The organism is Ruegeria sp. C2 (assembly GCF_056537765.1).
In genome coordinates this window covers 1-56,049 of record NZ_JBQFRZ010000002.1, presented here as the reverse complement: position 1 = coordinate 56,049, position 56,049 = coordinate 1, and the positions used below count along the sequence as shown (strand labels likewise).

General features: G+C 58.1%; 55 protein-coding genes, 1 tRNA gene and 1 riboswitch (1 of these 57 only partly in view). Of the genes, 29 read left to right on the top strand and 27 right to left on the bottom strand.

Translation table 11 applies throughout. The features are described from left to right. A protein-coding gene (locus tag ACR0IV_RS09975) for a transglycosylase domain-containing protein (protein WP_480660035.1) crosses the window boundary here: on the bottom strand, positions 1–1,786 show its 5' portion. Its footprint begins 398 nt before the window's first position; the window shows 1,786 of its 2,184 coding nt (coding positions 1–1,786); it begins with the start codon at positions 1,784–1,786; the stop codon falls past the left edge of the window. A 258-nt stretch (positions 1,787–2,044) separates the two neighbouring features. On the opposite strand from ACR0IV_RS09975, the gene ACR0IV_RS09970 reads away from it, so the two are divergent. Together ACR0IV_RS09970 and ACR0IV_RS09965 are read left to right on the top strand one after the other, a co-directional pair. Next, entirely contained in the window at positions 2,045–2,383 is a 339-nt protein-coding gene (locus tag ACR0IV_RS09970; RefSeq protein WP_170675441.1) for a P-II family nitrogen regulator, read from the top strand. Between the two features lie 33 nt (positions 2,384–2,416). Continuing rightward, on the top strand, positions 2,417–3,739 hold the full coding sequence (locus ACR0IV_RS09965; RefSeq protein ID WP_480660034.1) for an ammonium transporter: 1,323 nt from the start codon (positions 2,417–2,419) through the stop codon (positions 3,737–3,739). Positions 3,740–3,808: 69 nt separating this feature from the next. On the opposite strand, the gene ACR0IV_RS09960 is transcribed toward ACR0IV_RS09965, so the two are convergent. Together ACR0IV_RS09960 and sseA are read right to left on the bottom strand one after the other, a co-directional pair. Beyond that, positions 3,809–4,993: an amino acid aminotransferase gene (locus ACR0IV_RS09960; protein ID WP_480660033.1), complete on the bottom strand. Its 1,185-nt coding sequence runs from the start codon at positions 4,991–4,993 to the stop codon at positions 3,809–3,811. Beyond that, on the bottom strand, positions 4,993–5,847 hold the full coding sequence (gene sseA, locus ACR0IV_RS09955) for a 3-mercaptopyruvate sulfurtransferase (protein ID WP_480660032.1): 855 nt from the start codon (positions 5,845–5,847) through the stop codon (positions 4,993–4,995). Before sseA ends, ACR0IV_RS09960 begins: the two co-directional genes overlap by 1 nt. A gap of 141 nt (positions 5,848–5,988) precedes the next feature. Continuing rightward, positions 5,989–6,200, top strand: a riboswitch (cobalamin riboswitch). 55 nt (positions 6,201–6,255) lie between these two features. Here sseA and ACR0IV_RS09950 point away from each other — a divergent pair. Beyond that, positions 6,256–6,933, top strand: coding sequence for an energy-coupling factor ABC transporter permease (locus ACR0IV_RS09950; RefSeq protein ID WP_480660031.1), 678 nt, complete (start codon positions 6,256–6,258; stop codon positions 6,931–6,933). Positions 6,934–6,950: 17 nt separating this feature from the next. On the opposite strand, the gene ACR0IV_RS09945 is transcribed toward ACR0IV_RS09950, so the two are convergent. Then, a complete protein-coding gene (locus ACR0IV_RS09945; RefSeq protein ID WP_480660030.1) occupies positions 6,951–7,220 on the bottom strand; it encodes a CBU_0592 family membrane protein in 270 nt (89 codons plus the stop codon). Next, positions 7,217–7,780 carry a helix-turn-helix domain-containing protein gene (locus tag ACR0IV_RS09940; protein WP_480660029.1) on the bottom strand — a complete coding sequence of 188 codons (564 nt, stop codon included), beginning with the start codon at positions 7,778–7,780 and terminating at the stop codon, positions 7,217–7,219. Before ACR0IV_RS09940 ends, ACR0IV_RS09945 begins: the two co-directional genes overlap by 4 nt. 107 nt (positions 7,781–7,887) lie before the next feature. On the opposite strand from ACR0IV_RS09940, the gene ilvD reads away from it, so the two are divergent. Then, the gene (gene ilvD / locus ACR0IV_RS09935) at positions 7,888–9,720 is read left to right on the top strand and encodes a dihydroxy-acid dehydratase (RefSeq protein ID WP_480471176.1); all 1,833 of its coding nucleotides are present in this window, start codon (positions 7,888–7,890) and stop codon (positions 9,718–9,720) included. 175 nt (positions 9,721–9,895) lie between these two features. On the opposite strand, the gene ACR0IV_RS09930 is transcribed toward ilvD, so the two are convergent. Then, positions 9,896–10,714 (bottom strand): sulfotransferase family protein, encoded by an 819-nt coding sequence (locus tag ACR0IV_RS09930; protein ID WP_480471177.1) that lies wholly within the window; start codon positions 10,712–10,714, stop codon positions 9,896–9,898. A 140-nt stretch (positions 10,715–10,854) separates the two neighbouring features. Between ACR0IV_RS09930 and ACR0IV_RS09925 the strand changes: the two genes are divergently transcribed. Further along, complete coding sequence (locus ACR0IV_RS09925) at positions 10,855–12,432, top strand: DUF5928 domain-containing protein (RefSeq protein ID WP_480660028.1); 1,578 nt, start codon at positions 10,855–10,857, stop codon at positions 12,430–12,432. A gap of 36 nt (positions 12,433–12,468) precedes the next feature. On the opposite strand, the gene amaB is transcribed toward ACR0IV_RS09925, so the two are convergent. Together amaB and ACR0IV_RS09915 are read right to left on the bottom strand one after the other, a co-directional pair. Next, positions 12,469–13,980 (bottom strand): L-piperidine-6-carboxylate dehydrogenase, encoded by a 1,512-nt coding sequence (gene amaB / locus ACR0IV_RS09920; protein WP_480660027.1) that lies wholly within the window; start codon positions 13,978–13,980, stop codon positions 12,469–12,471. A 3-nt stretch (positions 13,981–13,983) separates the two neighbouring features. Continuing rightward, positions 13,984–15,090 (bottom strand): saccharopine dehydrogenase family protein, encoded by a 1,107-nt coding sequence (locus tag ACR0IV_RS09915; protein WP_480471180.1) that lies wholly within the window; start codon positions 15,088–15,090, stop codon positions 13,984–13,986. Between the two features lie 239 nt (positions 15,091–15,329). On the opposite strand from ACR0IV_RS09915, the gene ACR0IV_RS09910 reads away from it, so the two are divergent. Further along, complete coding sequence (locus ACR0IV_RS09910; RefSeq protein WP_480660026.1) at positions 15,330–16,304, top strand: glycosyltransferase family 2 protein; 975 nt, start codon at positions 15,330–15,332, stop codon at positions 16,302–16,304. A 114-nt stretch (positions 16,305–16,418) separates the two neighbouring features. Here the strand turns inward: ACR0IV_RS09910 and rplT are convergent, their stop codons facing one another. The 5 genes from rplT to pyk form a co-directional block, all read right to left on the bottom strand. Beyond that, a complete protein-coding gene (rplT, locus tag ACR0IV_RS09905; protein ID WP_008756009.1) occupies positions 16,419–16,784 on the bottom strand; it encodes a 50S ribosomal protein L20 in 366 nt (121 codons plus the stop codon). A gap of 14 nt (positions 16,785–16,798) precedes the next feature. Beyond that, positions 16,799–16,999: a 50S ribosomal protein L35 gene (gene rpmI / locus ACR0IV_RS09900; protein ID WP_010443552.1), complete on the bottom strand. Its 201-nt coding sequence runs from the start codon at positions 16,997–16,999 to the stop codon at positions 16,799–16,801. A 183-nt stretch (positions 17,000–17,182) separates the two neighbouring features. Continuing rightward, entirely contained in the window at positions 17,183–18,733 is a 1,551-nt protein-coding gene (locus ACR0IV_RS09895; protein WP_480660025.1) for an alanine/glycine:cation symporter family protein, read from the bottom strand. 14 nt (positions 18,734–18,747) lie between these two features. Continuing rightward, the gene (locus tag ACR0IV_RS09890; RefSeq protein WP_480471183.1) at positions 18,748–19,185 is read right to left on the bottom strand and encodes a universal stress protein; all 438 of its coding nucleotides are present in this window, start codon (positions 19,183–19,185) and stop codon (positions 18,748–18,750) included. A 244-nt stretch (positions 19,186–19,429) separates the two neighbouring features. After that, positions 19,430–20,875 (bottom strand): pyruvate kinase, encoded by a 1,446-nt coding sequence (gene pyk / locus ACR0IV_RS09885; RefSeq protein WP_480660024.1) that lies wholly within the window; start codon positions 20,873–20,875, stop codon positions 19,430–19,432. Between the two features lie 118 nt (positions 20,876–20,993). Here pyk and ACR0IV_RS09880 point away from each other — a divergent pair, with 118 nt between their 5' ends. The 3 genes from ACR0IV_RS09880 (at position 20,994) to ACR0IV_RS09870 (ending at position 22,485) form a co-directional block, all read left to right on the top strand. Then, entirely contained in the window at positions 20,994–21,731 is a 738-nt protein-coding gene (locus tag ACR0IV_RS09880) for an N-formylglutamate amidohydrolase (RefSeq protein WP_480660023.1), read from the top strand. A gap of 87 nt (positions 21,732–21,818) precedes the next feature. Continuing rightward, positions 21,819–22,058, top strand: coding sequence for a DUF6868 family protein (locus tag ACR0IV_RS09875; protein WP_480660022.1), 240 nt, complete (start codon positions 21,819–21,821; stop codon positions 22,056–22,058). A 106-nt stretch (positions 22,059–22,164) separates the two neighbouring features. After that, on the top strand, positions 22,165–22,485 hold the full coding sequence (locus ACR0IV_RS09870) for a DUF1244 domain-containing protein (RefSeq protein ID WP_480660021.1): 321 nt from the start codon (positions 22,165–22,167) through the stop codon (positions 22,483–22,485). Positions 22,486–22,584: 99 nt separating this feature from the next. Here the strand turns inward: ACR0IV_RS09870 and ACR0IV_RS09865 are convergent, their stop codons facing one another. From ACR0IV_RS09865 to dgcN, 3 genes are all read right to left on the bottom strand, one after another. Further along, a complete protein-coding gene (locus ACR0IV_RS09865) occupies positions 22,585–23,445 on the bottom strand; it encodes a D-amino-acid transaminase (protein WP_480471188.1) in 861 nt (286 codons plus the stop codon). 47 nt (positions 23,446–23,492) lie between these two features. Then, positions 23,493–24,458, bottom strand: a complete 966-nt coding sequence (gene dgcA, locus ACR0IV_RS09860) for an N-acetyl-D-Glu racemase DgcA (protein ID WP_480660020.1) — start codon at positions 24,456–24,458, stop codon at positions 23,493–23,495. A 73-nt stretch (positions 24,459–24,531) separates the two neighbouring features. Then, positions 24,532–25,533, bottom strand: coding sequence for an N-acetyltransferase DgcN (gene dgcN, locus ACR0IV_RS09855; RefSeq protein ID WP_480471190.1), 1,002 nt, complete (start codon positions 25,531–25,533; stop codon positions 24,532–24,534). A 295-nt stretch (positions 25,534–25,828) separates the two neighbouring features. On the opposite strand from dgcN, the gene ACR0IV_RS09850 reads away from it, so the two are divergent. Further along, on the top strand, positions 25,829–26,791 hold the full coding sequence (locus tag ACR0IV_RS09850; RefSeq protein ID WP_480660019.1) for an L-malyl-CoA/beta-methylmalyl-CoA lyase: 963 nt from the start codon (positions 25,829–25,831) through the stop codon (positions 26,789–26,791). Positions 26,792–26,840: 49 nt separating this feature from the next. On the opposite strand, the gene ACR0IV_RS09845 is transcribed toward ACR0IV_RS09850, so the two are convergent. Both ACR0IV_RS09845 and ACR0IV_RS09840 read right to left on the bottom strand, forming a co-directional pair. Beyond that, a complete protein-coding gene (locus ACR0IV_RS09845; protein ID WP_480471192.1) occupies positions 26,841–27,383 on the bottom strand; it encodes a PA14 domain-containing protein in 543 nt (180 codons plus the stop codon). 144 nt (positions 27,384–27,527) lie between these two features. Continuing rightward, on the bottom strand, positions 27,528–27,980 hold the full coding sequence (locus ACR0IV_RS09840) for an Lrp/AsnC family transcriptional regulator (RefSeq protein ID WP_480471193.1): 453 nt from the start codon (positions 27,978–27,980) through the stop codon (positions 27,528–27,530). A gap of 73 nt (positions 27,981–28,053) precedes the next feature. Here ACR0IV_RS09840 and ACR0IV_RS09835 point away from each other — a divergent pair, with 73 nt between their 5' ends. Continuing rightward, positions 28,054–28,647 carry a LysE family translocator gene (locus ACR0IV_RS09835; RefSeq protein WP_480660018.1) on the top strand — a complete coding sequence of 198 codons (594 nt, stop codon included), beginning with the start codon at positions 28,054–28,056 and terminating at the stop codon, positions 28,645–28,647. Between the two features lies 1 nt (position 28,648). Here the strand turns inward: ACR0IV_RS09835 and ACR0IV_RS09830 are convergent, their stop codons facing one another. Beyond that, entirely contained in the window at positions 28,649–29,482 is an 834-nt protein-coding gene (locus ACR0IV_RS09830) for an AraC family transcriptional regulator (RefSeq protein ID WP_480660017.1), read from the bottom strand. Between the two features lie 123 nt (positions 29,483–29,605). On the opposite strand from ACR0IV_RS09830, the gene ACR0IV_RS09825 reads away from it, so the two are divergent. Beyond that, positions 29,606–30,568: an acetyl-CoA carboxylase carboxyltransferase subunit alpha gene (locus ACR0IV_RS09825; RefSeq protein WP_480660016.1), complete on the top strand. Its 963-nt coding sequence runs from the start codon at positions 29,606–29,608 to the stop codon at positions 30,566–30,568. A gap of 4 nt (positions 30,569–30,572) precedes the next feature. Here the strand turns inward: ACR0IV_RS09825 and ACR0IV_RS09820 are convergent, their stop codons facing one another. The 3 genes from ACR0IV_RS09820 to ACR0IV_RS09810 all read right to left on the bottom strand — a co-directional run bounded on the left by ACR0IV_RS09820 (position 30,573) and on the right by ACR0IV_RS09810 (position 33,186). Continuing rightward, positions 30,573–31,703 (bottom strand): lytic murein transglycosylase, encoded by a 1,131-nt coding sequence (locus tag ACR0IV_RS09820; RefSeq protein ID WP_480660015.1) that lies wholly within the window; start codon positions 31,701–31,703, stop codon positions 30,573–30,575. Between the two features lie 112 nt (positions 31,704–31,815). Continuing rightward, on the bottom strand, positions 31,816–32,463 hold the full coding sequence (locus ACR0IV_RS09815; protein ID WP_480471198.1) for a GntR family transcriptional regulator: 648 nt from the start codon (positions 32,461–32,463) through the stop codon (positions 31,816–31,818). 30 nt (positions 32,464–32,493) lie between these two features. Continuing rightward, complete coding sequence (locus ACR0IV_RS09810; RefSeq protein ID WP_480471199.1) at positions 32,494–33,186, bottom strand: M48 family metallopeptidase; 693 nt, start codon at positions 33,184–33,186, stop codon at positions 32,494–32,496. Between the two features lie 100 nt (positions 33,187–33,286). Here ACR0IV_RS09810 and ACR0IV_RS09805 point away from each other — a divergent pair, with 100 nt between their 5' ends. The 3 genes from ACR0IV_RS09805 (at position 33,287) to ACR0IV_RS09795 (ending at position 34,782) form a co-directional block, all read left to right on the top strand. Beyond that, positions 33,287–33,610: a TIGR02300 family protein gene (locus tag ACR0IV_RS09805; protein WP_480471200.1), complete on the top strand. Its 324-nt coding sequence runs from the start codon at positions 33,287–33,289 to the stop codon at positions 33,608–33,610. A gap of 139 nt (positions 33,611–33,749) precedes the next feature. Further along, positions 33,750–33,825, top strand: a tRNA-Ala gene (locus tag ACR0IV_RS09800). 234 nt (positions 33,826–34,059) lie between these two features. Then, the gene (locus ACR0IV_RS09795) at positions 34,060–34,782 is read left to right on the top strand and encodes an alpha/beta hydrolase (RefSeq protein ID WP_480471201.1); all 723 of its coding nucleotides are present in this window, start codon (positions 34,060–34,062) and stop codon (positions 34,780–34,782) included. A 64-nt stretch (positions 34,783–34,846) separates the two neighbouring features. Here ACR0IV_RS09795 and ACR0IV_RS09790 read toward each other — a convergent pair whose 3' ends face one another. Next, entirely contained in the window at positions 34,847–35,803 is a 957-nt protein-coding gene (locus tag ACR0IV_RS09790) for a LysR family transcriptional regulator (RefSeq protein ID WP_480471202.1), read from the bottom strand. A gap of 128 nt (positions 35,804–35,931) precedes the next feature. Between ACR0IV_RS09790 and ACR0IV_RS09785 the strand changes: the two genes are divergently transcribed. The 6 genes from ACR0IV_RS09785 (at position 35,932) to ACR0IV_RS09760 (ending at position 43,113) form a co-directional block, all read left to right on the top strand. Beyond that, complete coding sequence (locus ACR0IV_RS09785; RefSeq protein WP_480471203.1) at positions 35,932–36,939, top strand: TAXI family TRAP transporter solute-binding subunit; 1,008 nt, start codon at positions 35,932–35,934, stop codon at positions 36,937–36,939. Between the two features lie 80 nt (positions 36,940–37,019). Next, on the top strand, positions 37,020–39,233 hold the full coding sequence (locus tag ACR0IV_RS09780) for a TRAP transporter permease (protein ID WP_480660014.1): 2,214 nt from the start codon (positions 37,020–37,022) through the stop codon (positions 39,231–39,233). Positions 39,234–39,237: 4 nt separating this feature from the next. After that, complete coding sequence (locus tag ACR0IV_RS09775; RefSeq protein ID WP_480660013.1) at positions 39,238–40,476, top strand: NAD(P)/FAD-dependent oxidoreductase; 1,239 nt, start codon at positions 39,238–39,240, stop codon at positions 40,474–40,476. 28 nt (positions 40,477–40,504) lie between these two features. Next, entirely contained in the window at positions 40,505–41,245 is a 741-nt protein-coding gene (locus tag ACR0IV_RS09770) for an aspartate/glutamate racemase family protein (protein ID WP_480471206.1), read from the top strand. A gap of 115 nt (positions 41,246–41,360) precedes the next feature. Further along, positions 41,361–42,089 carry a TSUP family transporter gene (locus ACR0IV_RS09765; protein WP_480660012.1) on the top strand — a complete coding sequence of 243 codons (729 nt, stop codon included), beginning with the start codon at positions 41,361–41,363 and terminating at the stop codon, positions 42,087–42,089. A gap of 16 nt (positions 42,090–42,105) precedes the next feature. Beyond that, complete coding sequence (locus ACR0IV_RS09760) at positions 42,106–43,113, top strand: D-cysteine desulfhydrase family protein (protein ID WP_480660011.1); 1,008 nt, start codon at positions 42,106–42,108, stop codon at positions 43,111–43,113. 190 nt (positions 43,114–43,303) lie between these two features. Here ACR0IV_RS09760 and ACR0IV_RS09755 read toward each other — a convergent pair whose 3' ends face one another. The 4 genes from ACR0IV_RS09755 to ACR0IV_RS09740 are packed head-to-tail and all read right to left on the bottom strand — an operon-like array spanning position 43,304 to position 48,419. Continuing rightward, entirely contained in the window at positions 43,304–44,248 is a 945-nt protein-coding gene (locus tag ACR0IV_RS09755; RefSeq protein WP_480471209.1) for a substrate-binding domain-containing protein, read from the bottom strand. Between the two features lie 47 nt (positions 44,249–44,295). Continuing rightward, on the bottom strand, positions 44,296–45,303 hold the full coding sequence (locus ACR0IV_RS09750) for an ABC transporter permease (protein ID WP_170713290.1): 1,008 nt from the start codon (positions 45,301–45,303) through the stop codon (positions 44,296–44,298). Beyond that, the gene (locus ACR0IV_RS09745) at positions 45,300–46,826 is read right to left on the bottom strand and encodes a sugar ABC transporter ATP-binding protein (RefSeq protein WP_480660010.1); all 1,527 of its coding nucleotides are present in this window, start codon (positions 46,824–46,826) and stop codon (positions 45,300–45,302) included. The genes ACR0IV_RS09750 and ACR0IV_RS09745 overlap by 4 nt, the downstream gene beginning before the upstream one ends. 39 nt (positions 46,827–46,865) lie before the next feature. Further along, positions 46,866–48,419, bottom strand: a complete 1,554-nt coding sequence (locus ACR0IV_RS09740) for a UxaA family hydrolase (protein ID WP_480660099.1) — start codon at positions 48,417–48,419, stop codon at positions 46,866–46,868. Positions 48,420–48,503: 84 nt separating this feature from the next. Here ACR0IV_RS09740 and ACR0IV_RS09735 point away from each other — a divergent pair, with 84 nt between their 5' ends. The 8 genes from ACR0IV_RS09735 to ACR0IV_RS09700 are packed head-to-tail and all read left to right on the top strand — an operon-like array spanning position 48,504 to position 55,790. Further along, complete coding sequence (locus ACR0IV_RS09735) at positions 48,504–49,241, top strand: GntR family transcriptional regulator (protein WP_480660009.1); 738 nt, start codon at positions 48,504–48,506, stop codon at positions 49,239–49,241. After that, positions 49,238–50,290 carry an aldo/keto reductase gene (locus tag ACR0IV_RS09730; RefSeq protein ID WP_480660008.1) on the top strand — a complete coding sequence of 351 codons (1,053 nt, stop codon included), beginning with the start codon at positions 49,238–49,240 and terminating at the stop codon, positions 50,288–50,290. The genes ACR0IV_RS09735 and ACR0IV_RS09730 overlap by 4 nt, the downstream gene beginning before the upstream one ends. Continuing rightward, positions 50,280–50,708, top strand: a complete 429-nt coding sequence (locus ACR0IV_RS09725; RefSeq protein ID WP_480471214.1) for an RbsD/FucU family protein — start codon at positions 50,280–50,282, stop codon at positions 50,706–50,708. Before ACR0IV_RS09730 ends, ACR0IV_RS09725 begins: the two co-directional genes overlap by 11 nt. Then, positions 50,705–51,535 (top strand): amidohydrolase family protein, encoded by an 831-nt coding sequence (locus tag ACR0IV_RS09720; RefSeq protein WP_480660007.1) that lies wholly within the window; start codon positions 50,705–50,707, stop codon positions 51,533–51,535. Before ACR0IV_RS09725 ends, ACR0IV_RS09720 begins: the two co-directional genes overlap by 4 nt. Before the next feature lies 1 nt (position 51,536). Then, positions 51,537–52,649 (top strand): fumarylacetoacetate hydrolase family protein, encoded by a 1,113-nt coding sequence (locus ACR0IV_RS09715; protein ID WP_480660006.1) that lies wholly within the window; start codon positions 51,537–51,539, stop codon positions 52,647–52,649. 13 nt (positions 52,650–52,662) lie between these two features. Continuing rightward, positions 52,663–54,165, top strand: coding sequence for an aldehyde dehydrogenase (NADP(+)) (locus ACR0IV_RS09710; protein WP_480660005.1), 1,503 nt, complete (start codon positions 52,663–52,665; stop codon positions 54,163–54,165). Positions 54,166–54,173: 8 nt separating this feature from the next. Beyond that, entirely contained in the window at positions 54,174–54,929 is a 756-nt protein-coding gene (locus tag ACR0IV_RS09705) for an SDR family oxidoreductase (protein ID WP_480660004.1), read from the top strand. 18 nt (positions 54,930–54,947) lie between these two features. Continuing rightward, positions 54,948–55,790, top strand: a complete 843-nt coding sequence (locus ACR0IV_RS09700) for a fumarylacetoacetate hydrolase family protein (protein ID WP_480660003.1) — start codon at positions 54,948–54,950, stop codon at positions 55,788–55,790. Positions 55,791–56,049: the final 259 nt, after the last annotated feature.

Below are 56,049 nucleotides of genomic sequence, written 5' to 3'. Positions count from 1 at the left end.
TGTCATTGATCACGCGCTCACCGATCCCGGTAGTCGTCACCATCACGGGTTCGGTTTCGCCCAACAACTTCAACTCGGTCAGGCCATACGGTTCGACCGACGAACCGCCATTCAGGATACCCGCATAAGCGCCCGTCATCTCGATCAACGTGCTTTCTGATGCGCCCAGCGCCAGCGCCGGACCCTGCGCCAGATCGCTCGTGATGCCAAAACCGCTGGCCACGGTTCGGACATTTTCCAGCCCCGATATCTCAGCCACTTTAACGGCGGGGATGTTCAGCGAGTTTTTCAGGGCATCCGCCAGCGTCACCCGGCCATAGAACTTGTTGGTGTAGTTCTTGGGGCACCACTGACCCGACCCGGGGATGTCGACGCAATAGGGCTCGTCCATCACCGTATCCAGAGGCGAATAGCCCAGTTCCAGCGCGGTGGCGTAAACGAAGGGTTTAAACGACGACCCGGTCTGTCGCAGCGCTTGTGTGGCCCGGTTGAACGCCCCTGATACTCGGGTCTTGCGCCCGCCCACCATGGCGCGGACCGCGCCATCCGCCGACATCACAACAATGGCGGCCTGTGCCTTTGACCCTTCGCGCACCTTTTCCTGAAAGATGAATTGCAACGCCTCTTCCGCCGATTGCTGAATGCGTTGATCCAGCGTGGTACGGATCACAACATCCTCGGTGGTGTTGCGGGTAAAGAATTCTGGTCCGCTCGCCATGACCCAATCCGCAAAATATCCACCGGCACGCGCTGCCGCCGCCTCGGACAGCTCTGCCGGACGGCTGCGGGCCTCGCTGGCCTGCGCCTGGCTCAGATAGCCCTGATCTTCCATCAGACCGACCACCAACCGCGCCCGATCCTGTGAACGCTGCAGGTTATTCGTTGGCGCATAGCGCGTGGGTGCCACCAACAGACCGGCCAGCATGGCAGCCTCTGCCGGGCTGACCTCGGCTGCGGAGATACCGAAATAGCGCTGACTGGCCGCTTCGAACCCGCGTGCGCCCGCCCCAAGGAATGCGCGATTCAGATAGATGGTCAGGATTTCGTCTTTGGAGTATTTCACCTCCATCGCGATGGCATAAACGGCCTCTTTCGCCTTGCGCCACAGCGACCCCTGCCGACAATCCGACTCATAGGCCGCCTCGGACTCCCAATCAGCTGGATTGTATGGAACGCCCAGACACAGCAGCTTCGCCGTCTGCTGCGTGATGGTCGAGCCGCCATGGCCCGACAACGGCCCGCGCCCTTCGCTGAGGTTGATCCGCACCGCGCTGGCAACGCCGCGCGGACTGACGCCGAAATGGCGATAGAACCGCTTGTCCTCGGTCGCGATCACCGCGTTCTTGAGATGAGGCGAGACGGTATCCGCCGTGATCACCCCGCCGAACTGATCCCCGCGCCAGGCAAACACCTTGCCGTCGCGGTCCAGCAACGTCACCGAACCCTTTGCGCGCCCGTCCAGCAGGGCATCGACGTCGGGCAAAGAAGAGTAGACGACGCCGACCGCCAGCGCCAGCAGCAGGCCCGCGACGGCACCCACCCGCCATGTGATTCCCCAGAACAGGCGCCAAATCCAACGGAACAGACGGCGGAAGATACCGCCCCCCTTGCCGCCCGAACTGCGTCGCGGTTTCCGGCGCGCTGTCTTGCGGGTGGCGGTTTTGCGCGCAGCCGCTTTCTTGCCCGCCGGTTTGGCAGACCGCTTGGTTGCCGCAGGCTTGCGACCCTTCGAGTGGTATCTTTTGTCCGCGACCAATGTCGGCTTGCGGCGCTTGGACTCAGTCATGCTCAAACTCTGCCCGTTTATGCTTTTGCGTCACCATACCTTGGCAAAGCAGCCATGTAGAGGTGTGAATTTCCGGTATTTCCCCTCGCTAAACTGCCTATTATTTCATCTCGTCACGTAGTTTGTGCAAAAATTGTGCAACTTTTCATTCTTTTTCCCGGCGTCACCCCTCCGGAATCGTTTCCTAACGCGCGATGTCACGCTCTTTTTCTGCAGGTGCAAAATACCGGTCTGTCCGGGACGATAGAGGGGAAAGACGTGAAACTGATCATTGCGACAATCAAGCCGTTCAAGCTCGAGGAGGTGCGCGAGGCACTGACCAACGCGGGCGTGCGCGGCATGATGGTGACCGAGATCAAGGGCTTTGGCTCACAATCCGGCCACACGGAGATTTATCGGGGCGCGGAATATGCCGTGAACTTCGTGCCCAAAATCAAACTCGAGATCGTAGTGCCCGCCACCATGGCCGACCAGATCGTCGAGACCATCACCACAACAGCCAAAACCGGCAAGATCGGTGACGGCAAGATATTCGTCCTCGATGTCGAGCAGGCCTTGCGCGTGCGGACCGGGGAAACCAACGAGGACGCGCTTTAAGCGCCCCGCTTCCAAAACATTCGAGGACTGACAATGAACCTGATGAAATTCATCATTCCTGCCGCCGCACTTGTTGTGCTGCCGCAGATGGGGCTGGCGCAAGAGGCTGCCGAAGGCGAGGCTGCGCTGCATACCCAATATATCTTCACTACGCTGCTATTCCTGATGGCGGGCTTTCTGGTCTTCTTCATGGCAGCAGGCTTTGCCATGCTGGAAGGCGGTCTGGTGCGGTCGAAAAACGTCGCAATGCAGATGATCAAGAACGTTGCGCTGTTTTCCTTTGCCGCGATCATGTACTGGCTGATCGGCTTTAACCTGATGTATCCCGGCGACGGCTGGACCATCGCTGGCTGGCTGGGGCCGTTCTTCTCGACCACGCAGCTTGACGCCGTCGGCGTTGCGCCCGCTGATGCAGCGCTCGACTACGCATCGATTGGCTCGGATTTCTTCTTCCAGCTGGTGTTTGTGGCTGCAACCGCCTCGATCGTCTCGGGTGCGGTGGCAGAGCGGATCAAGCTGTGGCCCTTCCTGATCTTCGTCATCGTTCTGACTGGTGTTCTGTACCCGATCTCGGGGTCCTGGCAGTGGGGTGGCGGCTGGCTGTCCGAAGCCGGTTTCTCGGACTTTGCCGGTTCAACCGTTGTACACTCGGTTGGTGGCTGGGCCGCTCTGGCAGGTGCCATCATCCTTGGCCCGCGTATCGGCAAGTATAAAGATGGCAAGGTACATCCGATGCCCGGTTCAAACCTGGCGCTAGCTACTTTGGGTACATTCATCCTGTGGCTGGGCTGGTTCGGCTTCAACGGAGGCTCACAGCTGGCAATGGGTACTGTTGGGGACGTGTCCGACGTGTCGCGCATCTTTGCCAACACCAACATGGCCGCGGCCTCTGGCGCCGTCGCCGCTTTGATCATGACACAGGTCATGTACAAAAAGCCCGACCTCACCATGGTTCTGAACGGCGCGCTGGCCGGTCTGGTCTCGATCACGGCGGAACCGCTGGCCCCGACCCTGTTCGGTTCGCTCTGGATCGGTGCTGTCGGCGGTATCATCGTGGTCTTCGCGGTTCCGATGCTGGACAAGTTCAAGATCGACGACGTCGTGGGTGCCATCCCGGTTCACCTGTTCGCCGGTATCTGGGGCACCATCGCCGTGATCTTCTACGGTGAGGCGAGCCTGATCACTCAGCTGACCGGCATTGTCGCCTACGGCGTGTTCACCTTTGTCGGCGCGCTGATCCTGTGGGTGATTCTGAAATCCACTCTTGGCATCCGCGTCAGCGAAGAGGACGAGATCAACGGCCTCGACATGGCGGAACTGGGTATGGAAGCCTATCCGGAGTTCTCCAAAGGCTAATAGCCAACCACGTACAAACAAAAAAACCCGGGCGTTCGCGCCCGGGTTTTCCTTATTCAATAACGCCGTTCAGACGCCGACATCGACAATCGCCTGCGCCAGAATCGGCACCGTATTGGCGTTCAGACCGGCGATGTTCAGGCGGCTGTCGCCGACCATGTAGATCCCATGATCGTTGCGCAGTTGCTCGACCAGTTCAGGTGCCGCACCAAGGCGCGAGAACATGCCGCGGTGCTGAGCGACAAAACCGAAACGATCCGACCCGCTGAGACGTTGCAATTCGTCAGCCAGTTGCTGACGCAGGCCCAACATGGACAGGCGGACTTCTTCCAGCTCGGCGGCCCAGTCGGCGCGCAGCGCGTCATCATTCAGGATCGTCGTTACCACCCGTGCGCCATGATCTGGCGGAAACGAGTAGTTCTGACGGTTCAGGAAAGCTAGTGTCGATTGGTTCAGAGCCGTTTGCGCCACATCGTCGCTGATCGCCATCAATAGGCCGGTCCGTTCGCGGTAGACGCCGAAGTTCTTCGAGCAGGACGCCGCGATCAGGCAGCGCTTGACCGACGAGGCAACCAGACGGGTCGCCTGAGCATCCTCCTCAAGGCCGTCGCCGAAGCCCTGATAGGCGATATCGATCATCGCCACGAGGCCACGCTCGTTGATCAGGTTCACAACCTCCTGCCACTGCACCATGTTCAGGTTGGCTCCGGTCGGGTTGTGACAGCAGCCGTGCAACAGAACCACGTCGCCCGCATTGGCGGTTTTCAGGTCCTCGATCATGCCGTCGAAATCGACGCCGCGGGTTTCACCGTCGAAATAACGATACTGGACCGTCTCGATCCCCAGATAGTTCAGGATCGACAGATGGTTCGGCCAGGTCGGGTTCGACACAAAAACACGGGCCGACGGATTGGCCATGCGGATCATCTCAAACGCCTGACGACAAGCACCGGTGCCGCCCGGTGTCGCCACGGCGGCGATGTTGGCGCGCGGGACCGATGTACCCAGAATCAGACCAATCATGGCATCGGCATAGGCTGGGTCACCGGCCAAACCGGTATAGGCCTTGGTCTCCTGCTCTTCCAGAATGCGCTTTTCAGCCGCTTTTACGGCGCGCATGACCGGGGTGATGCCCTCAGCGTTTTTATAAACGCCAACCCCCAGGTCAATTTTCTGATCGCGCGGGTCATCGCGATACATCTGCATCAGCGCCAGAATCTTATCGGCTGGCTGTGGCTTGAGGTTCTCGAACATCAGTTCTCTCCGGTTGCGACGGGCAGGGTTGGGAAGGCACCCCATTCAGCCCAGGAGCCGTCATAAAGCGAATGATCTTTTTTACCCATGCGTTCAAGCGCGAGGCTGAGGATCGCAGCCGTGACGCCCGAGCCGCAGGATGTGATTGCGGGCTTCGACAGATCTACACCTGCGGCCTCGAATATGGCGCGGCACTCTTCCGGCGACTTCATGGTGCCATTTGCGTTCAGCAGCGTGCCAAAGGGCACATTGCGAGAGCCTGGAATATGACCCGAGCGCAAACCTTCGCGTGGTTCTGGCGCGGTTCCGGCAAAGCGGTCGGTCGAGCGCGCATCGATGATCTCATGATCGTTCAGCTTGGCCGCAGCTGAAACCTGCGTCACGTCACGTACCAGATGGTTTTGTACGCGAACGGTCATGTGGCGATCGCGAACGACGGGCGGCAGGTCCTCAATCTCGCGACCTTCGGCCTGCCATTTCGGCAGTCCCCCATCCAGAACGGCAATATTGTCCTGACCCATCAAACGGAACAGCCACCAGACGCGTGCGGCAGACATCAGCCCGGCCCCGTCATAGACCACGACCTGATGGCCGTCGCCCACCCCCATCGCCCGCAGGCGGGACATGAATTTCTCGACCGGAGGTGCCATATGCGGCAGGTCCGAACGGTGATCGGCAATGTCATCAATGTCAAAGAACCGTGCACCGGGGATATGGCCTGCATCATACTCGGCCTTCGCATCGCGGTTCTGCGCGGGCAGATACCAGGACCCGTCCAGAATCCGCAGATCCGGGTCCTTGAGATGCGCGGCCAGCCAGTCTGTGGATACGAGAGTTTTCGGATCGTCCTGCATCAAAGCCTCCCCTGAGCGAGCTTGGATTTTCCCTATATGGGCACGGCCAAACGTTCAAGTCACGCCGCAGTTCAGAACCCGCGCGGGGACAGTTTTTTTCCAACCACATGCTTGGCGTGCTTGACAGACAGCATTCTGTGGCAGAAATCTGTGCGACATGGTTCCCAAAGGGGTTTCCCCAGAGGGATGAAAAGGGAATCCGGTGCGACAAATCCTGTCAATTCCGGAACTGCCCCCGCAACTGTAAGCGGAGTATCGCCCCATCAGGGCCACTGACCGAAATGATCGGTTGGGAAGGCCGGGATCGATCCTAATCCGCGAGTCAGGAGACCTGCCATGCACAAACCGGGCATCCGCCCAATTTCAACACGTTTCTACCGTCGGGTGTGACGGTAAGGAGAACAAACTATGCATATCGAACCGGGCGTCGTAAACGGCGCCAAACTTGTCCTGAGCTATGCCACCGCGGCCGGGGCAGGGCTTTATAGTCTGAAGCTGGCGTGGGAGAGCGTCAAAAACAGTGGTGTTGCAAGCCTTGCAGTGCGGTCTGCCCTGACAACCGGCCTTGTTTTCACATTCTTTGAAGTTCTGCCTCATTTCCCGGTGGGAGTGTCAGAGGTGCACTTTATTCTGGGCTCGACACTGTTTCTTTTGTTCGGTGCCGCCCCGGCTGCGATTGGCCTGATCCTGGGCCTCTTTGTTCAAGGGTTTTTCTTGGCACCCTTCGATCTACCCCAGTTCGGAATGAACATGACGACGTTGCTGGTGCCTCTGTTTGCCTTGCAGGCACTGGCAAACCGCATCATTGCGCCGAATACAGCCTATGTTGACCTCAAGTATTCTCAGGCACTTGCGCTGTCGACCGCCTATCAGGGTGGTGTCGTGCTCTGGGTGGCCTTCTGGGCGTTCTACGGTCAGGGTTTCGGTGCCGAAAACATCGCCGCCGTGGCCAGCTTTGGCGGCGCTTACATGATGGTTATCCTGATTGAGCCCCTGGCCGATCTTGCCGTTCTTGCGGTTGCGAAATCCATGAAGGGTCAGAACAAGCTCGGCCTGTTCACGCCGCGCCTTCTCAGCGCAGCCTAAGCATCCTGCGCCGCGCACTACTTTGCGCGGCGCAACCTGAAATACTGAATGATCCCGATCATGCTGATCAGAATCCAGAACCCCTCGATCAGCATCGACGCCAGATTGAAATTCTCGAGCAGCGAATAGACGATCAGAACCGATCCCAAGAGGTTCACCACCGGAAACGCGAGATCGTCAGAATTCATCATCCGCATCTGTGTCGCAAAATAGGCCGCGACCACGATCAAAGCCCCAAACGAGCCAATAGCGTCGACGATGGTGAGGCTGTCGAGAACTGCAATCATAAATGGGCCTTGCCGTTTTCAGAATACTCGTTGTGCTGGGCGTAGTGGTGCATGTTCAGGAATGCGGCACCCTCTGCACCCGCGCGGTATCCATGGGGGACATCAGCGGCAAAGCGCAAGCCCTGCCCGGCCTGCAATGACACCCATTCCCGATCGCGCAGGATCTCGAGCGTACCTGAAAGCACAAACACCTCCTCGGTCACACCAGCGGCATGGGCGGGGGATTCGTGGCTTTGGTTCGGATGCAAGCTGACGTGAAATGTCTCGGCCCCTAGGGCGGGGTCGAAGGGAAAGACGATCTTGACCTCTATGGTCCCGGGGAAGGTCACGGTCTGGAAAACCGACGGGTCACCCAGCGCCGTATCGATCAGCGCGCTGAGTGGTAGCTGGAAGCCTTTGGCGATTTTCCACAAGGTCGCGATGGTGGGGCTGGATTCGCCGCGCTCTATCTGGCCCAGCATGGCTTTGCTGACCCCGGTCATTTCAGCCACCTTCGACAGGCTCAGCCCGGACGCCGTCCGCACGTCCCGTAATTTCAGCGTTATGTCGTCCGGTGCCATATCATCAACTTCCGAATCCTCTTGTACGTTATAGCGCACATGTGATACGTGCGCTATAACGCACGAACCCCAAGACATGCAACCCGAGGCAAAAGGGAAACAGCATCATGCCATTGTACCGATCCAGAACCTCTACCCATGGCCGCAACATGGCCGGTGCCCGCGGTTTGTGGCGCGCCACCGGTATGGGCGACGATGATTTCGGCAAACCGATCATCGCCATCGTAAACTCGTTCACCCAGTTTGTGCCCGGTCACGTCCACCTGAAGGACCTTGGCCAGATGGTCGCGCGCGAGGTCGAGGCAGCGGGTGGCGTTGCGAAAGAGTTCAACACCATCGCGGTAGATGACGGCATCGCCATGGGTCATGACGGGATGCTGTATTCGCTGCCCTCACGTGAGGTGATCGCGGATTCGGTGGAATACATGGTCAACGCACATTGTGCGGACGCGATGGTCTGCATTTCGAACTGCGACAAGATCACCCCGGGTATGCTGATGGCCGCGATGCGTCTGAACATCCCGGCGATCTTTGTCTCGGGTGGCCCGATGGAGGCTGGTAAGATCGATATCGCCGATCTGGATGCCAAAAAGATCGACCTTGTGGATGCGATGGTCGCCGCTGCTGACGACCGCTTCACCGACGAACAGGTTCAGCACATCGAAGAGAATGCCTGCCCGACCTGTGGGTCATGCTCGGGCATGTTCACCGCCAACTCGATGAACTGTCTGGCCGAGGCGCTGGGTCTGGCGCTGCCGGGCAATGGCTCGACCCTTGCCACACACGCGGACCGCAAAGAGCTGTTCCTTGAGGCCGGTCGCCGGATCGTCGAGATCACCAAGCGGCACTATGATCTGGACGAAAAAGGCTTCCTGCCACGCGAGATCGCTACGTTCGAGGCCTTTGAGAACGCCATGAGCCTCGACATCGCTATGGGCGGTTCGACCAACACGGTACTGCACTTGCTGGCCATTGCGCATGAGGGCGAGGTGCATTTCACCATGTCCGATATGGACCACCTCAGCCGCGAAGTGCCTTGTTTGTGTAAGGTCGCACCCAATACCGAGAATGTGCATATGGAAGACGTGCACCGCGCCGGTGGTATCTTCTCGATCCTTGGCGAGCTGAGCCGTGCGGGATTGCTGCACGAGGATTGCGCAACCGTTCATTCGGCTACGATGGGCGAAGCGATTGCCAATTGGGACATCAAGATCGCCAACAATCCCAAAGCGCAGGAACTGTTCAAGGCTGCACCAGGCGGAGTGCGCACCACTCAGGCCTTCAGCCAGTCGAACCGGTACAAGGAGCTGGATACCGACCGCCAAGGCGGCGTGATCCGCTCGAAAGAATATGCCTTTAGCCAGGATGGCGGTCTTGCGGTACTGTTCGGAAACATTGCCCGCGACGGCTGCATTGTGAAAACTGCAGGTGTTGACGAGAACATCCTGAAATTCACCGGCTCAGCCTATGTCTGCGAAAGCCAGGACCAGGCGGTGAACGACATCCTGACCGGAAAGGTCAAAGAAGGCGACGTGGTCGTGATCCGCTACGAAGGCCCGCGCGGCGGGCCGGGCATGCAAGAGATGCTCTACCCGACCTCATACCTGAAATCCAAAGGTCTGGGCAAAGCCTGCGCTTTGCTGACCGATGGCCGCTTCTCGGGCGGCACCTCGGGTCTATCAATCGGCCATGTCTCGCCCGAGGCGGCAGAGGGTGGTGAAATCGGGCTGGTGCAAACCGGCGACACCATCGAAATCGACATCCCGAACCGCAGCATCCATCTTGCGGTGTCCGATGAAGATCTGGCCGCCCGGCGCGAAGAACAGGATGAAAAAGGCTGGCATCCCGCAGCACCGCGCAAACGCAAGGTGTCTACGGCGCTGAAGGCCTATGCCAAGCTAACCACCAGCGCGGCGAAAGGTGCTGTTCGCCAGGTCTAGGGTCTACGAAGATGGGCGCGCTCCCGCGCCCGCTACGTGCTATCGGCAAAGCCGATACCCCTTGCGGACTTGGGCCCGGCGCCGCGCAAAGCGCGGCGCCGGGCCCAACCAGAGGAGATGTCTCATCAGAGACATTAACGATGGGCGGGAGGTCTTGCTCTTTAGTCTAAGTGACTCAGTCACCCAGCTTGGCGTGAATCTCGTCCAGATCGATCTCACCTACCGGCATCTTATTGGCCGGGTTTTCGAAATCGTATTTAAACAGTTCGAAATCTTGTTTGTAGATTTCATAGACCAGGTGCATGGACAGATCGTCAAAATAATCCTCGACCGGATGCGCGCGTTTGGGTCCGTGACCTTCGGATTCATTAAAGCGCGGAATTTCGGACAGGGTCACAGGGTGTGCGGTCTTGAGGTTGTCCAGAACACCCTGCATCCCATCGTTGAACTTCTCGGTCCAGAAAATCCGGTCATAGCGCCCGCCATTTGCAATCAGGGTCGAGACATGGCCAGACATGGCGGACCAGTGAATATCCGGGTCCATCGGGCGACGCCAACGGATGGTATCCCGCGCGAAAAGAAGAAATCGACGGAAACTGGCGATCTGATCGAACTCACCCTTACCGTCTTCGCCGCCCACTTCGATCCCGTAATTGTAAATCAGCGTTGGCACCAGATTACCGCGATAGCGTTTACCGTTGCGCTGAATGCCGCAGATCTTGTCGAAGAACGAGCTCAGGATGCGGGTATATGGGTTTCGCACACAGGTAAACGTATAGGATTCATGTGATCGCACGTTGCGCGAGATCGGGTCCTGGCTGGCCCCAAAAGCCCATTTGTGCATCCCGTCCTTGGCGTCATGGATATCACCACCAAAAAACCGACCGTGATCCGAATAATACATGATCTGGCCAATGGTCGAGCAGGCGCATTTCGGCACCACGCGGTACACCATGCTCTGGCTTTCGGTCATCCATGTTCCGGGAAAACCCATCTGCTGCGCCTCCTTGGCCGGATATCGGAGTGATACTTCGGCGGTATTGGCCCAAAGAACCAAAAATATTCTGTTTATTCAATCGCTCATCCTCAGTATCACGGTCGCGAACGGTAGAAACGGGGAATAGCGAAACGCAAATGGCAAAGATTGCCTATATCTTGCTATGTCACAAAGACCCTGACGCGATCATTGATCAGGCCGGGCAGCTGACGGCGGCGGGGGATTGCATGGCGATCCATTTCGACGCCCGCGCCAGTGAGGCAGCCTATACGCGCATCCGCGACGCATTGAGGGACAACCCGAACGTTACCTTCGCCCGCAAACGGATAAAGTGCGGCTGGGGGGAGTGGTCGCTTGTCCAGGCCACGCTGAATGCGCTGCAAGCCGCAGTGGAGGCCTTCCCACGTGCCACCCATTTCTACATGCTTTCGGGCGATTGCATGGCGATCAAGACAGCGGAGTACGCGCATCGCTTTCTCGACGAGTGTGATATGGATTTCATCGAAAGCCATGACTTCTTTGAAAGCAACTGGATCAAGACCGGCATGAAAGAGGACCGGCTGATCTATCGTCATTATTTCAACGAACGCACGCAATCGCGCCTGTTCTACGCGTCATATGAAACCCAAAAGCGGTTTGGCCTGACGCGCGAAATCCCCGCTGACCTGCAGATCATGATCGGCAGCCAATGGTGGTGTCTGCGCCGCCGCACGGTTGAGATGATCCTTGATTTCCTGCGCCAGCGCCGCGATGTGATCCGGTTCTTCTCGACCACCTGGATCCCGGACGAAACCTTTTTTCAAACCCTTGTCCGCCACCTGATCCCAAGGCAAGAGATCGACAATCGGACGCTGACGTTCCTGATGTTTTCGGACTACGGGATGCCCGTGACTTTCTATAACGATCACTATGACATGCTGCTGGGCCAGGATTATCTGTTCGCGCGCAAGATCAGCGCTGAAGCGCATGAGTTGAAACAGCGGCTGGGTCAGCTCTATGCCAGTGAAGGGGTCGCATTCGATATCTCGGATGAAGGGCGCAACCTCTATCATTTCCTCACGGGGCGTGGGCGGGTTGGGCGGCGTTTTGGCCAACGCTTCTGGGAAGCGGGAAATACGCTAGGTCCAAACCGTCAGGTGCTTCTGATCGTTTGTAAGAAATGGCACGTAGCCAAGCGCCTGGTTGATCAGATCGCGTCTGAGACCAACACGCCCTGTATTGAATACATCTTTGATGAGCAAGAGACAGCACTGCCCGACCTTGGGGGTATCGAAACTACTTTGAAGAAACGCGCGCGTCATCGGCGTGCGGTGATGCGGATGTTGTTCGATCATTTTGGAGACAACAGGCTGGTGCTCTGCCTCGATCCGGCCAATCTGGATGCAATTCAGGATTTCTGCTCTGATCAGGCGGACACGCGCATACTGGAAATCGACTGCAACTATTCCGACGCATATCTGAAGGGTCACGCCCATCGTGTCGGGCTGGCCGGGCAGAATAGCTCGGACGACACCTTGGGGCGATTGCTACCAACGCTGCGCAATGCTCTGGCCTTCGAATCCGAACAGATCCGGGGCACGCAAAATGACGGGCTGTTTTATCTGCGAGAGTCTGCAAATCGAGCCGAAAACGAGGCGGTCATTGCCAAGTTTCTTGACCTTGAACCGGGTCAGGCAAATGCGGTGATGCAGTTGGATTATCTGTTTGCAGATTAGGTCCGGCGGCGCACCAAACACCGCCGGAGACCTGGCTCAGATATCGAACTTGACTCCTTGCGCCAGCGGCAGTTCAGCCGAGTAGTTCACCGTGTTGGTCTGACGCCGCATATAGGACTTCCACGCGTCCGAGCCGCTCTCGCGCCCGCCGCCAGTTTCCTTTTCACCGCCAAACGCCCCACCGATCTCGGCCCCCGACGGGCCGATATTGACGTTGGCAATGCCGCAATCCGAACCAGCAGCCGTCAGGAATTGTTCCGCCTCGCGCATATTCAGCGTGAACACGCAGGAGGACAGGCCCTGCGGCACGTCGTTCTGGAGATCGATCGCCTCGGCAAAGTCGTCATAGCCCATGACATAGAGGATCGGTGCAAAGGTTTCGGTCTTCACTGTTGCGGTCTGGCCCGGCATCTCCACGATGGCCGGTTGCATATAGACGCCACCCGGCACGCCTTCGGTCACGCGATTGCCGCCGAACACGCTTCCGCCTTCAGCCCTGGCAGCCTCAAGGGCGGCACTCATGGCATTGCCCGAGGCTTCGTCCACCAGCGGGCCAATCAACGTGCCCTCGGTCAACGGGTTGCCAATCGGCAGATCGGCATAGGCATTCTTCAGACGCGCAACCAGTTCCTCGCGGATTGAGTTGTGCACGATAAGGCGACGCAATGTAGTGCAGCGTTGACCTGCTGTCCCAACGGCCGAGAATACAATCGCACGCACAGCCATTTCCAGATCGGCCGAGGGGCCCACGATCATCGCATTGTTACCGCCCAGCTCAAGGATGCATTTACCAAAGCGTTGCGCCACAATCGGCGCAACCGCGCGACCCATACGGGTCGAACCGGTGGCTGAGATGACCGGAACGTCCTCGCTGGCAACCAGTGCCTCACCCAAATCAGCGCCGCCGATCAGGGTCTGCAGCAGACCCTCGGGTGCATCGCCAAAGCGAGCCAAAGCGCGCTCAAAGATCTTCTGGCAGGCCATAGCAGTCAATGGCGTTTTCTCGGACGGCTTCCAGATCACTGGGTCACCACAGACCAGAGCCAACGCGGCGTTCCACGACCATACGGCAACCGGGAAGTTGAAGGCAGAAATCACACCTACCGGTCCCGCCGGATGCCATGTTTCCATCATCCGGTGGCCCGGGCGCTCAGATGCAATCGTCAAACCGTAAAGCTGCCGTGACAGACCAACTGCGAAGTCGCAGATGTCAATCATCTCCTGCACTTCGCCCAGACCTTCCGAAGTGATCTTGCCAGCCTCCCAACTGACAAGCGCGCCGAGGTCGTCTTTGGCGGCGCGCAGCTCTTCCCCAAGCAAGCGGATCAGCTCGCCCCGGCGCGGTGCAGGTACCACGCGCCATGCCTTGAACGCTGCTTTCGAACGATCAAAGATGGCCCCCATCTCGGACACCGGTGTTTCATGTACTTCAGCCAGCAGGCTGCCGTCGATCGGAGAGGTTACGCGCAATGCGCCCCCTGTCAGCTCTGCCGCGGTCAAGTCCAGTTTCGCAAGAGTAGCTTCAGCATTCATCACAACATCTTTCATATCTCAGGCCGCCTTGTTCTGTTCGGTGACGTCACCGGCGCGATAGAGCCGGCCAAATTCGGTGCTTAGGAAATCGGCAAGCTTCACCTGCTCTTGCCGGACAAAGCCTTTCGAGGGCAGCACACCCACCCGCATCAGATCGACGACACCCAGCACACCCGCCGCTGTAGTGATCTGGATCGCGCTCCAGACCTGCCCATCGATTGTGCGGGCGAAGGATTTGTTGATCAGGGATTTCTCGCGCAGCGTACCATCAACCATCCCTTTGGCGGTGCAATAGACCAGTACGACATCCTGATCGGTACGCGGTAGGGCCGTTTCGAAAATCTCTTTCAGCAGATCGCGACGACGCCCAAGCCCCAGATCGTTCAGCAAGAGACGCAGAATATCGCGATGCCCCGGATACCGGATCGAGCGATAAGACACTGCGCGCGCCTTACCTTCTAACGTCTCCGGTAATGTGCCCAGGCCACCCGAGGTGTTGAAACATTCATACTCCACACCGTCATGGCCAATCAGTTCATAATCTTCGAGCGGCGCAGTTTTCGTCCGCTCTCCATTCACGATAGCATCGCAGGGGTTGCAGTATTCGTTGATCAACCCGTCCGTTGACCAGGTGAGATTGTATTTAAGAGCATTCGTCGGATAGAGCGGCAATGCACCGACCCGCATGTGCAGGCTGTCGATCTCATCAAACTCAGATGCCAGGGCCGCGCCCGCAATTCCGACAAATCCGGGGGCCAAACCACATTGCGGCATGAATGCAGTTTCGCTGTTACGCGCCAGATCACGCACCGCATTTGTGGCGGCCACGTCCTCGGTCAGGTCGAAGTAATGCGCACCAACTGCCTTGGCCGCACCTGCAATCGCGGGGGTCAGGAAAAACGGAGCCGCTGAAATAACGGCATCAAACCCTGCAAGTGCCCGTTCGAGCGCCACGCTATCCGTTGCATCGATCTGTCGGGTGGGAATGCCGCGCTTCTTGAATGCGGACAAAGCGGACAGATCATGATCTGCGACCGTTACCGAATAATGCGCCGACGATTTCAGCAGGGTGGCGATCATCTGACCGATCTTTCCTGCCCCGACGATACAAACATTCCAGTTCAAAACGCGCCTCCATCTTTTCGTTTGCTTCAAGTATGAGGCACGGTTTGTTCGGGCTGCAGGATGTATCTTGACGAAAAGGTCGTTGATTTCGTCAATTAATCGCCACTTCCGACAATATGTCGTATGTACGAATTGCGCGCGTTTTCTGAACGTGGAAACTACGGTGCAAGCCTTTCGTGCAGCACCGACATCAGGATAGAACAGGCCAACTGCCCTTTTACGGACGCCACATACCCACCATGAGCCGAACACTTCTGGTTACGACCGTAAAGAACGAAGGTCCAAACATACTCGAGTGGGTGGCCTATCATCGTTTGATCGGCTTTACGGATATCCATGTGTATCAGAACGATTCCACTGACGAGACGCAGAAGACCCTGCGTACGTTAAATCGGCTGGGCGTAATCCAGTACTTCAGAAATGCAGCACCGAACCGGCAATGGCAGAACCGTGCTTATAGACGTTCTGCTCTATCGCCTGAATACCAGGAGTGCCAATGGTGTATGGCCCTGGATGGTGACGAATTTCTCAATATCCAGGCAGGCGACGGCACGCTTTCAGCGCTTTTTGATGCGGTCGGGGATGCGTTCGACGAAATGGCAATCAACTGGCGACTTTTTGGTGACTGCGCCGAAACCGAATTGTCGCCAGACCTTGTAATAAGTCGCTTCTTCATGGCCGAGAACGAAGATCTGATCAATGAGCGGTGGCGTGGTGTCAAGACTCTGTTTCGCACCAGCGCTTTCGAGCGACCCGGCATTCATCGTGCCAAGACCCCTCTCATTGAAGCCCCGCGTCGGATCAACGGATCAGGCTTGCAGCAAGGGCAATTCCGCGAATTGGGCTGGCGCGCACTCGACCCTCAGAAACGCGCGGTAGCGCAAGTCAATCATTATGCGGTTCGTGATCTTTCAAGCTTTCTGCTGAAATCCGCCCGCGGCAGCGCCTCGCATCCCGATCGAAAGGTCCAGATGCAATACTGGAAAAGAATGTCGTTTAATGATCAGGAAGATCGCTCGATACAGCGCTGGGTTGGCCCGGTACAGGATGAGATGCAACGATTGAACCAACTGTCCAATGGCAGGCTGTTCCTCTTGCGAGAGAAATCTCTGAGACTGTGGCGCAGGCAGTTGAAAGAAGTCCTGAAGGCTCCGGGAATCCAGCAGTTACGGCAAGAGCTCCTCGCGCTTGGAACGCGGCAGGCCCAAACATAGAGTGAATTCGATGGCTGCCCCCGTTTCAGGCATAGGACAAAGAGGAGGCTGAAACAAAAAAAGGGCCGTTCCTTTTGGAACGACCCCTTTGTTCACTGTCTCTGTATCAGAGGATCAGGCGGCCAGAGCTGCCTGAGCTTTGGCCACGATCGCGCCGAACGCTTCCGGTTCGTGCACGGCCAGGTCGGCCAGAACTTTGCGGTCCACTTCGATACCGGCCAGGTTCAGGCCGTTGATGAAGCGGGAATATGTCAGAGCCTCGTCATGCGAACGGACAGCAGCGTTGATGCGCTGTATCCACAGCGCGCGGAAGTTGCGCTTGCGGTTCTTACGGTCGCGGGTTGCATACTGGTTGGCCTTGTCGACGGCCTGACGGGCAACCTTGAAGGTGCTCTTGCGGCGGCCATAGTAACCTTTGGCGGCCTTGATGACCTTCTTGTGACGGGCGTGAGTTACGGTTCCACCTTTAACGCGGGACATCTTCTAATCTCCTCTTAGCGGTCGTAGGGCATGTAGCCCTTGACGATCTTGGCGTCGGGGGCGGACAGGGTGGTGTTGCCACGGGCGTCGCGGATGAATTTCTTGGTCCGCTTGATCATGCCGTGACGTTTGCCGGCCTGGCCAGCAAGGACCTTACCGGTCGCAGTCACCTTAAAGCGCTTCTTGGCGCTCGACTTTGTCTTCATCTTAGGCATTTCCGTCTCCTATTCTCGGGTTCGGTTTCAAACGCGACTCGGCATGCCATCTCGGCCGGTCACGCAACAGATGCGCCGTTTACGCAAGTTCGATCATACTGGCAAGGGGATTCGGACCAGAATCTACGCTTTTTGCGCTCTGGTCCGGCACCGGGGCGACATGGGCCGCCCCGGTGGTTTTGTTTAGTGCTCGAATTTACGGATTTCTCCGCTCTGGAGCCGGGAGGTGTAGGAGGCCAGCTCCTGACGCACCACTTTCATCAGGAAGTAGAGCGCAAAGACATTCACAACCGCCATGGCAAAGATCGCTGCATCCGAGAAGTCGATGACCGGGCCAAGATTGGCAGCCGCGCCGATGACGACGAAGACACAGAAAATGATCTTGAAGATCAGCTCTTTGGTGTGGCCTTCTCCGAACAGATAGGTCCAGGCCTTGAGGCCGTAATAGGACCAGCTGATCATGGTCGAGAAGGCAAACAAGACCACGGCGATTGCCAGGATGAAGGGGAACCAGCTGAAGGCGCTGCCAAAGGCTGCCGATGTCAGGCTGACGCCGGTGTTGCCATCAACAGTTGCAATCGCATTACCCGCTTCGTTCAGCATGTAGTTGCCAGTCGCCGGATCAATGATCAGCTGTTGCGTGATGATGATTACCAGCGCGGTCATGGTACAGATCACGACCGTATCGATGAACGGCTCAAGCAGTGACACAAAGCCCTCGGTGATCGGTTCCTTGGTCCGAACCGCCGAGTGTGCAATCGCCGCGGAACCAACGCCCGCTTCGTTCGAGAACGCCGCACGACGGAAGCCCTGGATCAGCGCACCGACCATGCCGCCAGCTACACCGAGGCCGGTGAAGGCGCCTTCGAAGATCTGGCCAAAGGCCCAACCGATCTGGTCTGCATGCATTATAATGATGACCAACGCCGCCGCCACATACATGACACCCATGAACGGCACGACTTTTTCAGTCACCCGTGCGATGGATTTCAGGCCACCAACGATCACGGCAAAGACGATACCTGCAAAGACCAGACCGGTGATCCAGCCCGGATAATCTCCGACAATACCCGCAATCTGCTGATGCGCCTGATTGGCCTGGAACATATTGCCCCCGCCCAGCGCGCCAAGGATACAGAAGATCGAGAACAGAATGGCCAGAATCTTACCGCCCGGCAGGCCCAGTTCGTCGAACCCTTTGGACATGTAATACATCGGACCACCGGAAACGGTGCCGTCCTCGTATTCATTGCGATATTTCACGCCCAACGTACATTCGGTGAATTTCGACGCCATGCCCAGCAGACCCGCGACGATCATCCAGAAAGTCGCACCCGGACCACCAATCCCGACGGCAACCGCCACACCGGCGATATTCCCGAGACCGACCGTACCAGACAGAGCCGTGGCAAGCGCCTGAAAGTGACTAACCTCACCCGCATCATTGGGGTCAGAATAATCGCCTTTCACGAGGCTGATCGCATGCCCGAAAAAGCGCAACTGAACAAAGGCAAAATACAGCGTGAACACGGTTGCCGCGATCACCAGCCAACCCACAATCCACGGGAACCCGGTGCCCGGGAATGGAGCAAAGATAAAGCTGACGAACGGCCCGGTGAAATCGGCAAAGGCCTGATTGATCTTGTCGTCCAACCCAACCGCTTCCTGAGCGGCGGCAGGACCTGCGGCCAGAGCGGTAAGCGCGGCCAGACCCAGTTTGTTCTGAATATTCATCATCATCTCTCCCCTCAGTTCACGACCGTGACGGGAACGTCGGCGTGCATGACAAGGTTCTGGGTCGAACTACCAAACAGGCGTTTCTTGAATCCATCCGCCGAGGCCCGGCCTACAACGATCTGAGTGCCGCCGTTTTCAACCGTGATTGCGTTCAACGTTTCCGCCACATCTCCGTGACGGACGATGCCGCGCGCCTCGAACCCTGCAGCCTTCAGCGCTTCGACCGCTGGCTCAATGATCCGCGACGTGGCCAACGCCACCTCTTCTTCACGCCGCTTGTGGCGCAACGCGTTTTCTTCCGGTGTCTGGAATGTGAAAGGAGACCATTCGATGACATAAACCGCCAGAAGCTCGCATGATCCGATGAGCCCTGCCAGATCTTTGGCAAAGGTGATCGCGCGTTCTCCGGTTTCTGTCCCGTCCAGTCCTATGACAATTTTCGTTGTCATGCCGTTCCTCCGTTATTGTTAATTTGGCCGGGACCCTCGCTCCCGGCAGGGCAGCCGGAACCTGGAACTTGTTTGAGTAGACTGCCCTAGGGGCGAGTATCCCTAAAAAACACGGAAAAACAGAGAGATAATTGCCGAGCACAACCCGAAATCAAATATACTATTGATAAATAAGTATATTTTTTGCCTAATAATTAGACATACACGGAAGTGTCGAACTGAAAGTTAGCCTGCGGACCCAAGCTCAACCCGGGTCCGTATTGTAGATCAGCCGCTCATCGCAAGGCGCAATGCGCAGAATATTGGTGGTGCCGGGCACGTTGAACGGGACACCGGCAGTGACCACGATCTGATCAACTTCTGATGCAAATCCCGCGGCGCGCGCGGCACGAGCAGCGCTGACCACGGCACCTTTGAAGCGCTCCAGTTCGGGCGTCATGACACAGTGGCACCCCCAGCTGAGGCACAGGCGACGCGCCGTTCCAGTGGCCGGGGTCATCGCGATGATCGGCACGCCGGGACGTTCACGCGCAGTCAGCAAGGCGGTCGTGCCGCTTTGGGTGAAACAGCAAATCGCCTTGATATCGGTCTTCTCGGCAATCTCACGTGCGGCGGCAACGATCCCGTCCGCGACCGTCGTGCCCTTCGCCGTGCGCGAGGCGGCGATAATCTGGGTGTAGGTCGGATCGGCCTCAACCTCGATCGCCACCTTGTTCATGGTCTGAACGGCCTCGATCGGATAGGCACCGGCTGCCGATTCCGCGCTGAGCATAATTGCGTCCGTGCCCTCGTAGATCGCGGTGGCGACATCCGAGACCTCGGCCCGCGTGGGCATTGGGCTTTCGATCATGCTCTCCAGCATCTGCGTGGCCACGATCACCGGCTTGGCCGCACTGCGACATCTGCGGACCAGACGCTTCTGAATTGGCGGCACGGCAGAGACCGGAAGCTCGACCCCCAGGTCACCGCGTGCAACCATGATCCCGTCAGAGGCGTCAAGAATGTCGTCAAACGCCTCGACCGCAGCTGGTTTTTCAATCTTCGACAGGATCGACGCACGGCCATCGGCCAGCGCACGCGCCTCAAAAACGTCCTTGGCGCGTTGCACAAAACTAAGCGCCAGCCAGTCCACACCCAGCTGGCATACAAATTCCAGGTCGTCCCGATCCTTGGCCGAAAGCGCCGCCAAGGGCAGCACCACGTCCGGGACGTTCACACCCTTACGGTTCGAGATCGTGCCACCGACCTCAACGGTACAATTCGCAAAATTCTGTCCACACTCCCGAACGATCAGGCGAATCTTGCCGTCGTTGACCAGCAGCCGCGCGCCAACCTCCAGCGCGGCAAAGATTTCGGGGTGCGGCAGACAGACACGACCGGCATCGCCAGGTGCCGGATCCAGGTCCAGCCGAAAGGTCGCACCCTCTTCCAACTCTTCGGCATCATTGGCGAACACACCAACGCGCAGTTTGGGCCCCTGCAGGTCGGCCAGAATTGCGATTGGGCTGTCCAGGTCCTTTTCCACCTGCCGAATGATGCGGTGGCGTTCGCGAATCTCATCGTGGCTGCCGTGGCTCATGTTCAGTCGGAACACATCCGCCCCGGCCTCGTGCAGGGCGCGGATCATGTCATAGTCATTGGACGCTGGCCCCAGCGTCGCCACGATCTTCACGTTTCTCAGGCGTCGCATCGATCAAGTTCTCCTCAAACGTCCAAATGTTACCGCAAACAGTTCTCAGGCTGCTTATTGCGCAATTCCCTTTCCGAAGCAACTGTCCTACACCTGCGGCAAACAAGATGACAGGTTCATGACATACTCTCCGTTTTTCGTTCACGGCGCGGATCGCCCGTCGCGCTGGCTGATTACCTGCGATCACGCAACCAACATGGTGCCGCCGGATATCAATGGTGGTGACCTCGGCCTGCCGCGTGAAGATATGGAACGCCACATCGCCTATGATGTAGGGGCCTACGAGGTTTCGAAGCATCTGGGAGAGATCCTGAACGCCCCAGTCATCGCAGCCAACTTCTCGCGCCTTGTGATTGACCCCAACCGTGGCGAAGACGACCCAACCCTGCTGATGAAGCTGTATGACGGCTCGATTATCCCGGGAAACCGTCACGCCAATGCGACTGAGCGCGAACTGCGTTTGAACATGTGTTACCGGCCCTATCACACCGCACTGGCTGAACTGGCAGCTCTGCCGCATGCGGTGATCGTGTCGATGCATTCTTTCACCCGCCAATTGCGCGGCCGAGAACCGCGCCCCTGGCATATCGGCGTTCTTCACACCCCGGATGAACGTTTCTCACGCCCGTTGATCAACCGGCTTGAGACCGAGGGCGATCTGTGCGTCGGCATCAACGAGCCCTATACCGGCACGCTGCCGGGTGACGCGATCGACAAGCACTGCACCACTTTTGGCCGCCCCAACGCACTGATCGAGTTGCGCAACGACTTGATTGCAGATCACGACGGACAGCGGCACTGGGCTGAACGGCTTGCGGTTGTTCTGCAGGATGCACTATCGGAAAGCGGGCTGTGACATAGGGACGCCTCGGGTCGCTTTCACGACTAACGACATTGTGAGCTCTGGCACCGATACACATATATTGGACGAAAGGAGGCGATCATGACGCAGGAATTCCTGACCACCGTCTTCGGCTGGATGACAGTCCTTAACATCGGCGTGTTGCTGTTCAGCACACTAATGGTTGTGGCCTTGCAGGATTGGATTGCCGGTATACACGGCAGAATGTTCCAAATGGAAAAGCACGACGTGAAGCGCGCCTATTTCCGGTATCTTGCCAATTTCAAGATCCTGACGATCATATTCAGCCTGATGCCGTGGATCGCACTTAAACTGGCGTAATATCCAAAACTATTGTCCCGGCGGGCTCATACACCTTTCGTTTCATTGTAACACGGCCGCCGGATTGCTAGGTCAGGCTTAGCAAACAAACCTTCGGAGCCAGAACATGGACAAGCAAACCGAAATCGAACTTCAGGCGGCTGCCTTTCGTCGGCTGCAGAAACATCTGATGGAAGATCGCACCGATGTGCAGAACATCGATCTGATGAATCTGGCCGGATTCTGCCGAAACTGCCTGTCGCGCTGGTATCAGGAAGCGGCCAATGAAAAGGGCATCGAGATCGGCAAGGATGAGGCGCGCGAGATCTTCTACGGCATGACCATGGATGAGTGGAAGGCCAATTATCAGACCGAAGCCAGCGCCGAGAAACAGGCCGCTTTCAAGGTCGCCTTTGAAGAGAATGTGGGAAACAGGGCTAAGCCCTAACGATCAGCGGCGTAAAGCCCGCCCCGCGCCTTCGCGCCCTACCGCCGAACGAAAAAGGCCTGCCGCAATCCTTGCGGCAGGCCTTTTTCCAGAACCGTTTCAAACAGCGGCTTTCAGGCTCTCTTCCAGATAAATCTCGCGCAACCGCTTTGCGATGGGACCCGGCGTGCCTTCGCCGAGCGTCTCGCCATCAATTTCGACGACTGGCATCACAAATGTCGAAGCCGAAGTGACAAAGGCCTCTTCCGCCTGTTTCGCCTCATCAATGGTGAACAGACGCTCTTCGACCACCATCTGCGCCTCGGCCGCCATGCGCAAAACCGCTTTACGGGTGATGCCATGCAGAATGTCATTCGACAGCGGGCGCGTAACGATCTTGCCGTCTTTGACGAAATAGGCGTTGTTCGAGGTGCCTTCGGTCACATAGCCGTCTTCGATCATCCAGGCATCGTCAGCCCCAGCCTTCTTTGCCATCATCTTGCCCAGTGACGGATAGAGCAGCTGGGTTGTTTTGATATCGCGGCGACCCCAGCGGATATCGTCAATCGAAATGACACGGATCCCTTTCTGCGCCGCCGGGCTGTTGGCCAGGCCTGGCTTGTTCTGCGTAAACAGAACCAGCGTCGGTTTGGTATCATCCGAGGGGAAGACGAAATCCCGGTCACCGTCGCTGCCGCGTGTGACCTGAAGATAGATCAGGCCTTCGTCAATCTCATTGAGTTCAACCAGCTTACGATGGATGTCCAGCAACGCGTCTTTGCTGCAAGGCGCTGCCATATCCAGTTCGTCGAGCGAACGCTTCAAGCGCACCGCGTGGCCGTCGAAATCGATCAGCTTACCGCCCAGAACGCTGGTCACTTCGTAAACAGCATCAGCCATCAAGAAACCCCGGTCAAAAATCGAGACCGTGGCCTCGGTCTCGGGCAGGTATTCGCCATTCACGTAAACGGTGCGGGTCATGTCATTTCCTCTTCGTCTCCGGGCTTCGCCCGTTTCCCGGGTGTCCGTCACCCCCAGAGCGCCGCCTTTGGCGGATGCACCCCGGCATCATCGAATGTCAGCGGGTTAGCTCGGTCTTCGGCCAACAGAAGCGGCCCGTCAAGGTCTGTTACCATCGCACCCTGCGCCAGCAAGGTTGCAGGCGCCATCGCCAGAGAGCTGCCGACCATGCACCCGACCATCACGCGATACCCCTCGGCCAGCGCGGCCTTGCGCAATTCAAGCGCTTCGGTCAGGCCTCCGGTTTTGTCCAGCTTGATGTTCACTACGTCGTACTTGCCCATCAGCGCAGGCAGGCTGGCGCGATCGTGGCAGGATTCATCCGCACAAACGGGCACCGGGCGCTCCATTCCGATCAGGGCCTCATCTTCGCCAGCTGGCAAAGGTTGCTCAACCAACGCCACGCCCAATCGCACCAGATGCGGCGCAAGATCGGCATAAACTGCAGCCGACCAACCTTCGTTGGCGTCCACAATGATCCGTGCCTTTGGCGCACCCGCACGCACCGCTTCAAGCCGCGGCATGTCATCAGGTGTTCCGAGCTTGATTTTCAACAAAGGACGATGCGCATTCTGCGCGGCCTGCGCCTGCATAGCTTCGGGCGTGTCCAGCGACAGAGTATAGGCCGTTTTCTCGGGCCCCGGCGCCGGCAACCTGGCCAGATCCCATACCCGTTTGCTCGCGCGCTTGGCCTCAAGATCCCACAGCGCACAATCCACCGCATTGCGTGCGGCCCCTGCGGGCAGAAGCTCCATCAGCGCCTGCCGCGAAAACTCATCGGGCAGACCGGCAATCTCGGCTTCGACAGAATCCAAAGTCTCATCATAACGAGCATAGGGCACGCATTCACCCCACCCCTGATAACTCCCGTCCGTAATCCGAACGGTCAACACCTGCGCCTCGGTTCGTGAGCCACGCGAAATGGTGAACACCTGCGCCAGCCGAAACACATCGCGAGAGACTTCAACCTGCACGAGCCAGCTCCTTCATCTTTTCCCAAATACGCGACGGTGGCGGACATTGCCCGCCACCCGCGTGTCCTTCAGATCACATCTCGGCCAGTGCGTCGACCAGCTTGCCCGAGCCAAAGCGGAACGGGTCTGTTGCAGGCAGGCCCATATCGGCCTCGATCTGTGCAAGATAGGCCGATGCGTCTTCTTCGCTCATGTGCTGAGTATTCACCGAGACACCAACAACCTGACAGTCGGGATTGGCAACACGCGCGAGGTTGAGCGCCGTATCACGCAGCGCCTCCAGCGAGGGTTGTTGGTAGCCGGGCAAACCCCGCATATGTTCACGGGTTGGTTCGTGCGATAGGATCAGCGCGTCCGGTTGCCCACCATGGATCAGGGCCATGGTCACACCCGAATAAGAGACGTGGAACAACGATCCCTGCCCCTCGATCAGATCCCAGTGATCTTCGTCATTGTCCGGAGTCAACCATTCCACCGAACCCGCCATGAAATCGGCAACGACCGCATCCAAGGGCACGCCATCGCCGGTAATGAGAATACCGGTCTGCCCCGTCGCGCGGAAGGTGGCCTTCATTCCACGCTTGCGCATCTCGGCTTCCATTGCCATGGCCGTATACATCTTGCCGACCGAACAATCGGTGCCCACGGCAAGACAACGCTTGCCGGTACGTTTGACGCCATTTGCGATCGGATAGTCGACTTCGGGCACCCGCACATCATGCAGCTTGCGCCCGGTGGCCTCGGCCACAGCAACAAGATCGGGCTCATCGCGCAGAAGATTGTGCAGGCCCGAGGCCAGATCGAAACCTTCTTCCAACGCCATGACCAGAACCTTTTTCCAATCCTGGCTGATCACCCCGCCCCGGTTGGCCACCCCGATGACCAGGGTCTTGGCCCCCGCTTCGCGCGCTTCGACCAGATCCATGTCTTTGAGACCAAGATCCGCCTTGCAGCCATCCATCCGGTACTGACCTACGGCGTTTTCAGGCCGCCAGTCCTTGATCCCAACGGCAACCTTGGCCGCCAGTTGGTCGGGCGCATCCCCCAAAAACAACAGATATGGTGTCTCGATCATCGCGCAGCACTCCTTTGATTCCGAGCCAAACTAGAGAACCAATTTGGCGAGCGTTTCTCGAATTCTCCTTACAACTGAGATATTCATGCAAAAATTTTGCAGATATGATCTCAACTCAGCAAGATTCTTCGAAGTTTTTAAAGTGATCAAACTTTAAGCACTCATTTCAGCACACTTCGCGACCGTTGCTGCACGCGCATTGCCGCAGATGCACAATCGCGCTTGCGCGCCGTTGCGCAATTTAATATCCCATCATAACGAGAGAACGCAATTTCATTACTCACGCGAGGTCCAGATGAGTTTCCGCATCCAACCCCCCGCCCCGGCGCGGCCCAACCGCTGCCAGCTGTTTGGCCCCGGCTCGAACACCAAACTGTTCCCCAAGATGGCGGCATCGGCTGCGGATGTCATCAATCTCGATCTCGAGGACTCGGTGGCTCCGTCAGATAAGGATACGGCCCGCGCCAATGTCATCGAGGCGCTGAACAGCGTGGACTGGGGCACTAAGTACATGTCCGTCCGTATCAACGGTCTGGACACACCCTATTGGTACCGCGATGTGGTGGATGTGCTGGAACAAGCGGGCGACCGGCTGGATCAAATCATGATCCCAAAGGTGGGCTGCGCCGCCGATGTCTATGCTGTGGACGCGTTGGTCACGGCCATCGAGCACGCCAAAGGCCGAACCAAACCAATCTCATTCGAGGTTATTATCGAATCTGCGGCGGGTCTGGCGCATGTGGAAGAAATCGCCGCATCCTCTCCACGCCTGCAGGCGATGAGCCTTGGCGCTGCGGATTTCGCCGCTTCGATGGGCATGCAAACCACCGGCATCGGTGGCACGCAGGAAAGCTACTACATGCTGCGAGAGGGCGAAAAGCACTGGTCCGATCCCTGGCACTGGGCGCAAGCCGCGATCGTCGCCGCCTGCCGTACCCATGGCGTGCTTCCGGTCGATGGACCTTTTGGCGACTTTTCGGACGACGAAGGCTATATCGCTCAGGCAAAACGTTCCGCGACGCTGGGTATGGTCGGCAAATGGGCCATTCATCCCAAACAGATTGCGTTGGCCAATCAGGTGTTCACGCCTTCAGAGGAAGCCGTCACTGAGGCGCGCGAAATCCTTGCGGCCATGGAACAGGCCAAAGCCAACGGTGAAGGCGCAACCGTTTACAAAGGCCGTCTTGTCGACATTGCCTCGATCAAACAGGCCGAAGTAATCGTGGCACAGTCGGACCTAATCGCAGCCGGAGGCTGACAAAAGATCGGCGCCCGAAAGGGCGCCTCATCTGAGTTATGATCGTGGTTCAGCGCCCAAAAACGTCGTTGGGTGTCCAGGTAAAGCGTTCGCCCTGCTTGCCCCACTTCATCATCAGGCACGAGGTGCCATATTTCTGAAAATACTTTATTTTCACGGGATACCAACCTGCCTGCGGTACCTCGACCTCGGTGCGCTGGTTGGCCTCACACCCCTGGCGCCCGTTTACATAGCCGATTTGCTGACCACCGATCCAGGCATCAACACCGTCATTTGACCATGTTTCAAGTTCGTAGACCCCCGCCGCGTCAAACCTGATATAGCCTGTAATGTCCGCTGCTACATTGAAGGCTTCATTGAAGGTCAGCACCGGATCGCCCTCGTTGGTGTCCCGGTAATCAAGGCCGCGCAGCGGCTGACCTGGCTTTGCTTTCTTCAGCAACTGGTCGACTTTGCCAAAATTCTGAATCTTGCGAGGCGGGTTTCCCTCCCACGCATATTTTACGTTTAACCCAGACTTCGGGCTCGGTTGCGGATTGGCTGGCTTCAGCTTCAACGGCGCTGCAAAGCAACCACCGGCGAACACGGCCATGGTAGCGGCAAGCGCCCCGGTCCTGAGAAAGGTCATCTTTATCTCCCTGAATTCGCGCCGATCCCCCTGCCGACGACGTATTTATGATGACTCTATGGTGTGAAATTCGACCCGGCAAGGTGGTTAAACTTCACAAAATAGCCCCTAGGCGCGCCTGTCTTTGGGGGAATCCATAACCACATAAGACGTGATTGAGGTCACATGGGGCAATGTGCCCAGCACCTCGGTATGGAAGGCTTTGTAGGTCGGCAGATCGGCGCACTCCACCCGCAGCAGGTATTCGATCGTACCGGTGATATTGTGACACTCGACCACTTCCGGGGCCCGGTGAAGCGCTTTTTCAAACCCTTCCTGAGCGGCTTTTGTGTGCTCTCCCAACCCCACGCCGATATAGGCGACGAAACCAACACCCAAGGCCGAAGGGTTGAGCACTGCGCGATATCCAGCGATCACGCCGGTCCGTTCCAGTTCCTGTACGCGTCGCAGGCACGCCGACGGGGACAGGCCGACACGCTCAGCCAGCTCCAGATTGCTGATGCGCCCATCCTCAGAAAGCTCGCGCAATATTCGATGGTTTATTTCATCTATATTCACCATTTATTGCTAAATTTGCACCCAGACGCACAAAAACGCAATTACATTTGCCCACTTTGGCGAGATTATACCAAGCATGACCTACGACATCCTGTTGGCTTTGATTGCATTTGCTTTCGTCTCGTCGATTACGCCGGGGCCTAACAATCTGATGCTTATGGCGTCAGGTGCCAATTTCGGCTTTCGCCGAACCGTCCCGCATATGCTGGGCATTGGGCTGGGCTTTACGTTCATGGTGCTGCTGGTCGGGGCCGGGCTGGTGCAGGTCTTCAATCGGTTCCCCGTCAGCTATACGCTGCTCAAGATCGCATCGGTCCTGTACCTGCTGTATCTCGCATGGAAGATCGCCCACGCCGCCCCGGCGCAAAGAGGGGCTGCTTCGGGTAGGCCGATGACCTTCTTGCAAGCGGCGGCCTTTCAGTGGGTCAATCCCAAAGCCTGGGCGATGGCGCTGACGGCGACCACAGCCTACACACCTGGCCACACGATCACAGCCATCGTAATCGTCGCGCTCGTGTTTGGCGCGGTCAATCTGCCATCGGTCAGCGTCTGGACATTGCTCGGCCAACAGATGGCGCGGATTCTGACCAATCCGCGCCGGTTGTTGGTGTTCAACTGGGCGATGGCGGGGCTTCTTGTGGCCTCGCTGTATCCGGTGCTGTGGCCTTGATCTATTTCAGCGGCAGGCAGATCTCGGTCAGCAAGTCCTCGGGTGCAGTTTCGCGCGGATCGTTCAGGTAAATCTCGTAACAGGGCTGATCCGCCGGTTCCTCTCCGGACTCAGGCAGCCAATTACCGAACAAACTATGGTAAGCGGCCTGAAGCCCTGAATATGGACCTTTGAAGGTCAACACTGCCGTGTTCCCGCCAGCAATGGTCAGGCTCTCCATGCCCTCGGGCGTTGTGTCACCCCTGAACTCAGCCCCGGCATAACTGCGCAGGTCCTGCTCGGGAACATCATCTGGACTGTCGAAATACATGCCAATCATCGGGCCAATCTGGGGCCACAGCTGACGGGATTCGCACAAGGCGCTGAACGCTTCAAAGCTTTCACCGATTTCGGCATAGGCGCCCTTATGCGGCAGGGCAACGATGCGACGGGTGGGTTCTATACGTGTACTAATGGGATGCATTGGATAATCTCCGATCTTGAACCGTGGGTTAGCTGGCAAAAACTGACCGGCACTGCGAAAAGCAGCGGGGCTTTTGCCGTAGGCCTCGGAAAAGGCCCGCGCGAAAGAATTCAGGTTGGGATAGCCGATGTCGGACGCGATCTTGCTCAAGGGCTTGTCGGTCTGGACCAGCCAGCACGCGGCACGATGCAGCCTGATCCGACGCACCGCCTGCGCACAGGTCTCACCCGTGATGGCACGAAACACCCGGTGCCAGTGGAACCGCGACATGGCGGCCACACCGGCCAGAGTGTCCAGCGACAGATCCCCTGCAGGGTTGCCATGGATATAGGCCAATACGCGCAGAACGCGATCTTCATAGCTGGTGGCCATGGGCTTTCTTCCTTCTTCCTCGCCCTCTCGGAGGTCGCATATTATCGATCCACAAATCTTGCTGAGTTGCATCCGGGCCGACCTTTAGTCATATAGCAGGGAACTTCCGCGTTGAGAGGCGTCATGACCCAGTATCTGGATTTCGAAAAACCCCTGGCCGAGATCGAAGGCAAGGCCGAGGAATTGCGCGCGCTGGCCCGTGCCAATGAAGAGATGGATGTGACCGAAGAGGCCGCAGCACTGGATGCCAAGGCCGCCAAGCTGCTGGATGAGCTTTATGCCGATCTGACCCCATGGCGGAAATGCCAGGTGGCGCGCCACCCCGAACGGCCCCATTGTCAGGACTATGTCAAAGAGCTGTTTACCGAGTTCACGCCGCTGGCCGGGGACCGGAACTTCGCCGACGATCTGGCCGTGATCGGCGGCCTGGCCCGGTTCAACGACCAGCCAGTCATGGTGATCGGCCATGAAAAGGGCAGTGACACCAAATCGCGGATCGAACGTAATTTTGGCATGGCCCGCCCCGAAGGTTATCGCAAGGCCGTGCGATTGATGGAAATGGCTGGGCGCTTTGGCCTGCCGGTGATCACTCTGATCGACACAGCCGGGGCCTATCCCGGAAAAGGGGCCGAGGAGCGTGGTCAGTCCGAGGCTATCGCGCGCTCGACCGAGATGTGTCTGAAGATCGGTGTGCCTCTGGTATCGGTCATCATCGGCGAAGGTGGCTCGGGCGGCGCTGTGGCCTTTGCCACCGCGAACCGCGTGGCGATGCTTGAACACTCGGTCTACTCGGTGATTTCACCCGAAGGCTGCGCCTCGATCCTGTGGAAAGACGCCGAGAAGATGCGCGAAGCCGCCGAGGCGCTGCGCCTGACCGCGCAAGACCTCTACAAACTGGGTGTTTGTGATCGGATCATCACTGAACCCAAAGGCGGTGCGCATCGCGATCGCCCCGCGACGGTCGAGTCGGTGCGTTCGGCCATCACCGCAATGCTGAAAGAGCTGGACGGCAAAGATTCGGCGGCCCTGATCAAGGACCGCCGACAGAAATTCCTCGATATCGGCTCTAAAGGCCTAGCGGCGTAAGCCGTCAGCCTCCCAAGCGACGCAGCAGATCGACCGATGGCTTGCCGGTGACAGGCAAGCCCTTCGCACGCTGATAGCCACTGATCGCGGCTTCGGAGTTCTTACCGATCACCCCATCCGCGCCCTGCGTATCATACCCGGCGGCAGTCAGACGGCGCTGTAGCTCCTTCCGATCCTCTAACGTCAACCCGTTTTCATCCGGCCCGAACGAGGCCTGAAACGGTGCACCCCCCGCAATCCGGTCCGACAGGTGGCCCACACCAATCGCGTAGCTGTCCGAGTTGTTATAGCGCTTGATGACCTGAAAGTTGCGGAACACAGCAATGCGCGGTCCGGGCGTCTGCGGTTGCAACACCGCAACAGGTGTGCCGGACACCGTGCCAGCTTCGCCCCCCCAGGGCTGCCCGCGTACCCAACCCGCCCGCGCCAGATAAGCGGCTGTCGAAGCCAGAGAATCCGTGGGATCCTCAGACCAGATATCGCGCCGACCATCGCCTGTGAAATCCACTGCATAGGCTAGATAAGAGGTCGGGATGAATTGCGTATGTCCCATGGCACCCGCCCAGCTGCCGGTCATATTGGCGGGCGATGTATCGCCCTCCTGAATGATCCTCAACGCGGCCACCAGCTGCTTTTCAAAGAATGCCCCGCGCCGTCCGTCATAGGCCAGAGTTGAGGTCGCCGAGATCACTGGTACGTCGCCACGCCGCGCACCATATCGGCTCTCCAGCCCCCAGACGGCGACAACCACCTCTTTGTCGACACCATACTTGGCTTCGATCTGTGACAGGGTTCCCGCGTGGCGCACCAACATCTGCTTGCCGGTGCTGATCCGTTCGTCCGAGGCGGCGATGGCCAGATAATCCTCGAGCGAGCGTTTGAATTCGACCTGATTGCGGTCGCGCTCGATAACGTCGGGCAGATAACCCGCGCCCTGAAAGGCGCGATTGAGCGTGGTCTGCGAAATACCCTGAGAGGCGGCTCGGCCCTTGAAGCCGGCAACCCAGGCATCCCAACCTGCGTTAGGCACGGCACGCATGCGGCTCGCGGGGGCAGAGCTTGGTGCGCTGCCTCCTGAACAGGCGGACAGAAGGCTTGCCCCAAGCCCGGCGGAGAATATTCGACGATTGATCATGATTGAAATCTGCTCTTGTTGTGATTTGCAATCAGGATAACGCAGCCCGGCCACCCAGACCAGCAGAGCTATGCCTCAAATCAGCAAGTCAGGGCGATGGGCAACAAGCCGCTCAGGTCACCAGCAGGCGTAGCCCCTGCGTCACATCCGAACGCACCGCCAGCCGAAGCCCGGGTTCATCCCCGGCCTTGAGTGCCGCAATAATCAGGCGGTGGTAATGGGGAGGCTCGGTGCGTCTGAGCCGCCCATAGAGGGCGCGCATTGTTGGTCCCAGTTGCAGCCAGACGGTCTCGGCAATCGCCAGCATCGCCGGGGCCTGCGCGCGCAGATACAGGGTACGATGGAACTCGAGATTCGAGCGGATATAGCCCACTGCATCCCGCTTAGTGACCATTTCGGCCACATTCATGTTGATGCTTTGCAACCGGTCAATCAATGCCATATGGGCGCGCGGCAAGGCGCGACTGGCAAGCTCCACCTCAAGCAATGCGCGCAGCGCAGCCAGTTCTTCGATCCGGTCATTGGTCAATTCCGGTGTCGACACCCGGCCGGAGGTGGACAGGAACAGAGCACCTTCCGCCGCCAACCGTCGCACAGCCTCGCGCGCGGGGGTCATTGAGACGCCAAACTCCTTGCCGATACCGCGCAAGGTCAACGCCTGCCCGGGAGCGATTTCGCCATGCATAATGCGCGAGCGCAGGGCGCGATAAACACGATCATGAGTAGCAGTGTGAGAGTCGGCAGTACGTGTGGTCAGCATGGGTTTATGTGATCACAAATCCTTCTCAGGTCAACTGCTGGCCTCGAATCGGTATCGATGCAGATGCGTGCCATGGTCGCGCAACCACCGGCGTGGCGCTTTGTAAGGGCCATAGATCCGCTCGACCTGCGCCCAGAAGGCAGGCGAGTGGTTCATCTCGGCCAGATGCGCCACCTCATGCGCGGCCACATAATGCAGCACTTCGGGTGGCGTAAGGATCAAACGCCACGAGAACATGAGGCCCCCCGCCGATGTGCACGACCCCCAGCGCGAGCGTGTATCGCGCAGCGTGAGGCTGCTATATGGCCGCTCCAGCATCGCGGAATAGTCGTCACACGCCCCGGTCAGCCGATCCCGGGCAAGCTCTTTCAGGAAACGGGCAAGACGCCGGGCCTCGGCGCCCTTGGGAACGGCGATTTCCGTCTCTCGCAGCTGCACCCGGCGGCCCGAGGCGGGAACGATTCGTCGTACAACCCCCTCAATGGGGAGCGATTGCCCGAATTGCACAATGGCAGGCTCCGGCCGATCCTGCAGGTGCCCTCGGATCCAGCCCTCTTTTTGCTGCGCAAAGCTCAACGCCTCATCTTCGGCGACCCCGGTCGGATAGGTCAACGTAACCCGCCCATCCAGTTGGGAAATCCGCAAACTGATCCGCCGCGCACGCGCCGATTTGCGCAATGTCAGCGGTACAGGGGGCGTTCCCGGCAATGCGTGTCGCCCCATGGGCCGATCTCCTTCGCGCAAAGGCTTTGACAGTCCCTGCCGCTTGTGGCAGGTGACCTGAATCATTGATGAGATTCACCTGATATCAAGGGGATTTGATATGCCCAAGGAAGAATGGGGCGTAAAGCGTGTTTGCCCGACCACTGGCAAACGCTTTTATGACCTGAACAAGGACCCGATCGTCAGCCCCTATACAGGCGAGATCGTGGAACTGGATACCGGCAAAAGCCGGATGATCGCTGCGGATGCGGAAGATGCAGCATCGGTCAAGGCGCGCGAAGCGACATCGGATGACGATATCGTTCTGGACGATGACGCCGATGTGGATGTCGAACTGGACGATGATCTGCTGGATGATGAGGACGACGGCGATAACGTTTCGCTGGACGACATCAAGGATATGTCGTCGGACGACGAAAGCTGACAGACCTCGGGGCGGCCTATGCCGCCTCGTCCCAGTCCTAAATACCCAGCGAAACTTTTTCGCCTATTCTGTTATTAGGGCTTGAACTCACTTGCGACGTCTCATAAACGTCCGTCCACCGCCGAGGCGGTACCTGTATGGGGCCTTAGCTCAGTTGGGAGAGCGCTTGCATGGCATGCAAGAGGTCAGGGGTTCGACTCCCCTAGGCTCCACCAAAACCTAACCATACAACTAGATAGCAAGCATCAGAGCGGTGTGACACACAGGTGTGACACAAAATGAAGCTGCATGCGTATCTCTCGCTATCCAGACACGGCATCTATTAATTCCGTTGACCTCAAGCGTGTCAGGTCAGCGTCCCTTCACTCGGTGAGCCCTACTCTTCAAAACGTTACCGCAATCCACATAGCGGAAATGCTAAGTCTCTCCTGAGCCTTCGGGAGACTTTCATGATCAAATCGCTTCTCACGCTTGCAGCCATTCTTCTCGCCGCCAACGTCGCGTCGGCCGAAACGGTGCGGTTCAAGGCCTCCGACGGGATTATCGTAACCGCAGATTTCCAAAAGCCCGAAAAAGCCTATGGTACCATTCTCGTGCTTTATCACATGGCTGGAGCAAGCCGCGGCGAATACTCTGATATCGCCAAGCGGTTGAACGGGCTTGGCTACGCGACGCTTGCAGTCGACCAGCGCTCAGGCGGCAAATTCAACGGGGTGGAAAACGAAACCGCCGCCAAGGCGGGGGGCAATGTTGCCTATGACAGCGCCATCCCCGACATGCAGGCCGCAGCTACATGGGCGCGAAACAACGCTGGTGCACAAAAAGTCGGCGTGCTCGGCTCTTCTTATTCCGCCGGCCTAGTCCTCGTCTTGGCCGCGGATAACGATAATTTTGCCGACGCCGTTATGGCGTTTTCCCCCGGCGAATATTTCGGCAGCAATAATTACGTTTCAAAACGGCTCGAAAAGCTGAAGGCGCCGGTCTTTCTGACCTCGGCCAGCAATGAGACTGGTCAGTGGAGACCTTTCGAAGCAAAAATAACTGGCCCTGTCACAGGGTTTGAACCAAAGGGCCGCGGACGTCATGGTGCGTCGGCGCTCGTGAGTGGTGACGGGGCGGAATACTGGGAGGCCCTAACCGGTTTCCTGGACACGCATTTGCCTCCAGGCTGAGAAAACCCGCCCTTCACGCCGGGGCACCAAGTCGACGGCACCGGAACACAATAAAAGTGTTGTTTCAGTTCTCCTGAGAAAACAACTCCGCTTGGGGGTGCGCATCCACTTCCTTCAACATTTTCAGAACTTCAGCTCTCCAGCCCGCCATTATCTTCAGAGCCAATTGAGACGGGGGGCGATGTTCCGGTTTCAGGATCGCGTATTCGTATCTGAGTGGTTTCTCAAAAGGAACGAACACAACTTTTTTGTTGGACAGATTCAGTTCCCGCTCTGTCGCGACAGTCAATGGATCGACGATGCTGCAGCACTGGCCAGAACTGACAAAAGGAACAAGCGGAATGAAATACTGGCAAGTCACTGTCGGATTGTAGTCTACGGAGATATCCTGGAATTCCTGCCGGATCTTTTGTTGAAAGGGATGGGTGGCATATAGCCCGCCCATCGGAACCCCATCCAAATCCTCGATGGTGATGTATTCGCGCGTCGCCAACGGATTCTCTCGGTCTACGGCAAAGAAGCAATCCGCCCGGATTAATTCGGCCTTATATTGGGGTTCCTTCCCGGCCGAGTGTTCGAAATCTGCGAACCCGAAATCGATATTCTGTGTTCCTGCAAGTTCCATGATCTGGGGCGAGCTACGAGTGGACAGCGTGATGCGTATCTCGGGGTTTTCCGCGACCGACTGGCTGATGAACCGTGGGAAGAGAAAAGCCGACGGTCCGGGCATGGTAGCAATGTTGAGGCTACCCGAATGGCCCTTGATCAGTCCTTCCATCGTGTTCGAAATCGTTGCGAGGCGGTCAAGGATACCGGTTGTTTCCGCCAAGAGGTAATGCGCTTCGGGTACCGGCACCAATCGGCGCCCGTGCCGTTCGAACAAGGTCAGCCCCAATGACTTCTCCAGGTTTTTCAGCGCCAAGCTGATGGCTGGTTGGGTGCGGTTCAGTTTCTTAGCCGTTTGCGAGATGGAGCCGGTTTCCATCACCTCGCGGAACACGGCGAGTTGGGTCAGGTTCATATTCAATATATAAGATAAACTTTAGTATAGTGAAATATAACAAATTTGTATTTATGCGAATTGTCTCTACGCTTTCAGGATCAGAATTCGGGCGAACCGAATCCAACGAACCAACTACGGAGACGATGATGAAACTAGTGAAATGCCTGACTGGCCTGGCTCTGGCTGGCGCACTGGCCGCACCGGCGCTGGCGCAGGACCCGACCTTTTTCCGCATCGGCACAGGTGGTGCCGGTGGAACTTATTTCCCCATCGGCGGCACCATCGCCAATGGTATCTCGGCCCCTCCGGGCTCGCGCCCCTGCGAAGAGGGCGGCCAGTGCGGTGTGCCCGGCCTGATTGCCATCGCGCAATCCACCACGGCCTCGGTCTTCAACAACGCTGCCGTACAAAACGGCGAGCTTGAGGCCGGTCTAGCCGCAGCCGACGTCACCCGCTCGATGTATCTGGGCGAGGGCAAATTCGACGGCAAACCCCATCCCAAGCTGCGCATCGTGGCCAACCTGTTCCCCGAAGATCTGCATCTGGTGCTGCCCGCGGGCGCGACGATTGGCGATCTGGGTGATCTGGAGGGCAAACGCGTCGGCATCGCGCAGGCCGGTTCAGGTACGCAGGTTGCCGTACTGCAGATGCTGGAAGCCTGGGGCGTCAATCGCGACAACATGGATGAAGCCGAACTCAACAACAGCCAAAGCGCCGAGCGTCTGGCCGATGGTCAGCTGGACGCCTATTTCTATGCTGCAGGCTGGCCGGTCGCCGCGATGGTGCAGCTGTCCTCGACCAAGGGCATGAACCTGCACTCGTTCAGCGACGAGGATCTGGCGAAGATCAACGAGATCATTCCAGCCTATATCCCCTCGGCCATCCCGGGCGGCGTCTATGAAGGTATCGATGCCGAAACCAAGACCCCGGCGGTGAGCGCCATGCTGGTTGTCTCCTCGGATCTGTCCGAAGATCTGGTCTATCAGCTGACCAAGGCCCTGTGGAACGACAACACCCGCAAGCTGTTGGATAATGGCCATGCCAAGGGTAAGCAGATCACAGCTGATACGGCGCTGGACGGTGTCGAAGCGCTGGGTGTGCCTCTGCATCCGGGGGCGGAGAAGTTCTATAAAGAAGCTGGGCTTCTTCAGTAATCGCATCTCACTGACATCTATCGTCGGTGCCCCTGCGCGGGGCACCGCACTCTGGACTCATGCGAAATCGGGGGGCCATCATGTCCGACACCCAGAAACTTGATGACCACGAACTGACAGCCGAGGAACTGGCGGCCATCGAAGAGCAGTTCGACGAAGGTGCTGCCGTCCGGCAGGTCACTCCCACTGCGGGCAAGGTGCTGCGCGTCGTTGCCCTGATCTTTGCATTCTACGAATTCTTTACAGCTGGTTTCGGCCTGCCCGCCGACCACTGGCATATGGGTATCTATCTGGCCCTGCTGTTCATTCTGGTCTACGCGACCATCCCGATTATCGGTGCCAAAAGCCTGTATGCCCTCAAGGTCAGTCGCTTCCGCATCGGCAATGTCCCCTTCTACGATCTGGTCTTCATGGGGTTCGGCATCGTCGCAGCACTGTATGTCGGCTTCGCCTGGCGCGGCATTCCATTTCTGGGTATCGAAGAACAGACCTTCCGTATGGGGAACCCCAACGGCTATGACGTGTTCCTTGGCGTGGTCATCATCCTGCTGGTGCTGGACATCGCCCGCCGCACGCTGGGCTGGGTGCTGCCGCTGATCATCTGTGTGTTCATCTCTTACGCTCTGCTCGGGCCGTATTTCCCGGGCTTGCTGCAGCATCCGGGCGTGAACTTCAAAACCTTCGTGTCGTCGATGTATTTCCCGCAGGAAGGCATCTATGGCGTCACGCTTTGGGTGGTTTCCACCATCGTCTTTCACTTTGTCCTGTTCGGCGTCATCGCTCAGCGGACCGGTTTGGGGCAGTTGTTCATCGACAACGCCACCATCTTGGCCGGACGCTATACCGGCGGTCCCGCGAAGGTGTCGGTGGTATCTTCCGCATTCTTCGGTACCATCTCAGGCTCGTCCGTCGCCAATACCGTTTCGACCGGCGCGCTGACCATTCCGAACATGAAACGTCTGGGCTACCCCGGCCATTTCGCAGGCGGGGTCGAGGCCGCGTCTTCGGCAGGCGGGCAGATCACGCCGCCGATCATGGGGGCTGCAGCCTTCATCATGGCCGAGTTCCTTGAGGTGCCCTATACCACCATCGTGATTGCGGCGATCTTCCCCGCGATCCTGCACTATGTCGGCGTCTTTGCCGTGGTGCACCTGATGGCGCGCAAGCTGAACCTGCAAGGTCTGGCAAAAGAGCAACTGCCACAGCTCAAAGCCGTCTGGGCTGAAGGCTGGGCCAATATCGTACCGCTGATCGGTCTGCTGGTGGTTCTGTTCACGGGCTACACGCCCTTCATGTCGGCCTTCTGCGGTATTTCATTGGCAGTCATCGCCGGTATGTCGCGCATTAAGCAGCCACCAACGCTGATCTACGCGGCAGCCTTTCTGGCCTTTGTACTGTGGAAGTTCTCAGACGGCGGGTTCGATCTGACCATGACCGCAATTCTCTGCGGCCTGACGGTTATCGCCACGCTCAATCCGCAGAAGCGGATCGAAGTGCCGGAAATGCTGGCCGCGGTCGAGCTGGGGGTGAAATATTCGCTGGCCGTGGGCGCCGCTGCCGCAGCGGTGGGTATCGTGGTGGGCGTGATCAACACAACCGGCATCGGCTTCCGCATCGGGTTCATGGTGACACAGGGCGCGGGCAATCTGGCATCGGATCTCTATAACATGATCTCGTTCGGCAGCTTTCAGCTGTTTGCCATGGAAGACCTGCAACTTTTCATCTCGTTGGTCTTCATCGCCATCGTCTGCATCCTGATGGGGGCGGGTATCCCGACCACGGCTCTCTACATCATGCTGGTTTCGGTCGCACAACCTGCACTGGCACAGCTGGGCGTTCCACCCATCGCCAGCCACCTGTTCGTACTCTACTACGGCGTAGTGTCCGAGATTACGCCTCCGGTCTGCACGTCGGCCTATGCGGCAGCGGCGATTGCCAATTCCAACCCGTTCCGAACCGGTTTGTCCGCCTTCACACTTGGGTTGGGCAAAGTGATTGCACCCATGGCTTTTGTATATGCTCCGGTTTTGCTGTTCGTGTCTTCGACCGGGTTCAATCTGTGGGAATTCACCTACACCGCCACCAGTTGCATCGCTGGTGTCATTGCACTGTCCGCTGCGGTCGTCGGCTACTGGTTAAAACCGCTGAACATTGCGTCGCGGATTTTGATGGCCATTGCCGGTGTGATCTTTGTGGCACCATCACTGATGGCGGACCTGATCGCACTGGCCGTCGCCTCGCCGGTCATTGTCACCCAGTTGATCGGCCGTAACAGAAGCCCTTCGCCGGCCTGATACGATGACAGAACAAGTCACCATCATCGGCGCGGGGATCGTCGGAATTTGCTGCGCCCTGTCACTGCAGGAACGCGGTATCCCGGTTAGGCTCGTCGACCGAGGCGAGCCCGGACAGGAAACATCATTCGGGAACGCGGGCGTCGTGTCTCCGTGGTCGATCATCCCACAAGCGGTTCCGGGCATCTGGAAGAAACTTCCGCAGATGTTGATGGACCCCCAAAGTGCGCTCTCAGTCCGACCTGCCTTCTGGCCTAAGATGATCCCATGGGGCATGCGGTTTCTGAGCAATTCCGGCGAAAAGACCGTGCGCGAGGTCTCGGACGCGATGGAGCTTTTATGCCGACCGTCCATCGATCTGTATCGCAGGCATCTGCGCGGCACCGGGCACGAAGACCTGATCGCTGACAGCTACTACGTTCACGCATTCCGCCGTCCCGAACAGGCCAATCTGGATAGGCTGGACTATTTGATCCGGCAGGAAAAAGGCGGTGACCTTGAACGGATTGATGGCGTTGAATTGCGAAGGCTCGAACCTGCGCTGACGGATGCGTTCAAGGCCGCGATTGTGATCAAAGGACAGGCGCGGGTGACCTCGCCCGGGCGTATGGGGGCGGTTCTGGCCGACAAGGCCCGCAGGCAGGGCGCCGAAATCTTACGAACCGAGGTCACCGGGCTGACGCGCGACATAGACAGCGGCTGGCAGATCGCTACCGGGCAAGGAACATTGTACGCCCGGCATGTCATACTGGCAGCCGGTGTGTGGTCGGTCGATCTGCTGAAACCACTAGGCTTGACCGTCCCTCTCGTCGCCGAGCGCGGCTATCATGTCGAATTTCCGGCCGCCTCAGTCAGTCTGAACAACTCAATCATGGATGTGGATGCAAAAGTGGTCGCCAGTTCGATGCAAGGGGGTCTGCGGGTCGCCGGCACCGCCGAATTCGCAAGCATAGATGCCCCTGCCGATCCGCGCAAAAAGAAGATCCTGACCGAGCAGGCCAAATCCATGGTTCCAGACCTTGATACCAGCCGGGCGCAATTCTGGATGGGCCGACGCCCCTCCTTTCCCGACAGCTTGCCTGCGCTTGGGCAACTTGACGGCATGGGCGGGCTCTTTGCAGCGTTCGGGCATTCTCATTACGGGCTGATGATGGCCCCGAAAACCGGTGAGCTTGTGGCCGATCTCGTGTCTGGCCGCAGCCCGAACGTCGATCTGGCCCCGTTTTCGGCGGCCCGGTTCTAACCTGCGATATCGAAAGGATTCGAACACCATGCCGATTTACAATGGCGGTCAGAATATCTGCGGTGCATCCATTGGTGTATTGTGCCTTGAAAGCTATTTTCCCAAGCCGCCCGGTCATATCAAAAACCCGTCCAGCCTGCCGTTTCCAGTGCTCTACGAGATGATAGACGGTATCACCGTCCCCACCCTGCTGAACAACCCAACGCCTGAGTTGCTGGCCCCCCTGATCAAAGGCGTCCAACGGTTGGAGGCCGAGGGCGTGCGCGCAATCACAGGCAGCTGCGGTTTTCTGGCTCTGTTTCAAAAGGAACTCGCCGAAGCCGTTTCCGTGCCGGTCTTTGCCTCAAGTCTGATCCAGGTGCCGCTGGCTTATCATATGACAGGCGCAAGTGCTCCGGTCGGTGTGCTGACTGCAGATGCGTCCGCGCTGACACCACGCCATTTCGAAGGTGTCGGAGCAGCCAGTATCCCGGTCGCTGTGCAGGGCCTGGAGGATACAAGCGAATTCGCCGAAGTAATCCTGCGGAACACCCGCACCCGTATGGACACCGATCTGATCGAGGCCGAGGTTATGGACGCCGCCCGCCGCCTGAAACGTCAGGCACCGGATATTCGGTCTCTGGTGCTGGAATGTACCGACCTGCCCCCCTATGCGGCGCAAATTCAGGAGGAGCTTCAACTGCCTGTCTTCGACCTGACGACGCTTGCTCAGATGGCGCATTCCGTTGCGGTTCGCGGTCGCTATTCCGGGATTATGCCCTGGTCGTGATGACGCTGCATGACGTTGGCCGATCATTCGCTTCAACAAAACGGCATGGACCATGACCTGAAACTCTGGATACATCAGCAGACGTAAGAAGTGGCTGTGACCATGGGAGTTTGAATTGACCGTAGAGTTGTACCTGCTGATGATCGCCATCTGTCTGGGCGCTATTCTGCAGGTCGGGATCGGTATCGGGTTCAGCATCGTTGCTGGCCCACCGATGATGATCCTTCTGGGTACGTCCACGGCCATTCCGGTTCTGTTGCTATTGAACACAATCGTTTCCGCAGTCGCCACGGATCGGCGCGTACTAACCCTGGAACGGCGGACATTCCTGACCGCGATCATAGGATGCCTTATCGGAATAGTCGTTGGCCTGGCGGTTTATCCGATGTTGAGCGAGGCTTTCGTGCTGGCCTTGACAGCCAGCCTTTTGCTGATCGGATTGGTCACAACGCTGATACCTCTTCACAAGGCAATCGGAACAACTGGCTTTACCTTCGTATCGGGCTTGTCCGGACTTGCGACTGTATGGGCCGCGACGCCTGGCCCTCTGATGGTGTTTGGTTTGATTGCAAAGGGACGATCGGCAAAGGACGTCGCCAAATTGGTCCAACCTATCGCACTGGTGGCTTATGGCGTCGCGTTTCTGCTGCACAGCTTACCCAACGTGCAAGCCGTTTCAGCAGACACGCAGGTAATGGGCTTTGCCGTGATCACGCTGATTGGCAGCTTATTGGGTCGCGTCATCGGTCCTTACCTGCCACAATCCCTCGTCAAGGCAGCCATTCGCGTGGTTTCGCTGATTGCCTGCTATGTCCTTTTTCAACGTGCCTATGTGATGGCATAGTTTCGGTGGGTGGATCATGAACCATAACGACCTTCTGGCACGATTTCCGCGGGCTGATTTTATGTCCGGACCAACGCCACTGGAACGATTGGACAGGCTGTCTGCCGAGCTCGGAATTGAACTCTGGCTCAAACGCGACGACCTGACAGGGCTTGGGTTCGGAGGGAACAAGACACGGCAGCTCGAGTTCTATTTCGGCGATGCGCTCCGACAAGGTGCTGACACCGTTCTGATCACCGGCGCGGTTCAGTCCAACTATGTGCGCTCGGCGGCGGCGGCCGCCGCCCGACTGGGCATGCGATCCGTCCTGCAACTGGAAGAACGCGTTCCGGAAATGGGGCCGGATTATTACACGTCAGGTAACGTGATGCTCGCCAAAATCCTCGGGGCGGAGCATATGAGTTACCCTGAAGGAGAGGACGAAGCCGGTGCGGATGCAGCGCTCCATGCACGTGCAGAGGAACTGGCTGCACAGGGACGCAAACCCTATGTCATACATCTGGGGCTTCATCACCCGCCTCTGGGCGCGTTGGGTTACGTTGCTGCCGGTCTGGAATTGTATGAACAGATGCGCGACTTTGATGCAGTCGTAGTCCCCTCGGGCAGCGGAGCAACGCATGGCGGCCTGTTGACAGGAGTCGCACTGACAGGAAGCCCAGCTTCGATCTTTGGCGTATGCGTCCGACGGGACAGCAATCAACAAAGCGCACGGATGGAGATCGTACTGCAAAAACTGGCCGATCTTCTGGCCATAGAGCCGGAACCGCTACTCGAAAGGATACATGTCACCGACACCGCCCTGTCTCCGGGCTATGGCAAGATCAGTGGCAAAACTCGGTCTGCGCTGGAGAAGATGGCCAGAACCGAAGGTATATTCCTCGACCCTGTTTATACTGCAAAGACCTTCTCGGGGTTGCTGGACTTGCTAGCAACGGAACAAATCAGACCCGGCCAGAAGGTTGTCATGCTGCACACCGGCGGGCTACCTGCACTATTTGGTTATCAAGGCGAGCTGGAATTCTGATGCCGGCCCCTGGATCCGAAGCTTCTGGCTAGTGCGTGAATAGGCTTGTTTCGCACTCTCAATGCTCAAACCGGGCCCTGTCGTGCGACGCAAAGATAGGGCTGCAATGTAGCCAAAGGCCAAACTTGTTCAAAGGCATCTGGCCCAACCAAACAGGCTGGGCCAGACAGGCTCAAGTGAGTGGCGTTTGTCAGTCGTAAAGAACGGCCGCGATCTTGGGATCGTCGATGTTTGATGCATCATAATAGTAGAAGCCCGTGTCGATCAGGTTCGGGACTTCTTCACCGTTCAGCGCAGCAACCGCAGCTTTCACGGTTTCATACCCGATACCCACGGGGTTCTGAGTGATTGCGCCGGCCATCAGGCCGCTCTTGATGGCATCTTTCTGCGCTTTACCGCTGTCATAACCGATGATGACCAACCCTTCAGTGCCCAGTTCCTGCACCCCGTTCACCACGCCGATGGCCGAGCCCTCGTTGGTGCCGAAAATGCCATTCAGATCCGGGTTCGCGGTCAGGATCGCCTTGGTCACCTCTGTGGATTTCAGGTGATCGCCTTGACCATACTGAACCGTGACAACTTCGATATCCGGGTATTTTTCGGCCATCCGGTTCACAAAGCCATCGCGGCGATCAATACCTGTACGGCTGGTCTGGTCATGCGCCACGACGGCGACCTTACCCTTGCCGCCGATTTTCTCGGCCATCTTGTCCGCCGCCAGACCGGCAGCGGCCAGGTTGTCGGTGGTCGCGGTTGAAAGGGGGATATCACTGTCGACACCGCTGTCGAAGGCGATAACCGGAATACCCTTTTCATTGGCCTGCTTCAGAAGCGGGATCGCGGCCTGGCTGTCCAATGCAGCAAATCCGATAGCCTTGGGATTGTTGGCCAAGGCAGCAGCCAGCATGTCGATCTGGCGGTCGACCATAGTTTCGTTGTCCGGGCCTTCGAAGGTGATGGTGACGTTGAATTCGTCCGCCGCCTGTTCAGCCCCGGACTTCACCGCCTGCCAGAACTGGTGCTGGAAACCTTTGGATACCAGCGGGATGTAAATGTCTTCTGCAGCCGCCATCGAGGCGGGGCCTGCCAGGGTTGCTGCACTCAGCGCCCCCAGAATGAAACGACGTGATAACATGATTTCTCCTCCAGTTGGTCGTTTTGGTCTTTCGTTATGCCTTGTGATCAACCCGTTTTCTTGCGCCGCGCCATGTCGGCATAGACGGCCAGAATAATGATCGCGCCGGTGACAACGGTCTGCCATTCCTGCGCGACGGACAGCACGCGCAGACCGTTTGTCAGCACGGCCATGATCAGGGCCCCGATCAGAGTTCCCAGAATGGTGCCGCGCCCGCCGGACAGGGACGTGCCCCCGATGACAACAGCAGCGATGGCTTCCAGCTCGTAGCCCAGGCCCAGCGCGGGTTGCGCAGAATTCAGGCGCGAGGCGATGAGGATACCGGCAATGCCACAGATGGCTCCGGCCAGCGCATAGATGCGCATCTTCCACATGTCGGTGTTCACCCCCGACAGGCGCACCGCCTCTTCGTTCGATCCCAGCGCAAAGGTGTACCGCCCCAGCACCGTGCGCCCCAGAATGTACGAGGCCGCGATGGCCACCAGGAACAGGATCAGCACTCCATTGGGGATGGGCAAGGCAGGAAAAACCTCTCCGATCAGCGACCCGCGCGAAATCTGGTCAAAGCCCGGCGTGTCGTTGAAATAGATCGGCCGCGTGCCCGAGATCACCAGCGACATGCCCTTGAGGATTAGCATCATGCCCAAAGTCGCAATGAAGGGCGGGATCTTCATCTTGGCCACAAACGTGCCCGAGCACAGACCGCAAAGCGCCCCCGCCGCGATGGCCGCTGCGACACCCAACAACAAGGGCATCCCCAGATAGGTCAGAACAACGCCCGCGATCACCGCACAGAAGGTCATCAATGTGCCCAGCGACAGGTCGATCCCGCCGGTAATGATGATCAGCGTCGCGGCCACTGCCAGCACCCCATTGACCGAGGTCGCCTGCAAGATCGCAATCATGTTCGAGGTCTGCATGAAATTCGGCGACGCGATCGAGAAGCCGATCAGAAGGGCGATCAAACTCGCGAACGCCAGCAGTTTTTGATAGGCACCGCTTTCCGACAGACCCGCGAGGGGTTTCTTCTTGTCGATATCCGTAGCTGTGGTCATTGGACTGTCCCTGTTACCTGCATCGCCGCCGCGCGCTGCGTGGCCAGATGCATGATGTCTTCTTGAGTGGTGTCTTTTCCGCCGGGTAGAATGCCGGTCAGTCGGCCCTCGCACATCACAGCAATGCGGTGGCTGAGGCGCATGATTTCTGGCAATTCGGATGAGATCACGATGATCGTCTTGCCCTGCTCGGCCAGCTCTTCCAGTAGTTTATAAATCTCGGATTTCGCGCCCACGTCGATGCCGCGAGTGGGTTCATCGAAGATCAGGATGTCGCAATCGCGCAGCAGCCATTTTGCGATGACCACCTTTTGCTGATTGCCCCCGGACAGCAGCCTGACCTCCTGCACATCCGAAGGCGTCCGTATGCCCAGCTGCGCGATATAGCCCTTGGCCGTCGTGCTGACTTCACTGTCATTCAGAACGCCGCCCGTATTTGTGAACAGGTCCATCGAGGCCAGCGCGATGTTGTCCCGAACGTTCATTCCGGTGGCGAGGCCGAAATGCTTGCGATCTTCGGACAGATACCCGATCCCAGCCTTCACCGCGTCGGTCGGCGACTTGATCGAGACTACCTGACCATGCACCCGGATTTCTCCGGCATCTTTTGGATCGGCACCGAAAATCGCTCGTGCAACTTCGGTTCGACCCGCGCCCATCAGCCCGGCAAAGCCCAGTATCTCGCCTTTCTGAACCGAAAAGCTGACATCCTGAATTTCCTTGCTACGGCTCAGGCCTGTGACTTGCAGCGAAACCTCGGCATCACCCAAATCCGGCACGTCCAGAGGTTCCTCATTCACTTCACGACCCACCATCATCGCGATGATCTGGCTGATTGGGGTCTCTGCGGCACCCACCGTGCCCACATATTCCCCATCGCGCATGACGGTTACCCGGTCGGCGATCTGCTTCAGCTCATCCATTTTGTGGCTGATGTAAACGATGCCCACGCCTTCGGCCTTGAGGCGGCGGATGATCACGAACAGCTCGGCGATCTCGGCGTCATTCAACGCCGCCGTAGGTTCATCCATGATCAGCACTTTCGACCGGTAAGATAGTGCCTTGGCGATCTCGACCATCTGCTGTTTCGCGATGGTCAGACTGCCGACCAATGTTTTGGGGTCTAGCGACAGGTTCATTGAGGCAAAGATCTCGGCGGTCTGCGTGTTCAACGCAGCCTCATCCAGACGACCAAAGCTTTTGCGCGGTTCGCGCCCGATGAAGATATTCTGCGCAACCGTCAGATCGTTCATCAGGCTCAGTTCCTGATGGATGATGCCAATACCCAGATCCTGCGCCTCACGCGGGGTGGACGGGCTGACCGACTTGCCTTCGATCGCCAGATCACCACCATCTCGCTGATAAATCCCTGAAAGGATTTTCATCAGAGTGCTTTTCCCGGCCCCGTTCTCGCCCATCAGCGCGTGAACCTCACCCGGAAACAGATCGAACTGCACGGTTTTCAGCGCGTGCACACCGGGGAAGTGTTTATCAATCCCCGTCATGTCGACCAGTTTTGTCATTTCTCCTCCCATAAGCCCCTCTCCCCCAGGGCTGCGCGATTACATCACCGCGCCGATTTGCCAGGGCACGAATTCGACGCCCCCAAAGCCAAGTTCCTCACTTTTGGTTTTCTCGCCCGAGGCAACACGGATGAGCATCTCGAACAGCTCTTCGCCCTTCGCCTCGATACTGACGCCGTCGGTAACGATGTCGCCGCAGTTCAGGTCCATGTCGTCTGCCATGCGGGCATACATTTCCGAGTTGGTGGATAGCTTGATACAAGGAGTGGGCTGATAGCCCGAGACCGAGCCGCGCCCAGTGGTAAACACAACCAGGTTCGCGCCCGAGGCCACCTGCCCGGTAACCGAGCACGGATCAAAGCCGGGACTGTCCATGAAGACAAACCCGTGCTTGTCGACCTTCTCACTAAACTTGTAGACATCGCGCAGCGGTGCGGTGCCACCCTTGGCGACAGCGCCCAACGATTTCTCCAGAATGGTGGTCAGCCCGCCGCGTTTGTTACCAGGGCTGGGATTGTTGTCCATCTCACCGCCGTTGCGGGCTGTGTAATCTTCCCACCAATGGATGCGTTCGATCAGCTTCTCTCCAACCTCGACGGTTTCGGCCCGCCGGGTCAGAAGATGTTCAGCGCCGTAGATCTCCGAGGTTTCCGACAGGATCGTCGTACCGCCGTGACGCACCAGCAGATCCGAGGCATATCCCAACGCGGGGTTTGCCGTGATCCCCGAATACCCATCGGAACCACCGCACTGCATACCCACGGTAATGGCGCTCACCGGTGCCGGGGCGCGCTCGGCCTGATCCGCAAGTTCAGCAATGCCCCGCAACTCTTCGAGCCCACGCTCGATGGTGCGGCGTGTTCCGCCCTCATTCTGAATGGTCATGTAGCGCAATGCGCCATCAGGACGGATTGGGCGGCCACCAACCAGATCGGCCACCTGCATCACCTCACAGCCCAATCCGATCAAAAGGATGCCGCCGAAATTCGGATGTTGAGCATACCCGGCCAGAGTACGGAACAGGGTGGCGTAACCCTCGTCCTTCCCCGACATCCCACAGCCAGTGCCATGCACGATCGGGACCACGCCATCGACATTTGGAAAGTCGTCCAAAAGCCCCGATTTCTCAGCCGCTTCGGCAATGAAACGTGCCACGGAACCCGAACAATTCACGGTGGTCAGAATTCCGATGTAATTCCGTGTTCCCACTTTGCCGTCGGCACGGTGATAGCCCGCGAATGTCCGCGCCTCAGCAATAGCTGGTAGCGGAGCGTTTGCGCTTGCGTGTGCATAATCCTGCTGATGCGCGCCCATGCCAAGGTTTTGCACATGCACATGCTCGCCGGGGGCAATCCCGGTTTTGGCCTGACCGATAATCTGACCATAGCGGATGATATTCTCACCGGGCTGAATGGGTGTGACGGCAATCTTGTGGCCCCGTGCAACAGGCGCGATCAGGGGAACAGGCACAGACGCGGGGTGCTCACCTGCCTGCAGATCACGCAGCGCAATGACGACGTTGTCATGTGGGTTAAGCTTCACAACGTCGCGTACAGCGCCTTCAAGTATATTTGTGCCGCCTTGTGCTTGCATCACTCCCTCGCTTGCTTGACTCATGTTGCTAAGGTGAACTTCACCTCTTGTCAACTAACATGTTAGAATGCTAAATCACGAGATATGACCAAACTCCAAGATATTGATGCTGCTTTGCTGCCCGAGATCACGACAACCGAAGGGTCATTGACCCAGCGTGTGCATCAGTCCCTGAAACAGGCGATCCTGGCGCTGGATTTTCCGCCCGGCGCGAATCTGCGTAAGGTGCCTGTGTGCGAACGCCTTGGGGTCTCACGCGCCCCTGTCGCAGATGCGATTGCCCGCCTTGCCTCAGAAGGGCTGGTGGATGTGGTGCCACAATCGGGCACGCGTGTGTCCTATTTCTCGATGGAAGAAATCCGCGAGGGCGTTTTTCTGCGCGAAGCGCTGGAACTTGCAACGGTTGCGAAGGTGGCGCGCGATCTGACGGATGATCAACGCAAGCGGCTGAGCCGCAACATGCGCCTGCAAGAACTGTTGATCGAGGATGACGACATTCCCGGCTTCTATCAGGCTGATGAAGAGTTCCACGCTCTGCTGATGGAATTCACCGGTTTTCGTCGCCTCGCAGACGTGGCCCAAACCGTCTCGCTGCAGGTCAGCCGGGCCCGGATGCTGTTGCTACCGACACCGGGTCGGATCGCTGAAACGCTGGCAGAGCATCGGGCAATCTTCGACGCGATCTCTGCCTGCGACGAACAGGGCGCTCAGGATGCGATGCGCTCCCATCTGGGTCAGTTGATGCCGCGCATCGAACAGCTGGAACAACAGCAACCACATCTGTTCAAACCCACCCAACAGCCGAACAGCGAGGCAGGATGACCGTTTCACAGACAGAATTGCTTAATAGCCGTACCGCACGACCCATTCCCCTGACGCGGATGGGATTTGGCGGAGCGCCGTTAGGGAACCTGTATCGCAAAGTTACCGAAGAAGACGCGCAGGCGGCATTGCAGGCTGCTTTTGACGCAGGCATCCGGTTTTTCGACACCGCGCCGCAATACGGGCTTGGCCGATCTGAGCATCGGTTCGGCGAGGCGATTGCCCGCTTTGGGCGCGAAAACATTCAGCTGTCGACCAAGATCGGTCGTCTTTTGCTGGATTGCGAACCGCATGAGGTGACCCCCGAAGCTTTTGTCGACGTACCGCAGAAACGCATCGTATTTGATTACACCTACGACGGCGTCATGCGGTCATATGAGGCCAGTCGCGAGCGGATCGGCGTCGCCAATGCCGATATCCTGTTGGTTCATGATGTGTGCGTCTTTAGCCAGGGCAGTCAGGAAATGTCGGACGTCAAGGTGCGTGAACTGTTCGATGGCGGCGGTTACAAGGCTCTGGCCGAGCTGCGCCATGCCGGTGAGATTGCGGCCATCGGTGCCGGAGTGAACGAGTGGCAGGTCTGCGAGAAACTGCTGGGACTTGGTGACTTCGACGGCTTCCTGCTAGCGGGTCGCTATACGCTGCTGGAACAAGAGGCATTGGACAGCTTCCTGCCGCTTTGTGAGAAACGGGATGTGGGGATCATTCTGGGCGGGCCCTACAATTCCGGCATTCTGGCCACTGGTGCCGTTCCGGGGGCCAAATACAATTACGCCGATGCCCCCGAGGATATTCTGGACCGGGTGCGCAAAATCGAAGCGGTCTGCGCCGCGCATGACACCCCCCTGATTGCCGCCGCACTACAGTTCGTTTTGGGCCATCCTTGCGTCAAAACCGTGCTCCCCGGGGCCGTGAGCGCTGCTGAAGTGCAGGCCAATGTCGCGCTACTGGATCGTGACATCCCAGCAGCGCTTTGGTCCGATCTGCGCACCGAAGGTTTGATCCGCCCCGACGCGCCATTGCCAAAAGAGGCCGCCAATGCTGCGTGACATCAACCCGATCCTGTCGCCAGAGCTGCTTTATGCCCTCAGGGCCATGGGTCATGGCGACGAGATCGTGATTGCAGACGCAAATTTCCCGGGCACGAGCATTGGGCCAGAGTGCATCCGCGCCGATGGGTCCTCGGCCAGCGAGATGCTACAGGCGGTGCTTTCCGTCATGCCACTGGATACGTTCGTGCCTGATCCGGCGCTGACGATGCAGGTGGTTGATGATCCGGAGGCAGTGCCCGCAGCCGTAGCAGATTTTCAGAACATCATCGACCAGACAGCGGACAACCCCGCCCGAATCCAGGGGTTGGAGAGGTTTGCTTTCTACGATCGCGCCGCCAGCGCCTTCGCCATTGTGCAGACCGGAGAACGCAGGCTCTACGGCAATATTATCCTCAAAAAAGGTGTCATCGGATGAGGATCGATGCGCATCAGCATTTCTGGGCACTGACCCGAGGCGACTATGGCTGGCTGACGCCAGAGTTGAGCGCGATTTACCGGGATTTCACGCCTGAGGATCTACAGCCCTTGCTTGCTGCGGCAGGTATCGAAGGCACCGTGTTGGTCCAGGCTGCGCCGACGGTGTCGGAGACGGAATACATGCTGTCCCTGGCCGATCAGACATCGTTCATCAAAGGTGTCGTCGGATGGGTCGATTTCGAAGCCGCTGATGCGCCCGCGCAGATCGAAAACCTGTCCAAGCACCTTGCTCTGGTTGGTTTGCGGCCAATGATTCAAGACATCCCTGATCCAGACTGGATGATGAAGGACGCTCTGACCCCGGCGTTTGAGGCCCTGCAGCGCCATGACCTGACCTTTGATGCCCTGACCCTGCCTCAACATCTTGGCCCGTTGCGGCAGCTTCTGGCACGCTACCCGCAGATGCGTGTCGTGATTGACCACGGATCGAAACCATTGATCCGGGAAAAGGTGATTTCTGGCTGGGCCGAGGATATGGTCGCACTTGCCCGCGACACGGATGCCTGGTGCAAGCTGTCGGGCCTGGTCACCGAAGCCGAACCGGATTGGACAATTGACGACCTGCGCCCCTATGTGGATCAACTGCTGGACACGTTTGGCCCGTCACGGTTGATCTGGGGCAGCGATTGGCCGGTCTGCACACTGGCCAGCAGCTATCAACGCTGGCTGGAAACGACGGATGCGCTGCTGAGCGCGCTGAGCAATACCGAACGCAATGCAGTGTTGGGTGGGAACGCCGCCCAGGCCTATAACCTCAGGGACTGAAATGACCTTTCCAAATCTGTATTCTGACGGGCTGTGGCTTGGGCGTGTTGAACGCCCCGGAATCGGCCCTTGTGTCGTGACACTGCGCGGCGGGCAATTGATCGACATCACCGCGAAAACGGCGCCAACCGTCCGGGATATTCTCGAACGTGATGACGCGGCTGCTTATACGCGCACCGCATCGGGTGAGGTTTTGGGCCCTCTGGGTGCGAGTCACCAATGGCTCGCCCCGTGCGATCTGCAGGCGGTCAAGGCCTGTGGGGTTACTTTCGCGGGTTCGATGGTTGAACGGGTGATCGAGGAACAAGCCGCCGGTGATCCGGGTCAAGCCGATGCCATCCGGTCGCGTATCGGCGCGCGGATCGGGGACAGCCTGTCGAATATCACCCCCGGCTCGGCAGAGGCCGCCAAAGTCAAAGAAGCGCTGATCGAGGAAGGCTTGTGGAGCCAGTATCTTGAAGTTGGCATCGGTCCGGATGCCGAAGTCTTTTCCAAGGCGCAGACTCTGTCTTCGGTCGGCTTTGGTGCTGAAATCGGGCTGCATCCGATCTCGACCTGGAACAATCCCGAACCCGAAATTGTGTTGGCCGTGAATTCGCAGGGAAAGATCAAGGGTGCAACGCTTGGCAACGACGTGAACCTGCGCGATGTCGAGGGGCGCTCGGCCCTGTTGCTGAGCAAGGCCAAAGACAACAATGCCTCATGTGCGATTGGGCCGATGATCCGGTTGTTCGATGACAGTTTCACGCTTGATGATGTGCGTCAGGCCGAACTGACGTTGACCGTGGCCGGCCCGGACGGGTTTGTTCTGAACGGTAGTTCCTCAATGTCCCAGATCAGCCGCGATCCGGCAGATCTGGTGCAGCAAACGATCGGAAGACATCACCAATACCCGGACGGGTTCATGCTGTTTCTCGGAACGCTCTTTGCTCCGACACAAGATCGCGATACTCCGGGGGGCGGGTTCACTCATAAGCTGGGTGATATCGTCACGATTTCAAACGACAAGCTGGGTGCGCTGACCAACACCGTGCGCCTGTCGACCGAGTGTCCGGAATGGACGTTCGGAGTTTCACACCTGATGCGCAACCTCGCCCAACGCGGCCTGCTGTAAGAAAGCTATGAACATGCTGAACGGAAAACACCTGATTGCTGGCGAATGGGTTGGCTCGGACGCGAGTTTTGCCTCGGAGCCCGCACATGGCCCAAGCCATACCTTTCCCGTGGGTACACCCGCGCAGGTGGATGCTGCTGTTGAGGCGGCAGAAGAAGCCTTCGCCAGCTTCGGCTGGTCCACCCGCGCCGAGCGCGCAGCGCTGCTGCGTAAGATCGCCGATGAGATTGATGCGCGTGGCGATGCGATAACCCAGATCGGAACCCAGGAAACCGGCCTGCCCGAGGCGCGTTTGCAGGGTGAACGTGGCCGCACCGTTGGTCAGCTGCGCCTGTTCACCGATCACATTGAGAACGGTGATTACCTGGACCTGCGCCAAGACCCTGCCCTGCCCGACCGCGCGCCGTTGCCGCGCCCGGATTTGCGTATGATCCAGCGCCCGCTGGGGCCAGTGGCGGTATTTGGGGCCTCGAATTTCCCGTTGGCTTTCTCGGTCGCGGGCGGGGACACTGCTGCGGCGCTGGCTGCAGGTTGTCCGGTGGTGGTCAAGGGCCATCCAGCGCATCCCGGCACCGGCGAAATCGTGGCACAGGCCATCGATGCCGCGATTAAATCCACGCACACCCATCCCGGCGTGTTTTCATTAATCCAAAGCGACGGGATAGAGGTCGGCACAGCCTTGGCAAAACACCCCATGATCCGCGCCGTCGGGTTTACCGGTTCGCTGCGCGCAGGCCGCGCCTTGTTTGACCTGTGCGCACAACGCGACGAACCCATTCCATTCTTTGGCGAGCTGGGCTCGGTCAACCCGATGTTTATCCTGCCGCAGGCCGCATCGGCACGCGGAGCCGAGATCGGTACAGGCTGGTCCGGCTCGCTAACCATGGGCGTGGGCCAGTTCTGCACCAATCCTGGCATAGCCGTCATCATCGACGGGTCGGACGCGGATGTGTTCCAAGCAGCCGCTGAGGCGGGATTGTCTGCAGTAGCGGAGCAGACCATGCTGACCGATGGGATCGCGAGTGCCTATCGTGATGGTGTTGCGCGCGTAGCCGCAGGCACCGGTGTGACGCAAGTCATGGGAACAGGCTGTGTGACGCGTGATGCGGCCCCCTATCTGTTCACGGTTTCCGGAGACGACTGGCTCGCCGACCACAAACTTCAGGAAGAGGTGTTTGGTCCGCTCGGCATCGTCGTACGTGTGCGCGATATTGCGCAGATGCAACAAATCGCACGGGCCATTGAAGGTCAGTTAACCTGCACGCTGCATCTGGATGAAAGTGACAAGCCGGCTGCACAAGCCTTGCTGCCGTTGCTGGAGCGCAAGGCCGGCCGTCTTCTGGCCAACAGCTTCCCAACCGGCGTCGAGGTTTGCGATAGCATGGTGCATGGCGGCCCCTATCCGGCATCGACGAATTTTGGCGCAACCTCGGTTGGAACCCTTTCGATCCGGCGCTTCCTGAGGCCTGTCTGCTATCAGGACATCCCCACAGAACTGCTACCAGAACACGTGTGAGAGAGACCATGGCTTCCCATTCCCCTTCCAACCGCCTGCCCGGTAAGACCGTCCTGATCACAGCCGCCGGTCAGGGGATCGGTCGCGCTTCGGCCGAGCTTTTTGCCGCCGAGGGCGCGCGCGTAATTGCCAATGATATCAATGACGCAGCGCTGGCTGAGTTGGCGCTCATTAACGGGGTTGAGACCCTGAAATTGGATGTGACGGATGCTGATGCAGTTCAAGCCGCGACGGCAGCACTGCCACCTTTGGACGTGCTCTTTAACTGCGCTGGTTTCGTCGCGGCCGGATCGATTCTGGAATGCTCCGACAAAGACTGGGATTTTAGCTTCGATCTGAATGTAAAGGCGATGTACCGGCTTATCCGCCTGACTCTGCCTGCGATGATCGAGAATGGAGGCGGTTCCATTATCAACATGTCATCGGTTGCATCATCCTTGACCGGCGTTCCGAACCGATTTGCCTATTGCGCGTCCAAGGCGGCAGTGATCGGTCTCACTAAATCGGTTGCGGCCGATTTCGTGACACAAGGCATCCGTTGCAACGCGATCTGCCCGGGGACCGTCGACAGTCCCAGCCTGCATGACCGCCTGCGTGCGACGGGTGATTACAACAAGGCAATGACTGACTTTATCGCACGTCAACCCATGGGGCGGATCGGTACGGCCGAGGAAGTGGCGGAACTTGCGTTGTATCTTGCAAGCGACGCCAGCGCCTATACCACGGGCCAGCCCTTTGCCATTGATGGCGGCTGGACCACCTGATCAATAGAGGAGCGAGACATGAAGCTTTTACGCTATGGGCCGGTCGGCGCAGAGAAAGCCGGAGTTCTGGACAACAATGGCGCTATCCGTGATCTTTCGGGCGTTGTGGACGATATCGCCGGCGATGTCCTAGGCGATGAAGGTATCGCACGTTTGCGCGCACTCGACCCGTCCTCATTGCCGATTGTCGAAGGTAATCCGCGCATCGGTGCCTGCGTGGGACAGGTTGGCAAGTTCATCTGCATCGGGCTGAACTATGCAGATCACGCCGCCGAAAGCGGAATGGAATTGCCCGCAGAACCAGTGATCTTTTTCAAAGCTACCTCTGCCATTATGGGGCCCAACGATACGGTAGAAATCCCGCGTGGTTCGGTCAAAACGGATTGGGAGGTCGAACTGGGTGTGGTGATCGGAAAGCCCACCAAATACGTATCCGAGGCCGAGGCACTGGATCACGTGGCCGGTTATTGTGTGGTGAACGATTTGTCGGAGCGCGACTTTCAGCTGCATCGCTCTGGCCAGTGGGTCAAAGGCAAATCCGCGGACACATTCGGCCCAATCGGCCCCTGGCTGGTGACACGGGATGAGGTTCCGGATCCTCAGAATTTGTCTATGTATTTGGACGTGAATGGTCGGCGTTATCAGGATGGATCGACCAGAACCATGCACTTTAGTGTGGCGACAGTGGTTTCTCACTTGTCACAATTCATGTCGTTGCAACCGGGAGACGTAATCTCGACCGGGACCCCTCCGGGTGTTGGCATGGGTCAGAATCCGCAGGTTTATCTCAAACCCAACGACCAGATGGAGCTGGGTATTGAAGGGCTGGGTGTGCAGCGGCAATCGGTCGTTCAGGGGTAAGATTGCGGATTCAAGCTGGAATCTTAGGGGATTGACTGGTCTATATGATCAGTCGTTCCGAACCAGAATCTTAGACAAGCATTACCATGTATTTGACTAGTGGTAATGGTTCCGCCGAGGTGAAGATGTTAGGCAAATGATCTGGGGGATCAATTGTGATTTGAACGGGCTAAGTACTTGATATCTGACTGGAAGTATTGGTTGCGGGAGTAGGATTTGAACCTACGACCTTCAGGTTATGAGCCTGCCGAGGTTTGAT

Coding starts and splice junctions, on each gene's coding strand:
- ACR0IV_RS09965 (WP_480660034.1), top strand. CDS start 2,417: ATGAACCTGATGAAATTCATCATTCCTGCCGCCGCACTTGTTGTGCTG.
- ACR0IV_RS09960 (WP_480660033.1), bottom strand. CDS start 4,993: ATGTTCGAGAACCTCAAGCCACAGCCAGCCGATAAGATTCTGGCGCTG.
- sseA (WP_480660032.1), bottom strand. CDS start 5,847: ATGCAGGACGATCCGAAAACTCTCGTATCCACAGACTGGCTGGCCGCG.
- ACR0IV_RS09950 (WP_480660031.1), top strand. CDS start 6,256: ATGCATATCGAACCGGGCGTCGTAAACGGCGCCAAACTTGTCCTGAGC.
- ACR0IV_RS09945 (WP_480660030.1), bottom strand. CDS start 7,220: ATGATTGCAGTTCTCGACAGCCTCACCATCGTCGACGCTATTGGCTCG.
- ACR0IV_RS09940 (WP_480660029.1), bottom strand. CDS start 7,780: ATGGCACCGGACGACATAACGCTGAAATTACGGGACGTGCGGACGGCG.
- ilvD (WP_480471176.1), top strand. CDS start 7,888: ATGCCATTGTACCGATCCAGAACCTCTACCCATGGCCGCAACATGGCC.
- ACR0IV_RS09930 (WP_480471177.1), bottom strand. CDS start 10,714: ATGGGTTTTCCCGGAACATGGATGACCGAAAGCCAGAGCATGGTGTAC.
- ACR0IV_RS09925 (WP_480660028.1), top strand. CDS start 10,855: ATGGCAAAGATTGCCTATATCTTGCTATGTCACAAAGACCCTGACGCG.
- amaB (WP_480660027.1), bottom strand. CDS start 13,980: ATGAAAGATGTTGTGATGAATGCTGAAGCTACTCTTGCGAAACTGGAC.
- ACR0IV_RS09910 (WP_480660026.1), top strand. CDS start 15,330: ATGAGCCGAACACTTCTGGTTACGACCGTAAAGAACGAAGGTCCAAAC.
- rplT (WP_008756009.1), bottom strand. CDS start 16,784: ATGTCCCGCGTTAAAGGTGGAACCGTAACTCACGCCCGTCACAAGAAG.
- rpmI (WP_010443552.1), bottom strand. CDS start 16,999: ATGCCTAAGATGAAGACAAAGTCGAGCGCCAAGAAGCGCTTTAAGGTG.
- ACR0IV_RS09895 (WP_480660025.1), bottom strand. CDS start 18,733: ATGAATATTCAGAACAAACTGGGTCTGGCCGCGCTTACCGCTCTGGCC.
- ACR0IV_RS09890 (WP_480471183.1), bottom strand. CDS start 19,185: ATGACAACGAAAATTGTCATAGGACTGGACGGGACAGAAACCGGAGAA.
- pyk (WP_480660024.1), bottom strand. CDS start 20,875: ATGCGACGCCTGAGAAACGTGAAGATCGTGGCGACGCTGGGGCCAGCG.
- ACR0IV_RS09880 (WP_480660023.1), top strand. CDS start 20,994: ATGACATACTCTCCGTTTTTCGTTCACGGCGCGGATCGCCCGTCGCGC.
- ACR0IV_RS09875 (WP_480660022.1), top strand. CDS start 21,819: ATGACGCAGGAATTCCTGACCACCGTCTTCGGCTGGATGACAGTCCTT.
- ACR0IV_RS09870 (WP_480660021.1), top strand. CDS start 22,165: ATGGACAAGCAAACCGAAATCGAACTTCAGGCGGCTGCCTTTCGTCGG.
- ACR0IV_RS09865 (WP_480471188.1), bottom strand. CDS start 23,445: ATGACCCGCACCGTTTACGTGAATGGCGAATACCTGCCCGAGACCGAG.
- dgcN (WP_480471190.1), bottom strand. CDS start 25,533: ATGATCGAGACACCATATCTGTTGTTTTTGGGGGATGCGCCCGACCAA.
- ACR0IV_RS09850 (WP_480660019.1), top strand. CDS start 25,829: ATGAGTTTCCGCATCCAACCCCCCGCCCCGGCGCGGCCCAACCGCTGC.
- ACR0IV_RS09845 (WP_480471192.1), bottom strand. CDS start 27,383: ATGGCCGTGTTCGCCGGTGGTTGCTTTGCAGCGCCGTTGAAGCTGAAG.
- ACR0IV_RS09840 (WP_480471193.1), bottom strand. CDS start 27,980: ATGGTGAATATAGATGAAATAAACCATCGAATATTGCGCGAGCTTTCT.
- ACR0IV_RS09835 (WP_480660018.1), top strand. CDS start 28,054: ATGACCTACGACATCCTGTTGGCTTTGATTGCATTTGCTTTCGTCTCG.
- ACR0IV_RS09830 (WP_480660017.1), bottom strand. CDS start 29,482: ATGGCCACCAGCTATGAAGATCGCGTTCTGCGCGTATTGGCCTATATC.
- ACR0IV_RS09825 (WP_480660016.1), top strand. CDS start 29,606: ATGACCCAGTATCTGGATTTCGAAAAACCCCTGGCCGAGATCGAAGGC.
- ACR0IV_RS09820 (WP_480660015.1), bottom strand. CDS start 31,703: ATGATCAATCGTCGAATATTCTCCGCCGGGCTTGGGGCAAGCCTTCTG.
- ACR0IV_RS09815 (WP_480471198.1), bottom strand. CDS start 32,463: ATGCTGACCACACGTACTGCCGACTCTCACACTGCTACTCATGATCGT.
- ACR0IV_RS09810 (WP_480471199.1), bottom strand. CDS start 33,186: ATGGGGCGACACGCATTGCCGGGAACGCCCCCTGTACCGCTGACATTG.
- ACR0IV_RS09805 (WP_480471200.1), top strand. CDS start 33,287: ATGCCCAAGGAAGAATGGGGCGTAAAGCGTGTTTGCCCGACCACTGGC.
- ACR0IV_RS09795 (WP_480471201.1), top strand. CDS start 34,060: ATGATCAAATCGCTTCTCACGCTTGCAGCCATTCTTCTCGCCGCCAAC.
- ACR0IV_RS09790 (WP_480471202.1), bottom strand. CDS start 35,803: ATGAACCTGACCCAACTCGCCGTGTTCCGCGAGGTGATGGAAACCGGC.
- ACR0IV_RS09785 (WP_480471203.1), top strand. CDS start 35,932: ATGAAACTAGTGAAATGCCTGACTGGCCTGGCTCTGGCTGGCGCACTG.
- ACR0IV_RS09780 (WP_480660014.1), top strand. CDS start 37,020: ATGTCCGACACCCAGAAACTTGATGACCACGAACTGACAGCCGAGGAA.
- ACR0IV_RS09775 (WP_480660013.1), top strand. CDS start 39,238: ATGACAGAACAAGTCACCATCATCGGCGCGGGGATCGTCGGAATTTGC.
- ACR0IV_RS09770 (WP_480471206.1), top strand. CDS start 40,505: ATGCCGATTTACAATGGCGGTCAGAATATCTGCGGTGCATCCATTGGT.
- ACR0IV_RS09760 (WP_480660011.1), top strand. CDS start 42,106: ATGAACCATAACGACCTTCTGGCACGATTTCCGCGGGCTGATTTTATG.
- ACR0IV_RS09755 (WP_480471209.1), bottom strand. CDS start 44,248: ATGTTATCACGTCGTTTCATTCTGGGGGCGCTGAGTGCAGCAACCCTG.
- ACR0IV_RS09750 (WP_170713290.1), bottom strand. CDS start 45,303: ATGACCACAGCTACGGATATCGACAAGAAGAAACCCCTCGCGGGTCTG.
- ACR0IV_RS09745 (WP_480660010.1), bottom strand. CDS start 46,826: ATGACAAAACTGGTCGACATGACGGGGATTGATAAACACTTCCCCGGT.
- ACR0IV_RS09740 (WP_480660099.1), bottom strand. CDS start 48,419: ATGCAAGCACAAGGCGGCACAAATATACTTGAAGGCGCTGTACGCGAC.
- ACR0IV_RS09735 (WP_480660009.1), top strand. CDS start 48,504: ATGACCAAACTCCAAGATATTGATGCTGCTTTGCTGCCCGAGATCACG.
- ACR0IV_RS09730 (WP_480660008.1), top strand. CDS start 49,238: ATGACCGTTTCACAGACAGAATTGCTTAATAGCCGTACCGCACGACCC.
- ACR0IV_RS09725 (WP_480471214.1), top strand. CDS start 50,280: ATGCTGCGTGACATCAACCCGATCCTGTCGCCAGAGCTGCTTTATGCC.
- ACR0IV_RS09720 (WP_480660007.1), top strand. CDS start 50,705: ATGAGGATCGATGCGCATCAGCATTTCTGGGCACTGACCCGAGGCGAC.
- ACR0IV_RS09715 (WP_480660006.1), top strand. CDS start 51,537: ATGACCTTTCCAAATCTGTATTCTGACGGGCTGTGGCTTGGGCGTGTT.
- ACR0IV_RS09710 (WP_480660005.1), top strand. CDS start 52,663: ATGCTGAACGGAAAACACCTGATTGCTGGCGAATGGGTTGGCTCGGAC.
- ACR0IV_RS09705 (WP_480660004.1), top strand. CDS start 54,174: ATGGCTTCCCATTCCCCTTCCAACCGCCTGCCCGGTAAGACCGTCCTG.
- ACR0IV_RS09700 (WP_480660003.1), top strand. CDS start 54,948: ATGAAGCTTTTACGCTATGGGCCGGTCGGCGCAGAGAAAGCCGGAGTT.